Genomic DNA, 42,101 nt, shown 5'->3' on the forward strand with positions numbered 1-42,101 from the left:
GGTTTTTTTCGGACCGTCTTCAGCGAAGAAGGCGAACTATACGCCCCATCATTTTCTATGTCAACTCTTTCTCCGCTTTATTTTTAGTTTTCTCCAAATTTCATTGTTTCTATTTGGTTTTTATTTTGATCTCTTTTGCCATTTATTCATTTGCAATTTCATCCTGACTGTAATTGATGATTTTTTTTATCTGGGTCTGTTCTGCTTGACTTAGGGTAGTCAGTTTTAAGGTTTGAATGGCTAAGGCCTGGTACAGGTTTTGCTCTTGTGTAGTTAAAGAATGCCAATGCTTGGAGATGGTATGCATGTCTCCGCGACTGATCGGCCCGGTCAATGCTTCAGCCGGTGAGAATTGTTGCAATTGGTTGAGGTTTTGCAGCATTAATTGATTAACGAGTCGATCTGCCAGATTGTCGGGAATGGAAATGGATTCCAGCATATTGCGCGCATAGTGGTTTAATGCCACTAAAAAATTAGCACTGGCAGAAAGTGCCGCATGGTAACGTGCTTTTTGCTCGCTGCTGACAATAAAGGTTTCTAATCCTGCGCTTTGAGCCAGTATTTGTAATACAGGTTGTACCGCTTCGGCTGCTTCAATGGCACACAAATGTCCCGGAAGTGTAGATATGGCTGTATCAATATCGGAAAAGGCAAAGACAGGGTGCATAGAACCAGTTAATGCCTTTTTTTTATCGGGCATAAGTACGCTGCTTGCCAATGCTCCACTAAAATGTATAAGTATTGTATCGGGCGTCATCCACTGCATACGACTGACTTTTTCAGCCATGATTGGGAGAATTTGATCACGCAGTCCAAAAACAATTATCTCTGCCGGCGGCATGTCGTTTAGGTCTGAGATTATTTCTATATGGGGTAATAGATGTTGTAATTGTCTACTGGCAGAAATGCTACGATTCCAAACTGATTGGATATGAACTTGGTTACTTCGATGCCACAATACTGCCATTGTCGTCGCAACTTTTCCTACCCCAATGATATTTATACGTAATTTTTTAGGTTTTGAAGCTAATATTTGTTTGGTCTGTACTGTGTTCATCTTTTCCGCTTTAGTCTGAGTATGCAAATTATTGGTTTATTCCTTATATGGTAATTGAAGCCAGATGATCAACACGGTACACTTGGGCTCTTAGGTTTATTTTTTATATTTTTAGTCAAAATTTTTTTAGGCAATTATGCTAATGAAAGCTGCTTTTAATGTTAAATCCGGACGTTTGGATGTTCTGTCGCTACAGCTTCTAACAGATAATTTAACTCTTATTAACAAAGAGTTACAACAAAGAACGGAACGTTTTGGTAATTTGCGTAATATGCCTTTTACACTGGACATGCATCGTTTCAACAATCCGGACATGGTGGATCTAGGCAAGCTGATTGCTCTATTTGCTCGTTATAATCTGCGGATTGTCGCTATTCGTCATGCTGATGAAGCTTGGGCTCATTTGGCCAGTGAATTTGGCATTGGCTTTGGAGTTTTACCCGAAGAACAGGCACATTCCTGGGTGAAAGCAGCAGGAAAAGCGATAACTGAGCAAAATGAAGAGCCTGTTCCTAATCCAGCCAAGCCGCAAGAAGTGAATTCTGTATCGCCTACCCTGATCATTAATCGGACGGTACGAACGGGACAGCAGATCTATGCAGAAAAAGGTGACTTGATTGTTATGGGGCTGGTTAGTGAAGGTGCAGAAATCATTGCTGACGGCAATATCCATGTTTATGGTCCGTTACGTGGTCGGGCACTTGCCGGAGCTGCGGGCAATAAGGAATCGCGTATTTTTGCACAGTCCATGCAAGCTGAGTTGGTTTCGGTTGCTGGGATTTACCGTATTTTTGATCAGCAACTACCTGCACATTTAGATAGCCAGCCTGTTCAAACTTATTTACAGGATGATCGTTTGATATTAAGTGCTATTCATGGGCATTAAATGTGTCGAAATTGGATTAGGGTTTTAGTTAGTAACAAATTTGATTAATTTCACAAAAGGAATTGAATTGTGGCAAAGATTATTGTGGTGACCTCAGGTAAGGGTGGTGTGGGTAAAACCACAACCAGTGCCAGTATTTCAACTGGACTGGCATTGGCAGGTCACAAAACTGCGGTAATTGATTTTGATGTTGGATTACGCAATCTGGATTTGATTATGGGTTGTGAACGTCGGGTGGTATATGACCTGATCAATGTTATTCAGGACGAAGCAACACTTAATCAGGCATTAATTAAAGATAAGCATTGTGACAATCTTTTTGTTTTACCCGCTTCGCAAACACGCGATAAAGATGCCTTGACACGTGAAGGCGTTGAAAAGGTTTTGAATACGCTAGCCAATGAAATGGGTTTTGAGTTTATTGTGTGCGATTCACCAGCTGGTATTGAACAAGGCGCATTGATGGCTTTGTATTATGCCGATGAAGCAATTGTTACCACTAACCCTGAAATTTCTAGTGTACGTGACTCTGATCGAATTTTAGGGATTTTATCCAGTAAGTCACGCCGTGCCGAAACCAACGACACGCCGGTAAAAGAACATTTGCTGATCACTCGCTATTCCGCGGAACGAGTAGAAAAAGGTGAAATGTTGTCCGTTCAAGATATTCAGGATATTTTACGGATTCCTTTAATTGGGGTTATTCCTGAATCGCAAAATGTCCTGCAGGCTTCTAATGCCGGTACGCCAGTAATTTTGCAGGAAAATTCTGTAGCGGCTGAAGCGTATAAAGATGTAGTGGCTCGTCTTTTGGGTGAAGATCGACCTATCCGCTTTGTGGATACGGAGAAAAAAGGCTTTCTCAAACGTTTGTTTGGAGGTTAAGCCATGTCTTTAATGGATTTTCTTTTTGGGAAAAAACAGCAATCGGCTCAGGTAGCGCGTGACCGTTTGCAAATTGTCATTGCTCAGGAACGCGCAACGCAAACGCCAGACTATTTGCCGACCTTGCAAAAAGAATTGTTACAAGTGCTGTCAAAATATGTTCATGTTTCTTTGAAAGATATCCAAATTTCTCAAGAAAAGAAAGATGGGATGGATGTGCTGGCGCTAAACATTACTTTACCAGAATCTGGAATAAAAAAGGTCAGTGAATGACATTGACGGAATTACGTTATATTGTAGCGGTGGCGCAGGAAAAGCATTTCGGGCGCGCCGCTCAACGCTGTTATGTTAGCCAACCAACGTTATCCATAGCGATCCGCAAATTGGAAGAGGAATTAGGTCTAACCTTATTTGATCGCAGTAGTAATGAAATTATTACGACAGAATCGGGGCAACGGATCGTGGATCAGGCTCAACGAGTGTTGGAAGAAGCCGATCGAATTAAGCTAATGGCTAATAAGGAGAAAAATGAATTAGAAGGTATTTTCAAACTGGGACTGATATTTACGATTGCGCCGTATTTATTGCCCAAGCTCATTTTGTCATTACGTCATCAAGCTCCAGGAATGTGCCTGCAACTGGATGAAAATTACACTTCTGTGCTCACGGATTCGTTGAAGCGCGGCGATCTGGATGCAATAGTGGTTGCAGAACCCTATCATGAAGCTGGACTAGAAACGATACCTTTGTATGATGAACCCTTTTTTGTCATTGTGCCTAAAGGACATAAATTTGAACATTATAATGAGGTGACAACGAAGCAATTAAGTGATGAACGAGTTTTGTTACTCACTGAAGGTAATTGCATGCGCGATAATGTATTAGATAGCTGTCAGGATTTGGCTTCTCGACAAAAGATCTTGGGTTTATCAAACACTATTCAAGGTAGTTCAATCACCACAATACGCCATATGGTAGCCAGCGGATTGGGTATTAGTGTAATGCCGGCTACGGCATTAACTGAAAATGATCATTTACTCTTTAGTATTGTTCCATTTGCACAACCCACTCCAACTAGGCGCATCGTTTTGGCATCAAGACGAAATTTTGCCCGTCCTAAAGCTTTGCAGATGATAAAGGATGCTATTTTAGCTTCTCATCTGTCTGGAGTTCGGTTTATAAGCGATAATAATTAGTCATCGTTCAACTACCATGTAGCAGCTGATGTTACCCATGTTCATCCGTGAGAAAAAAGTGTTAAATTAATCAACAGTGAATGCTGATTATTTGGCACTTCTAAATTCCTCATCGAAGAAGCCATGTAATGCATACAGAATGAATAATTAAATGAACTATTTATATCAAATATTGCTGTTTGAGATTGTTAAAAGACTGGCATATTGCCATTTTTTTCAAATTTTGCTTTATCAAAAAAAATAAACTCATCCATATGGTCGTCATTCAATGAAAAATGAGGAAGGATTAGATTTACCTCATTTCCCATTAAGAACAGCTGATTTAGCTAGTGTAAAAGGGACATCTTCTGCAAAAACAATAAATAAGGGTCATTAAAAGTTAAACTATCTTATTCAGTTTATCGTTCAATATAGGACCATAAGCGATACTTTTTTTTCGTAAAATACCACGAATGGATAAATATTTTAGCAATACAATGTCTTGCTAAAATATGAATTTGATGAATACATGTCAATCTCGCCTGGCAAGGTTGCGATAAAACTTTTGAAGATTCGACATATGGCTATCGCCCGATATGATTTGATCTTATTGATAAAATATTAAATTGGCATTTATTTTATGGATGAATGATTTTGCAAAAAAACGCTAGCAAATTATTTTAAAAAATGTGCCCATACAAAAACAATGACACAGATGATACAAGGATTTATGTCAGGCAAAATGGGGATGAAGATTGGAGAAAATTTTTCTCTCTTCTGGCAATAAACATCATAACTAAATCATTTACGCTATATTTTATGAAAGGCTTATATCCAAATAAACGATGTTTGGATTTGTTATGAATATTCTGAGATATTGAGTTTTTAAAACGCTTATTTTATTCAATATTAAATACTCCTACTTCCAGATTTTTTTGTTTTGATGCTGATAGATAGATACTGTTATAAAAATAATGAGTAGCTTGCTACGCTACTGCTTGACGAAGGCCTGTTCTGAAGACAAAACATTGTCTTGTTTTATTATTGGAATAAAAGCTGAGTTATTAGTAACGACTTAACTCTTGTTTTAATACCCGAATGTTTGTGAGACGATCACTAACATTTTGTTGCCATTTCTGGATTTGGACAGCTACTCCACGTTTTTTGGCTAAATCCAATTGTTTTTGCGCTAAGGCTAAGGCACGTTGCTCGCTATTGATATCCCGTTGTACTAATTGCTTTGGCGTCAATTTAGGTGGCACAATGATCTTTGCCGGAATAACGACATTTTTGTTTGGATATTTGCCAAAATTTTTATTAGTTTCTTGTTGCCGCAAATGAACCCCAAGCTTAGGTGTCGGCGGAACTTTCATCAGATCGCCATCTCGACCAAACTCTGCGCTGTACCATAGGCGTTGTAGTTCCTCGAGCCGCGGTATGTTTACCCTATCCAGAGACCTTGCCTTTATATCGCTAGCATCTGTAGGAGGATGTTTGGCCACCTGACAGTTAACATCTAATGGTGAGGTAGTATAGCTAACATGGTTATTTTGCAGTGGGCAGGCATACCAGATGAGTTGTTCTGGCTCGCTGGCACCTTCACTTTTAACTTGTTCTTCTGGTTTTTCCTCTGCCCATGCAAAATTGCTGAGGCCAATAAGCAGCGAAAAAAAAACTATTTTGCAGGTGTCGAACAGTTGTCTTCTCATGATTGTACTAACGTGGGTTATTGTTCCTAGTTTGGAAAAATTTTGATTGTGATGCTAATAATCTAAAACAATTCTGCCTTGCATGAACTCATAATTTGGTTATACCTGTCTGTTAGCTTTGATTTTTTTATTATATTATTCTAATCATTATAATTTCAATAATAACAATTTAGCCCTTGCTATGCATTTATCATGCTGGTCACTATGGTAGAGAATGATAAATTAGGAATGGTTATTTTCTACTATTTTTTAGCCCAAGATCAAATCTTTCAAATTCTTATTTTGAGCAACTACATGATCTTTCAGCTGTGGGATTTATTCAGAATATAAGTTTTGCTGCGCTTAAGGCAAAGATACGTTGGGGGCAATGGATAAAGATAAGACCAACTTTTTATTTTTAAAATGATCCAATCAGTTCTATCTTATCTATCAGTTAAATTTCAAAAACTGTCGTTAAGTTTAAATTTGCTCTACTTTTAGGCGAAACATTATTCTTGTAGAGATTAATTATGCGCCGGATTAATGAAATCAAACTTTTCACTTAGCACTAATTTAAAAAAAACAGTCTGATGCTTGTGATGAGACCAGCTTGCGGATGATCATTTAGGAATGACAAAAGCAGCTAATGATATGATCGTTGACTAATCCCATGGATTGCATGAATGCATAGCAGGTAACCGGACCTACGAAGACAAATCCGCGTTTTTTTAATTCGCGCGATAGGCTTTGGCTAATGACTGTTTGAGCGGGAATACTTTTGAAGCTGGGGTAGTGATTTATAATGGGTTGGTTATCCACAAATGACCAGATAAATTGAGAAAAATTTTCTCCGTTTTCTTCCATTTTCAGGTAAGCACGCGCATTGGTGATGATGGCAGAAAGCTTACCAGGATGGCGTATTAGCCCAGAATTCTGTAATAAGGGCTCGATGGAAGTCATGGCCGCTATTTTTTCAGGATTAAAATGAAAGAAGCAGCGACGATACTCTTCACGTTTTTGCAATATAGTCAGCCACGATAAGCCGGCTTGCTGCCCTTCCAGGCATATCTTTTCAAATAATTTATGCCCGTTTTTCTGAACTTTTCCCCATTCATGGTCATGATAATGCTGTTCAAGCTCGGTATTGCCCACCCAGTCACAACGGTTAATCGTTTTTTGTCTCATGATTTTACCAACCTATTCAGCTAAGAATTAATTCTTTAAGGATATACGGAAAGCATGGCTGCGAAAATGTTTAATGCATCCACGTTTGAAATAAGGTAAATAATCCTAGTAGACAAAAGAGGATACAGGCACCAAGGCGAATGCCTTTGAATGGCAGACGTGCCATCAGCCAGTTACCTAAGAATATTACTGGTACATTGGCGAGCAATAAGCCTACTGTACTACCTAAAACAATGGCAGTTAGATTTTGGTATTGAGCAGCCAATAAGATGGTAGCAATTTGGGTTTTGTCTCCGACTTCTGCCAGAAAAAATAATATTAAGGTGGCCATAAAGGGACCGTAACGCATAAACCGTGTATCCAGACCGTCTTGTTTATCAGGTTTAAGTAACCATAGTCCAACAATGAGGAAACTACAACCCACTATCCAGCCCATCAATTGTGGCGTAAAAAAACGTGCTACTTCGATGCCAAACCAAGCGGAGACGAGATGATTCAATAAAGTAGCACATAACATCCCGCCAATGATGGCATATTTTCTGGCAAAGCGCGTCGCCAGAAACAAGGTAAGTAATTGGGTTTTATCACCGATTTCGGCAAGTGCGATGGGAAGAACGGAAGAGAAAAACGCATTCATAATTATTATGTCATTACCAATGGCGGGTGATAGACGAAGACATGATAAAGCGCCCTCCATAGTAGCTTTAACTTGTCTTAAGTCTCGTTAATCCACCACTTGGTTAGACGTTACGACCATACAGTGAACACTGTAAATATGTTGATCGCAACCATAGATTTTCAGATAAATCTATGTAACTACTCCCTTAATTAAGGCGATAATTATAACTGTTTTTCGGAAATAAAAAAGCGTTTTTTTTGAATATTGGTTATGGTTAGCAATCAATATAAATAAAACAGGCTGCCTGTTAAGACAGCCTGTTTTAGGTTGAAATTATTAATGGTTTAATAGTAGCCTAATACTTTCCACCATACACCACCGATTACAACAAAGATCAGCAGTTCAACTACACTCATGATGAAGCCGGCTTTCCACCATTCACCCAAAGTCACATAACCGGATCCGAAAATTACCGGAGAAGTCCCTGTGGCATAATGGGTTAAAGTCATCATGATGCAAGAAGCAGAAGCCATCAGTAAGGCAAACAGCATTGGAGGAGCACCAAGAGCAAGACCAGCAGCATAGAATGCGGCAAACATGGCAGTAATGTGGGCAGTGGTACTGGCAAACATATAATGAGCATATAAGTAAGCCAACAGTAACAATGAACATGAACCCATCCAACCCATTCCCAGGCTACCGATGCTATTTTCCAATACTCCAGAGAACCAGGTGATCAGTCCAAGCTTGTTGAGGAATGTGGCCATCATAACCAGTGCTGAGAACCAAGTGATGGTGTCCCACGCGCTTTTTTCTTTCAAAATGTCATCCCAAGTCAACACCCCGGATAACAAGAGCAATGTCAGTCCGATAAATGCTGTTGTGGTTGGATCAACAGTTAGTGATGGTCCGAAAATCATGGCTGGGATGCCGGCCCATAATAGCAACAGAACGGCAAAGATCACCAACATGATTTTTTCATGTGCCGTCATTGGTCCTTGCTCTTTCAAGCGTTCTTTTGCAAACGCTACGGCATTCGGAGTTTGTTTGAGTTCTGGTGGATACAGCCAGTAAATGATCAACGGCATAATGGCCATGGATACCAGACCCGGTAATAACATAGCTAACGCCCAAGTGCCCCATGAAATATGGATATTGGAGTTAGTTGCTTTGGCAACCAGATCAACAACCAATGGATTAGGTGCGGTAGCGGTAATGAACATGGCTGAAGAAATTGGATTAGCATGATAGTTAACCAATGCCAGAAATTTCCCCATTTTCTTCTCTGTTCCTTTTTCCGGATCAGAGTCATAACTGGATGCAATGGATTTCATGATCGGGTGAATAATGCCACCGCCACGAGCAGTATTACTCGGTGTAATTGGTGCCAGTATAAGTTCTACCAATGCCAAGCTGTAAGCTACACCAATGGTTCGCTTTCCCCACAGACCAATGAAGATATAGCCCACACGCGCGCCCAGTCCAGTTTTCAGCAGACCGCGTGAAATCATGATGGCTACACCAATCAACCAAATCAGAGGACTGCCAAAACTGCTCAAGGCATCTGCCATGGCTTTACTTGGTTTATCATTGGTTACGCCAGTCAGAGCGACCAGCATAATGGCGATAATGGATAGTGCGCCAATAGGCATTGCTTTACCAATAATTGCGGCGATAACACCGACAAACATAGCTAATAAATGCCAAGCCTGAGGCGTAACACCTTGTGGTACCGGAATAACAAACCAGATGATTAAGCCTAATGCTAGCGCAATGACGGAGGGTATGGGTTTAAACCCGATTTTTTGAGGCATATTATGTACTCCCGAATCATGAAGATTATTGTTAGGACAGCCAGAAAAAATTTAAATTACAAGAAAGGGAATGACTTCACAGACATGACCCGATCTTGCACAAATAAACATCATTCAGCGTTCATAATTATACTATGAATCTCTCTCTTATTTTACTATTATTATCCATAAGAATATTAATATTAATCAATTTAATGAGTTAAATATATTTTTGTCAGTTTAGACAGGAAAAATGGGGCTATAATATAAATTTTGTAAGTTAACGCTTGAAATACTTTTGCCCATACCCATTTAGAAATCATTAGTTACTGTATAGAGGGTAGAGACAGATCGCTCTGTCCGTTTTTAGCCTGAAATATCAAGGTTTAAAGTACAAATTTTATTTAGGAGATTTAAATTATGGCAAAAGTAATCGGTATTGACTTGGGTACCACCAACTCTTGTGTTGCCATTTCTGAAGGCGGTCAGACTAAGGTAATTGAAAACGCAGAAGGTGCACGTACTACTCCTTCTATCGTTGCCTATTTGGATGATAATGAAATTCTGGTGGGTGCACCGGCTAAGCGTCAGGCGGTAACCAATCCTAAGAATACAATTTATGCGGTTAAACGCCTGATCGGTCGTAAGTTTGATGATGCGGAAGTTCAGCGTGATATTGAATCGATGCCTTTTAAAATAGTTAAGGCAAATAATAATGATGCTTGGGTTGAAGCCCACGGCGAAAAACTGTCTCCTCCGCAAGTTTCAGCTGAAGTATTGCGTAAAATGAAAAAAGCAGCTGAAGATTATCTGGGTGAACCAGTTACTGAAGCGGTGATTACCGTTCCGGCTTATTTTAATGATAGTCAGCGTCAGGCAACTAAGGATGCGGGACGTATTGCAGGCCTGGATGTTAAACGTATTATTAATGAACCGACTGCTGCTGCGCTTGCTTTTGGTATGGACAAAGGCGAAAAAGGCGATCGTAAGATTGCAGTTTATGACTTAGGTGGCGGTACTTTCGATATTTCCATTATTGAAATTGCGGAAGTTGATGGTGATAAACAGTTTGAAGTATTGGCTACCAATGGTGATACTTTCTTAGGTGGTGAAGACTTTGACCAACGCCTGATCAATTATATTATTGATGAATTCAAAAAAGATCAGGGTATTGATCTGAAAAATGATGTTATGGCTCTGCAACGCCTGAAAGAAGCGGCAGAAAAAGCCAAAATCGAACTTTCAAGTGGTCAGCAAACAGAAATCAATTTGCCATATATTACTATGGATGCAACTGGTCCTAAACATTTGGCGATGAAAATCACCCGGGCGAAATTTGAAAGCTTGGTAGAAGATTTGATTACACGTTCTATTGAACCATGCCGTACAGCCATTAAAGATGCCGGTCTGAGCGTTAATGATATTAATGATGTGATTTTGGTTGGCGGTCAAAGCCGTATGCCAAAAGTACAGGAAGCAGTTAAGGATTTCTTTGGCAAAGAGCCTCGTCGTGATGTGAATCCAGACGAAGCTGTTGCAGTTGGTGCAGCTATTCAAGGTGCAGTACTGGCGGGTGATCGTAGTGATGTATTGCTGCTGGACGTTACTCCATTGTCACTGGGTATTGAAACCATGGGTGGCGTGATGACTAAACTCATCAATAAAAATACCACTATCCCAACGAAAGCTACTCAAACTTTCTCTACCGCAGAAGACAATCAAAGTGCGGTAACTATTCATGTATTACAAGGTGAACGTGAGCGTGCTTCGGCCAATAAGAGCTTAGGACAGTTTAACTTAGGTGATATTCCACCTGCTCCTCGCGGTGTACCACAGGTTGAAGTCACTTTTGACATCGACGCCAACGGTATTTTACATGTATCAGCTAAAGATAAAGGTACTGGTAAAGAAGCTAACATTACTATTCAGGCTTCTTCTGGTCTGAGTGAGGAAGAAATTGAACGCATGGTTAAGGATGCTGAAGCCAATGCAGCCGAAGACCGTAAGTTGACTGAGCTGGTTGCCAGTCGCAATCAGGCTGAAGCATTGATTCACTCTGTGCGTAAATCTTTAACTGAATACGGCGATAAGCTGGATGCTGCGGAAAAAGATAAAATTGAAACAGCCATCAAAGAAGCTGAAGAAGCCGTTAAAGGAGAAGATAAAGCAGCCATTGACGCTAAAACTGAAGCCTTAGGTTCAGCCAGCCAGAAACTGGGTGAAATGATGTACGCTCAAGCCCAAGCTGAAGGTCAGCAATCTGCTGCAGATCAAGGTGAACAACCTCAGAATAAGGGCAATGACGATGTAGTCGATGCTGAATTCGAAGAAGTTAAGGACAAAAAAGACTAATTTCCCGTCTGTCAGACCATAAACAGCTGTGTCTGACTAAATGAATTTACGTTGATCTTGTTAAATGACTGGTTCCTATTTGAGATAGGAACCAGTTTTATTTTATGCTTTTAAATTTATGCCATATTAATATTATGTTTATGGAGCTGGTATTGCTCTGGCTAATAAAACTCGTTATATTTCCTATATGATTGAATACACTTAAATATTTTATTTCAGATAACCCATAATTTTAAACCGTAATGTGGTTTATTTTAGTTGTTATAGGAGAGATAAATGGATTTCAATATTCTATTAATCTTGCTGGCTTTATGCTGCGCCATATTAACCGGTGGTTTCTGTGGTCGTAGTCAGTGCTGGGGACCTTGGGTAATGTTAATTGGCGTGGTGTGTATTCTCTTTCTAATTATGACCATGATTTATCAATTGTCGCGTATATTATGAATTCAGACTGAAAAGTAGCTATTGCTGCTATTGATAACCATGATTTTGATTAGCCAGGTTTAAAGTTTTTGTATTAGTATAAACCAATGGTCTCTATCATTAGATGTTAATGGTTGAGAAATTTGCATACATAGAATTAAAAAATGGGAAACCAGCATGCGAAATAAACTAGAAAAAATGACCTGTATTGAAGACCTGCGTAAAGTAGCCAAACAAAAATTACCAAAAATGTTTTATGATTATGTGGATACAGGCTCTTGGACTGAATCGACTTACCATGCAAACTGTCAGGATTTTCAACCTATTAAGTTACGGCAGCGGGTTTTAACTGATATGACCGGTCGAACTTTGGAAACAACGATGGTTGGACAGCAGGTAAAGATGCCCGTGGCGCTGGCACCAACCGGTCTGACAGGCATGGTGCATGCTGATGGTGAAATTTTGGCTGCACGGGCAGCGGAACAGTTTGGCGTTCCATATACTTTATCAACGATGTCTATCTGTTCGATTGAAGATATCGCCGCCAATACGAATGCCCCTTTCTGGTTTCAACTGTATGTCATGCGTGATCGTGCTTTCATGCGCGATTTAATACGACGGGCACAGGATGCCAAGTGTTCGGCATTGGTGGTGACTGCAGATTTGCAGGTATTGGGGCAACGCCATAAAGACATCAAAAATGGTCTATCCACTCCACCCAAGCCAACTTTGCGTAACTGGTTGAATTTAGCTACCAAACCTGAATGGTGTTTGGCCATGCTTAATACCCAACGTCGTAGTTTTGGCAATATTGTCGGACATAACCTCGGGGTCGCGGATACAACATCCATTGCATCATGGACAGCAGAACAGTTTGATCCTAAATTGAGCTGGGATGATATTGCCGAAATTAAAAATCTTTGGAACGGAAAGCTGGTTATCAAGGGCATCCTTGATGCGGAAGATGCAGAGATGGCGGTAAAAGCAGGTGCAGATGCAATTGTTGTCTCCAATCATGGGGGGCGCCAGCTCGATGGTGCGCCATCTACGATTCATACCTTACCTCACATACTTTCGGCGGTTGGCAGCCATATAGAAGTGTGGCTGGACAGTGGCATTTATACCGGTCAGGATGTTCTTAAAGCCATTGCTTTAGGCGCCAAAGGCACGATGATTGGCCGTGCATTTTTGTATGGGCTGGGGGCTTTTGGTGAGGAAGGAGTTAAGCGCGCTTTAGAAATTATTTATCAAGAGATGGACATTTCTATGGCGTTTGCGGGTAAAACTGATATTAAAACGGTTAATAAAGATATCCTGATTCCAGGCACTTACCCTGTAGCTAATTAATTAATTGTTGTTGCATCAATGCACTATTTGATCAGATATTTTATAACCATCTGGCTAAGGGGGTACAGTAATGAATAGTCGCAATGGTTAACTTGAATATTCTGATAACAATAGGTGACAAAGCAAGCATAGCCCGCTATGCTTGCTTTTTTGTCGCATTCTGAATGATATGAACATTACTGAGAAAATTGCTTCTGAATTGAACGTCCCTGCCAAAAGTGTGCAATCAGCGATTGATTTATTGGATGATGGCGCTACAGTGCCGTTTATTGCCCGTTATCGCAAAGAAGTTACGGGTGGTTTGGATGATACTCAGTTACGTACATTATTGGAACGCCTGCACTATCTGCGCGAATTACAGGATCGAAAACAGACGGTATTATCTAGCATTGAAGAACAAGGTAAGCTCTCGGAAGAATTAAAACAAGCAATCGACGCGGCAGATAATAAAACGTTGTTGGAAGATCTCTATCTACCCTATAAGCCGAAACGTCGAACTAAAGCACAAATTGCACGTGAAAATGGTTTACTACCCTTGGCAGAGGCTTTGCTGAGTCAACCAGAGCTTAATCCTGAAGTGGTTGCAACAGAATATCTTTCCGATCATGTTAGTGACGCAAAAGCCGCACTGGACGGTGCTCGTGCTATTTTAATGGAAAAATTTGCTGAAGAGGCCGAATTGATGGGAATGCTGCGTGACAAGCTGTGGCGTGAAGGTCAAATTCATGCCACTGTTATAGCGGGACAGGAAGTTGCCGGTGAAAAATTTAAAGATTATTTTGATCATGTAGAATCATTACACTCTATCCCCAGCCATCGGGTACTGGCGATGCTACGTGGACGCAATGAGGGGATTCTAGCGATCAATGTGCAATATCAAGCAGACGAGACACCCATTACCGAACAAAGTGCCTATGAACAATTAATCGCTGCTCAGTTCTCAATTGCTGATCTCGGTCGACCAGCCGATCGATGGTTACGCGATACCGTTCGCCTTAGCTGGCGTGCCAAAATCTTTTTATCACTGGAACTGGAAGCTTTAACCCGCTTAAAGGAAGCAGCTGATCAGGCAGCCATCAGCGTATTTGCCCAAAATCTGAAAGATCTATTGCTGGCTGCTCCAGCTGGACGCCTAACTACATTAGGTCTTGACCCAGGTATCCGCACCGGTGTGAAAGTTGCCGTGGTCGATGACACAGGTAAATTACTGGAAACCACCACCATCTACCCACACCAGCCACGCAATGATTGGCAGGGTTCCCTAGCAGTGCTGGCGCAACTGGTTCTTCGGCATCAGGTGCAATTAATTGCCATTGGAAATGGAACCGCAAGCAGGGAAACGGACAAGCTGGCGGCTGATTTAATCCGGTCGCTTCCTCAACAAGGTCTGCAAAAAATTGTGGTTTCTGAGGCAGGAGCATCCGTGTATTCAGCCTCAGCATTGGCAGCAAAAGAATTTCCTGATCTGGATGTTAGTTTGCGTGGCGCCGTTTCGATTGCCCGCCGATTACAAGATCCATTAGCAGAACTGGTCAAAATTGACCCCAAATCAATTGGCGTTGGTCAATACCAACATGATGTTAATCAAACCCAATTGGCTAAAAGTTTGGATGCAGTGGTAGAAGATTGTGTTAATGCTGTGGGTGTGGATGTAAATACAGCTTCAGCGCCATTATTGGCCCGTATCTCCGGTTTAAATACCACTTTGGCCAACAATATTGTCAGCTATCGCGATAGTCACGGTGCTTTTACTAATCGGCAAACATTGCTTAAGGTTCCTCGACTAGGTGAAAAAACCTTCGAACAGGCAGCAGGATTTTTACGTATTCAAGGTGGAGATGAGCCTTTGGATGCCAGTGCAGTGCATCCAGAAAGCTATCCTGTGGTCAGCCGGATGCTGGCTACTGCTCATTTGCATGCAACCGAATTGATTGGTAACCGTCAAGCTATCAAAGCTTTGAATCCATCTGATTACATTCAAACCAATGTTGGCTTGCCCACTATTCTAGATATATTGGCTGAATTGGAGAAACCCGGACGAGATCCACGCGGTGAATTTCATACCGCCACTTTTGCTGAAGGTGTAGAAGACATTAAAGATTTACAGCCAGGAATGGAATTGGAAGGTGTGGTCAGCAACGTGGCCGCCTTTGGTGCGTTTGTCGACATCGGAGTACATCAGGACGGATTAGTACATGTCTCAGCCATGGCTGACCGTTATGTAAGCGATCCTAGGGAAGTGGTCAAAGCCGGTGATGTGGTCAAAGTCAAAGTAGTTGAGATTGATATTGCGCGGCGTCGCATTGCCTTAACTATGCGCTTACAGGAAGAAACAAAGCCATCTTCAGATCGGCAAAAAGGTAAGGCTCAGCGTAGTAACAAAACACTCCAACCTAATTTAGCCAACAATGCCATGGCTGAAGCCTTTTCCCGTCTTAAAAATCAGTAAATGGTTAATCAATGAGGGCGCAAAGTGCCCTCATTGATCGAGTAAAGGTCGATTTAGTGTTGTTGGCTATGTTCAGCATTGATTGGCGCTTCAATTTCGATATCATGACTTAAATCAAGACGATACAATATTCCATATCCAGCCAAAAAAGACGTCGATTATAGGGCTGATTGCAATGTTCTAATATATCGGTTTTAAATTTCTCGACAAATTTCTCAACATCAATATTTTTCATAGTGCACTCTTCTTCACTAATATGATATGAAAATTTGATTGTTTTATCTTTGCAGGTTTTATCAGTTAAAACCATACCATTTATTTTAAATGGTTAGCGGTGTTGCACCTTTTGGATTTTTCGCTTTACATATTCCACATCACTGTTTTAATCCGTGTCTGACTGAATATTTGTTGGGGTTGTAGATAAAGACGATGCGGGAACTGTCTAGATTGGATTTGCTGATAAAGAATGACATGAAGCTAATAGATTGATACACGATAAAGTAATAAATTTATTCTTTATATTTCTTCTTCAAACAAGTTTTATCTATATTATTAAATTAAGAAATACACCATGACTCGAATTTTCTTTATCGCAGACGTGTATATTGAATTCAAATAATCCGGTATTTAGGGACCAAGTATATTCTTTGATTTTTTTTGAAAACAAAATTGAAGCTGTAATGATAATCAATTTTGTAGAACTTGAAGATAGGATATGATTTGTTTACTTAGAAAACAACACATTTATCTTTGTGTACAGTTGAAATAAAAAAGGGAAGCATCCGCACCCCTTTAGTTTTCGATATGGAATTGATCTTATCGACAATCTTTTGCACTTATCTTTAATTCCACCTTTGATCCATCTTGGAAAAGATAAGTGTACATAATGGCATTACCATCTAATATAAAAGGTTTACTATCTGGCAGATCACATGCCATATATAAAGCGTTTTTTATTTGCTCTGCAGACGAGTTTTTACTGGTGACACGTTTATCAGTAATAGTGTATGTATAATAAATCGTGTTATTTTCAAATTTCAAGTCAGTCAAATCCATACCATACATTTTGATTGGTAAACGTTGTTGCATAATTTGGATGTTTCGCCTTAATTCACTATGCATATCAGTTCCAGACTGAGTATTGGATGATGCTGCATGAGTATTGGATGATGCTGCATGAGTATTGGATGATGCTGCATGAGTATTGGATGACGCTGCAGATGAAGACGAAGCTGGAACCATTTCAGCTGGTATTGCCAAAGCCGTTGACACTTGGGTTTGAGATGCTTCTATTTTAGTGGCATCTGACGCAGAATCTTTTTTAGAGGATTCTGAATTGCAAGCTGTCATGAGCCCCATGCAGAAAAAAATCGCAATTAGTTTTTTCATCTTTATATAATCGTTTATTTAGTTTAAGAAATGTTAGTATATTACAATCGAATTGCGAATGATAAAATTTATTTTTATTCTTAAATAAAAAGTTTCAATTTTATTGTGATTATTTATCGATCCAAGATATAGCTGATTATTAAATTTACTTTAACTTTATTAAGAACGTTGATTAAAAATATAGTGGCTCCTCTGTTACAGTCTGGCGATTATTCTTAATTGATACTGACTAATAGATAACTCTTTAACTTTTCTCAATAATAAATAATTAATTGTATTATTTTCTCAATTAATGCTGCTCGTGGGTCATATCTATACCATTCGTTTTCATCGCCTAACGATATTATATTTATTCAGGATGACGCGTTGTAATTCACCTTCTTAATTACCTTATAGATGAGCATCTCTCGGTAATGTAGATAGAGATGAAAACGAGAGCTATCTCGGTTATTGCTATTGGTAATAGCATAGCAAAGAGCCTTTAGACTAATACAATTTAGCATCATTTATTTATTGTCGCGACTTTTTAGTTAGATTTTATCTGAATAAAATTTTATTCTTGTGTTTTTTTAAAAGCGATAGGGTAGCTGTAATGATAATTATATTATTTGAGAATCTTAACGATAAAATGATACATCATTTAATAATATCATCATGATCAATTCATCTTTTATGCTTGATTAAAAGAATAAGGGGCGCGCATCTGCACCCCCTTTATTTTAGAGCATAAATTTGATCTTATTGACAATCTGTTGCACTTATCCTTAATTCCACCTTTGATCCATCTTGGAAATGATAGGTGTACATAAAGGCATTACCATCTAATATAAAAGCTTTACTATCTGGCCGATCACATAACATCAATAAAGTATTCTTAATTTGCTCTGCAGAAGCGTTTTTACTGGTGATATTTTTATCAGTAAAAGTGTATGTATAATAAATCGTGTTATTTTCAAATTTCAAGTCAGTCAAATCCATACCATACATTTTGATTGGTAAACGTTGTTGCATAATTTGGACTTTTCGCCTTAATTCACTATGCGAATCAGTTCCTGACTGAGTATTGGATGATGCTGCAGATGAAGGCGGAGCTGTAACCATATCGGTTGGTGTTGCTGATTCATTGGTTTGAGAAACTTCAATTTTAGCAGCACCGGATGCAGTATGTTTTTTAGAAGATTCTGAATTGCAAGCAGTCATCATACCCATGCAGAAAAAAATCGCAATCAGTTTTTTCATCTTTGTATAATCGTTTATTTAGTTTAAGTAATGTTAGTATCTTACAATCAAATTGTGAATGATAAAATATATTTTTAATTCTTTAATTAAAGTTTCAACTTTATTCTAATTATTTATCGATCCAAGATATAGCTGATTATTAAATTTACTTTAATTTTATTAACTACGTTGATTAAAAATATAGTGGCTCCTCTGTTGCAGTCTGGCGATTATTCTTAATTGATACTGACTAATAGATAACGCTTTCCCTTTTCTCAATATATATATATTAAATTGACCAATTTTCTCAATTTATGCTCAAGCATGATCATATCCGGCCCTTTTACTTTCATCGGTGTACATGGTTGTACTTTTAGATATGTCGTTCTATTTCACTTTTTCAAATCTGATTCTGGCATAGGCCTAGCCAATATGGCTGATGGAGATGTAATTAAAGCTGTTTTAACTTTAATTTAAATAATGCATAACAAGAACCAAGTAAACCGATGCAAAATAGAAAGTATAATCTGTTCATCATAGTTACATTTAACTAGGTCAAATTAGATCAAGATCGGCTAATAAAGACATAAGGCGAATTTAGATTTTTTCTGCTTCTGTATATCAAATTTTAATTTTCTGATTTTTATCATCGGGTTTATGTATTTGCTTATGAAAGCGATGTTAAAGCTGGAATAATGAATATATTCGATTTAGATATTAGAAATCAGAATCCATTCATTAACAATAATATCAAGATAAACACAATTATCATCTTGTACCAAAAAGAATAAAAAAGGGGCGCATCAGCACCCCTGTAGTTTCAGTATAAAATTTTTATTATTGACAGTCTTTTGCACTCATCCTTATTTCTACTTTTGATTTATCCTGAAAATGATAGGTATATAAAAAATCATATCCCCCGGAAAGAAAACGTTTAATATCTGGCTGATTACAACCCATTAATAATCTTTGCTTTAATTGCTCTAGAGGGACTTTTTTACTGGTGATATTTTTATCAGCAAAGTTGAATGATTGATAAATAGTGTTGTTTTCTAATTTTATTTCAGTTAAATCCACACCATTCATTTTGATGGGTAAATTTTGTTGCATATTTTGGATATCGCGCTCAATTTGACTTCTTATATCAGTGCTTAACTCACTATTTGTCGATGTTACAGCGGGAGGTGATGCAGGGGTTGTCTCAGTTGATGTTGCAGGTACGCTGGTTTGAGATGCTTCTATTTTAGCGGCATCTGAAGCGGAATCTTTTTTAGATGATTCTGAATTACACGCAGTCAAAAGACCCAAGCAGAAAAAAATCGCAATCAATTTTCTCATCTTTGAATACTCGTTTATTTAGTTAAGTAATGTTTATATTTTACAATAAAAATTCAGTTTAATGAACAAATAATTTTATCTTTCTCATTGATTTCACCAGACTTATGGTTATCAGCATTTAATACTCTGCGATGCATTACTTTTCCATTTTTGAATTGAGATTAAGCCTCAAAATCGATGTATATTGCGAACTAATCGCTCCTTAATTTTTGGGAAGTTATATTTAAGCCAGCTAAACTACGCTGTTCATCTTGAGCCGATAATCTAATTAGACCCCTTTTCGAAAAAAAATCTCGCTAGCACCAAGACTCGATAGTATTTTGATCTTAGTACAGTTGCTACTAAAAGAATTTCTACTACAAGTATTGTAAGCTTTCTTTGACTGTGCCACTCTGCGAAAATTTTATTTGCTGTTACAAACTAAGTTCTGTAGATTGGAAATTGAAGTAGCGTGAGCAAGATTAAAATTCTCTTGCATTTGAAAAAAATGGTGCCGAGCATGAATAAAACACTGAGTTATGCATTACGAGCCAGAATTTCGGTATAGTATTTATTCAAAAGGAGAATCGTTGATAACGCACCATCTGAGGATGAAATTCTTTGGGTTGGAGGTTGTTTAGGTTGCTACAATTTGTGTGATTTATTCTATATTAAGTATCCTCGGATGTTATCTTTAATTTATTTTTTTCTGGCGGCATTGGCTGAAATCAGTGGCTGTTTTGCTTTCTGGGCATGGCAGCGTCTGGATAAATCTATTTTTTGGCTACTTCCAGGATCAATATCGTTACTGCTTTTTGCTTGGCTGTTAACGCTGACACCAACCAATATTGCTGGTCGTAGTTATGCGATATATGGAGGAATATATATTTTTGTTCCTTGGGATGGTCGTGGCTGGTTGAAAAGTCGATACCAGACAAATGGGATATCGTTGGTGCAACCCTCTGCCTACTCGGCGCAGCGATTATTTTACTCATGCCTAGAGGATAAGGATTAACTTGCATTTTTTCTTAGAAATCTTAGATTTACGTGCACAGTCAGTGACAAGGCTAATTTCCGAGTCTAAACTACGTATATTCTTGCTTACCATCAAATCCTATTGTTACTTATGATTTTGAAAAGTTTAATTACCTTGTCACTAGGGACATTTGCCTTAGGCATGGCCGAATTCAGTATGATGGGCATTTTGCCAGATGTGGCTAATGCTCTGCATATTTCCATTGCTCAAGCTGGTCATTTTATTGCTGCCTATGCAATTGGGGTGTGCTGTGGTGCCTGGCTGCTGGTACTAAGCTATCAGCTTGCGCCCAAAAACATTTTATTGGCCTTAGCCGCACTTATTGCTGGTGGCAATTTAGTCGCCGCCGTTGCACCTGGGTATACAACCTTATTGATTGGTCGTTTTATTGCTGGATTACCCCATGGGGCTTATTTTGGTATTGGATCCATTGTTGCAACCAAACTTGCCACACCAGGGCGTTCTGCTCAAGCCGTAGCCATGATGATTGCAGGTATGACTGTAGCCAATCTGCTGGGGGTACCTGTTGCCACTTGGCTTAGCCTGCATTTCAGCTGGCGGCTGGTGTTTTTGCTGGTATCGATTGTGGCAATTCTATTGATTTTTGCCTTAAAACGTTTTATTCCAGAAATTGAACGCTTACCGAATACAGGAATTTTGGGTCAGTTTCGATTTTTAAAGTCGGCTGCCCCTTGGCTGATACTGGCGGCAACGGCATTGGGTAACGGGGGAATTTTTTGTTGGTTTAGTTATATTAGACCGTTATTAACGCAAGTTTCAGGCTTCAATAACAATCAGGTTGCTGAGCTAATGATTCTAGCAGGTGCCGGTATGGTATTGGGTAACTGGTGTGGTGGCCGTTTGTCGGATCGTTACACGCCTGGACAAGTTGCTGCGACTTTACAAGGTATTGCGGCAATGGCTTTATTACTTATCTTCTTATTCGCTCACGTTGGTTGGCTCTCGGCTACATTAATGTGCTTGTGTACATTCTGCCTGTTTGCTGTATCTGCACCTCAGCAATTACTGCTTCTGCGCCATTCTCCAGGAGGTGCATTGTTGGGCGCTGCCAGTGTACAAATGGCATTTAATCTGGGTAACGCGCTGGGTTCTTATAATGGTGGACTAGCCATCAGCCATCACTTAAATTACCAATATCCAGCATTAATTGGCGTACCCATGGCATTGTTAGGCTGTGGCTGTTTGCTGTGGTTTCATCGTCGCTATGAACAACCGATCATAACAGGGTAAATATTAGAGTAATCTTTGATGTCTAAACACTTTACCGCGATATCAAACAAACAAGCTCCTCAATGCTTAAAAAAAAGCCATGAAATAGTATTATGATCATTGTGGCACAGGTACCCTTTTCAGCAGAAATGGTTCAATAATTGAGAAGAGTTAGCCAAATTAGGTGAGACTGCATTTACAAACAACTGGCATATATGGTCGCCTGTTTAGATTGGCGCTAGAGGTTTATATACGATTGGATCTTAATGAAAATATTTCAGAACACGTTTTTTGCAAAATATAAAAAAAGCTTTTTGTTCGGTATAGTTATATTAGCCACTATCAGTTATGCAATAGTTCATTTTGGCTATCTTGCAGTAGATCGGTCTAAAATTGGCACTGTTATTGATCAATTTAACGGCGTTAAAGTTTACTATAATGGTTCTGTCGGTAATGTTAGTGGGCGCAATCTGAGCAAAGACGGCTATAACTTGGGGCAAAAATATCAGTGCGTAGAGTTTATCAAGCGATATTATTATGAGCGATTTAATCATAAAATGCCGGATAGTTATGGACATGCCAAAGATTTTTTTGATGCAGCTGTGATGGATGGTCAGATTAACCCGAAACGTAATTTGCTGCAATTTCACAATGGTTCTCCGACTAAACCTGAGGTGGAAGATATCATTGTGCTTGGATGGAGCAAACATGGTCATGTGGCTATTATCAGTCAGGTAAACGATCATGAAATTGAAATTGTGCAGCAAAACCCTGGCCCAAATTCACCCAGTCGGGTAACTTATCCTTTGATCTATCAAAACGGAAAATGGAAAATAGATCATTTCCGTGTTTTAGGCTATTTAAGAAAACCGCATACGCAGCCTCTTTGAGCTTAGAACAGGCAGATCAAATCAAAAGATACTTCTTTGCTTACAGTGTGTAGATTAGTGTTTAATTTGTTGCATGATCTATTTTTATCATTTTGTACAACTATCAATAAATACCCAAGATGAATGATCAAATTGAAACTCATCCATTAAAACCGTTTTTGCCAACTCAGGCAAAATTATTAATGTTGGGCTCTTTTCCACCGCCGCGCGCTCGCTGGAAAATGAATTTTTATTATCCCAATTTACAAAATGATATGTGGCGAATTTTTGGCTTGATCTTTTTTCACAATAAACACTACTTTTTTTCTGACAATCATAAAGCCTTTAATGAAACATTGATTAAAGAGTTTCTGCAACATTATGGCATCGCCATCAGTGATAGCTGTTTGCAAATTCGACGACTACAAAACAATGCAGCAGATAAATTTCTTCAAGTTATCACGCCTGTTAATCTGCAGGCATTATTACAGCAAATACCCTGTTGTCAGCACATTATGACTACTGGTGACAAAGCAACTTCTACTCTGATCCAACTGTTGCCAACAGATACTGTGGTGCCCACAATTGGTCATCCGAGTCACACTCAAGTAGCTGGACGACAGTTAACCCTAAGCCGCCTTCCCTCTTCTTCCCGGGCCTATCCCCTTGCCTTAGAAAAAAAAGCAGAAATATATCAGCACTATTTTCAATCCATCGGTCTTATTTAACCACCTCGGGTAAATATTCCAACATAATTCAATAAATAGCTGTTATTTTGTCCTGAAAAATATTAATGGTTTAAAGCAATACGCCAGACTTTTAAAATTTAAAGTCTGGCTTGAATTGTTTTTGACAGATTGAAGGATTTTATTCTTTGCTATAGAAAGAGGCTTCACCTTCGGGCCGAGTTTTAAACCGTTTATGTAACCAATAATATTGTGCAGGCGTTTCGCAAACTCGAGCCTGAATAAAATCATTCATGCGCTGTGTATCCGCAGTCACATCCTCACTGGGAAAATCCGACCATGCAGGATAAAAACGCAGTGTTACGGTACCATCAGGTTCTCGCGTGGGAATGGCGGGAATAACTTTTGCTTTCGTTAAAGCCGCAATTCTGCTCAATCCGGTGATGGTTGCGGTTGGGATACCGAAAAAATTCACAAAGATTGATTCACGCCGGCCGAAATCCTGATCTGGCAGGTAAAGAAACGGGGCATTACTTGCACGGATTTTTTTTATAATGGCCCGTAGCCCTTCGGTGCGCCCAATCAAAAAGACATTGTTATATCGATGCCGACCTTTGAGAATTTGCTCATCCATCTGTTTATTTTTCTGATGGGAGTAGACGCTGATTAGCGGTACATCCTGATTAAGTGCATACACAGCCGCCTCAAAAGCGGTAAAGTGTGGATACAGCAAAATCACTTTTTCTCCGCTCGCCAAAGCATCATCAAGATAGTGTTTATCCTGATACCGCACCATTTTTTTTAAACGTTGAGCATCACTGTACCAATATACGCCATATTCCAATAACAGCATGGCCATATGATAGAAATGTTCGCGTAAAACTTGGCGACGCTGCCGTTCTGTCCACTGTGGAAAACACCGGCGCAAATTAATTAAACCGATTCGCCTTCTAGGGGCTACAGCATAATAACTGAGCCAGCCCACACTTTTGGCCAATGCGTGGATGGCACATAATGGAAGCATTTGCACAAGGTACAAAAAACCAAATCCTAATTTCATCAACATGAAGCTCAATTTCCAATTTCTTTTGCTTTTTCGGCAACGAATGGTAGTTCGGGTACACAAAAGTGAATTTATTTACATTCAGATCTGTCTATAAAATGGTGCTAATCAGGTTTTTTTAAATATACTGCTTCATAATGAGGCGTAATAAGCCATTTCAGTATCGATACACATGGTTAGATTAATATGCAGTGTTAATCTTTTCAGTCAATCAAATTGGGTGGAAATCGATCAGTTTGGAGTTAAATAAACGGTCTGTATAACAGACCGTTTTGCTTTCCCTTTTAATGAGCTCCACCAGCGCTGCCACTTCCAAACGGTGGTTTTGCAAACCACACCAAAGCGATCAGCACCAGAAAAATCATACCATACAACCAAAATAAATCGTTGGCACCCATAATATGGGATTGTTGACCAATAGTTTGCTCAATAGCCCCCAAGGGCTGCACACCACTCATACCCATATGATTCATGCCCTGTACTGACTGCTGCAGAGTACTGTTATAGGGATGAATATTTTCCACCAAATGGGTATGGTGAAGAGCTTCACGTTTATCCCACAATACGTTTACCATGGAAGTACCGATACCACCGGCCAAAATACGCACAAAATTAGAGATACTGGAAGCACTAGCGATTTGTGAACCAGACATATTTGACAAAGTAATCTGGGTTAAAGGCATGAAGAACATGGCCATACCGATACCCTGTACAAACTGTGGCCAAAACACATCCATAAACCCCATTTGCGCGTTGAAATTGGTACGCCAGAAGAAACAAATCGCGTATACCGTAAAGCTGATGGTAACCAGTACCCGCATATCCAAGCGGTTACCAAATTTACCAATCAATGGGGAAAGCAATACAGGGAAAAAGCCAATAGGAGCAGTAGCTAGCCCCGCCCAAGTGGCGGTGTAACCTAGCTGCATCTGCAACAACATCGGCAGTAAAACTATCGCCCCCATATAAGTCATATATGCCGTACTGAGGGTAACCACACCAACAGTAAAGTTGCGGTCTTTAAATAGCCGTAGATCAACAATCGGAAACTTAGCATACCATTCCCAGATAACAAAGTAAGCCAGACAGACCACTGCAATCACCGCCAGAGTAATTATCTCGTTGGAAGAGAACCAGTCAAGCTCATGACCACGGTCTAGCATCATCTGCAAAGCGCCCACACCAACAACCATCAGTGACAAGCCCATGCGGTCGATTGGTTGAGACACCGTTTCCGTTTCACGATTTTTGAGCATTTGCCATGAAATACCGGCAGCAAGTAAGCCAATCGGAACATTGATAAAGAAAATCCAGCCCCAATGCCAGTTATCACTGATAATGCCACCGAGAATGGGACCGAAAATCGGTGCCACAATAATCACCATCGACCACATAGCCAGTGCCATGGATCGTTTTTCGGGTGGATAAGCAGCCATTAGCAAACTTTGTGACAACGGAATCATCGGTCCGGCTACAGCGCCCTGCACCACTCGGAAAAACACCAATAAAGCCAAACTTGAGGCAATGCCACATAAAAATGAGGCGATTACAAAAGAAACTGTTGCAATTACAAAAACTTTAACTTCACCAAACCGCCGAGCCAGCCACCCCGTCAATGGCACTGAAATAGCATTGGCAACCGCAAAAGCGGTAATTACCCAAGTACCCTGACTGTTGGCAGCACCCAGATTACCAGTAATGGTTGGGAGTGCCACGTTGGCAATAGTTGAATCCAATACTTGCATGAATACAGCCAAAGACAAAGCCACTGTAATCAAAGCCAGAGCTGGACCTTTTAATGGAGGATGCGTCATTCAAACCAGCCTTAGTGCAACAACAAGCGCAGGGTACGTCAAACAACGATAAGCCTTGATTCAACCCAGCACCTTGTCACTGCATCACAATTAAACAAGGCCAAACCATGTGCAGAATTGGTATGCCGGCAAAGAAATACCGGCTTAATTCGTCTGAATCAGGTCTGGCCAGAAGAAATTAAGATGCGTATTGAGCAAAAATCTGCTCAATCATCTCATTGATCGGTGTCCAGTCAACTGGCGTCATTTCATCGGCACTGCCAACATTGCTGACAGCGGTCAAATCCTGACCATTCTGATCGCGGGTATTGACTTCAACATCCATTGAAAGACCAACACGCAGTGGATGCGCCGCCAGCTCTTTAGGATCCAACGTAATACGCACAGGCACACGTTGCACCACTTTAATCCAGTTACCAGTAGCATTCTGAGCAGGCAGTAAAGAAAATGCTGCACCGGTACCGGCTGACAATCCCGCAACTTTGCCATGGTAAGTTACCTTACTACCATAAACATCTGCGGTGATTTTAACTGGCTGACCAATGCGGATTTTCGCCAACTGACTTTCTTTAAAGTTAGCATCAACCCAGACATTACTCAGTGGTACCACAGCCATCAGTGGCGAACCGGTCGCTACTTTTTGTCCGAGTTGAACATTACGTTTTGCAATTTGACCATCTACCGGAGCTTTAATTTTAGTGCGTTGCAAATCCAACCAAGCACTTTTCAGACGACTGATAGCAGTCATGACTGAAGGCTGCTGACGCAACGGTACATTATTACCGATTACCGCCTGAGCAGCAGTCTCCTGACCTTGAATGGCTTTCAACTGAGCCTGAGCTTCAACCACTGCATCGCGCGCATGGTTTAACTCCTCAGCGGAGATCGCATCAGTACCAGCTAAGCTTTCGCGCCGTCTTAAATCCGCTTGTAAACGTTTTAATTGTGCCTGCTGTGCGATAACTTGCGCTCTAGCCTGAGCAGACTGTGCCGTTTGCTGTTTATTTTGGCGAATAGCAGTAATCAAATCATGGTGGGCGCGTTCAAACGCCAGTTGCATATCACTATCATCCAGTGAGACCAAAACCTGACCTGCTTTTACCGTTTGAGTATCATCAACATTGACCGTTTGCACGGTACCGGTAATTTGCGGTGTAATCTGCACCAAATGACCATTCACGTAGGCGTCATCAGTTGATTCTTCATGCTGCCAGACTAAGAAATACATCAGCAAGAATGCCATCGCAATAATCAAAAAAATCAGTGTCAGCCCGATCAACTTCCGTTTACGATTAGCCGGTATACGTTGCTCGGCATGATTGTCCGTTGCCGGAGCTTCTTGTATTGCCTCAACTTTTTGTGTTTGTTCACTCATACTTAAATAGCTCAATTAATTCAATAAAATAAAAATATCAACGAGTTGACTGATCATCTGCACGGTGAAAACCCCCACCGAGAGCAGCATGCAAACTATTCCAACTTTGCTGCTGCCAGGCTGCTGTTTGAATATAATCAGCATAGGCAATTAAAGCAGCATCTTCCTTTTGCAACCGGTTTAGCGCATTGTCCAAACCAGCAGCCTGACGCCTGCTACTCGCCGCCGCGTTTTTCTTGGCAATCTGCCAGGACTCATGTTGTAGAGGCACAGCAGTAACACTTTGTTGATAATCACTCATCGCATCTGCCGCCTGCTGTAATGCGGTCAAAACCGTTTTATCGTATTGGGCAACCTGTTCATTATAGGCAGAACGCTTACCAGACAACGCCGCCTGCAAACTGCCGGAAGTGAAAATAGGCAAATTAATCGCCGGTAAAATACTCACCATTCGCGAAGAAGAATGCAATAAATCAAATGCGTCAACATGTGACAAACCAGCTAGCCCCTTAATCTCAATATTTGGATAAAAAGCCGCTTCTGCCGATTTAATGCCGAAATAATTAGATTGTAGTAACGCACGCTGAGCTGCAATATCTGGACGATTAGAGAGAATATCAGCACGTAATCCCGTCACCGCAATAACAGGAACCCGGCCAAAACTTGGCGAACTGATCCCCGCTAACTGATCTGGAGACCGACCGCTCAGAATAGCCAAACTGTTACGCGTGCGCAGCAATTCTGCTTGAGTCTGACGCAAAGCACTTTGCAAACTTAAAATGGTCTGTGATAGCGCATATTCATCACTGGCCGGTTGCAAACCAGCACGAATCCGCTTCAATACCAACTGTTGTCGTTGCTGATTAACAGCTATTCTCTGCCGCAAAATCTCAGTTTGCTCATGCAACGACTGCCATTGCGTAAATTGCGCAACAATACTTTGGGTTAACAGCAATCTAGCCTGTTGCTGTTGATACATCGCCGCCGTACGCATCCCTAAGGCTGACTTCACCAGATTACTCTGCTTGCCCCAAAAATCAAACGTATAGCCAACTGCCACCGCAGCCATCTCATTGCTGAACACATGATTCGGACTATCACCATCACGATCAGACTTTGGCTTTGGGCTCAGATATGCGCCGACACCATTAGCCTGCAAGCCTACTTGCACACCAGCAGCCCCCTTAGCTCCGCGCCATTGAGCTTCGGCCTCAGCAATGCGTGCAGCTGCTATTTTCAAATCAGGTGAATTAGATAAACCATCATTCACTAATTGATTGAGCAACGGCTGATTCAATTCTTGCCACCAGTTTAGTTTTACCCGCGCGGACTGTCCGTCAGGTAACTGTAAACTTGCAGCATCATTTGGTTTTTCCAGCGCTGGTTGCTGGCCAAAATTGGCACATGCTGATAAAACCAAAAAAGTTAAGGGGCTCAGGATCCAACAAAATGAACGTAATCTTCGCTCAGATACGGTTGTTTTCATGTAACTCTCAATAAAAAACTAAGCAGCGTATAATAATTTAGATAGCAACTGCCGCAGTTGTTCACACTCTTGTTTAGATAAAGCTGACCAGATCCGATGATGCACTTCATTAGTTTCAGGGCTAACCTCCTGAATCAATTGCTCACCTGCATCTGTTAGTTTCAACATAATTTTACGCCGATCAACAGGATGCGTAGTCCGCGTTATCCATTCGTTCTGCACCAATTCATCAGACAGTCGCGTTGCGCTGGTACGGGTTAAATGCAGAATATTACTTAACTCAGACGGTAAAATTTCTTGATTTGGTTGTGCATAAGTTGCCAGCAAGGCATGCCACAAACTTTCGGATAAATTATGTTGGTGCACTCGTGCATTTAATTCACTGTGGATACTGGTATGAACTAAACGAATCAATCGGCTGAGCATGACCAATTCGATATTCAAGCTAGGCATTTTTACGGCCAGCGCTTCTAACATTGCCTCCAATTGTGGAGCAGAAAGAGTTTGGCTCATTATTATAATCCCTCTAAATCTTGATAAATAAACCATTATAATAATTAACAAGCTTATTATCAATGAGGTTTATAATTTGCCTATAAAAATTATACCCTAATAAATCAATTAAAATGATTACTTATCAACCGATAGCATGTATTTGTACACCTTGCTTTTCAGTCAAAACCGACTATCTAATCATCCCGTCTTGCACAGTACCGTTCACTATCTAAATTTCAATTAACCTGTCAAATTAAAATTCACTTAAACTAAAATTTAATCCCATAAAATATGTGCACGCCAACCCACAGGCTGATCAGTTTTCCATATATCCAACACCCATTTCTAACTGAACAAACAAGCCCACGCCAGCAGCTTCGCCTCAACGGTCAAACACACAATCAGATCAAAATTTACAAAGAAATTATATTTAATAACACAGCAAATGATCAGAATATTTCACTTTATTTACCTGATATTAATTATTTAATCGAATCATCAAATCGATCAAAATAACTTTTACATCAAGCTGTCAGATAATTGCATTATAACCCTGTACAAAAACATAAAATTCTTAGCAATTGATGGCATAAAATATCAATGAGTTGGCTGATAAAAATAGAATAATTTTTAGAATTCGTTGCTATACAGCACTGAGCAACTAGGTTGCCTAATCTGCATAAACTCATTTAATTTGTTTATCATATATTCACTAACCAATCAGACAAAAAAAAGTTGTCCGTCTGGACAACTTTTTCAATCTAACTCATTTAGATACCAGCCGCCTGTCGTAACACCTCGGCTTTATCAGTTCTTTCCCAGGTAAATTCTGGTTCTTCACGACCAAAATGTCCATACGCAGCGGTTTTTGCATAAATCGGGCGTTGCAGATCCAGCATTTTAATAATGCCTTTCGGACGTAGATCAAAATGTTCCTGTACAATCTGAATCAGCTTTTCTTCAGTGATTTTACCCGTTCCAAATGTATCGATTGCGATAGAAGTTGGCTGAGCAATACCAATAGCATAAGAAATCTGGATTTGACATTGACTGGCCAGACCTGCAGCGACAATATTCTTAGCGACATATCGACAGGCATAGGCAGCAGAGCGGTCAACCTTAGTTGGATCCTTACCCGAAAAAGCACCGCCTCCGTGCGGAGCAGCCCCACCATATGTGTCAACAATAATCTTACGACCAGTCAAACCACAGTCTCCCTGTGGACCACCAATAACAAAGCGTCCAGTTGGATTAATCAAATATTGGGTTTCTGCGGTCAACATTTCTGCTGGCAATACCGGTTCAATAATAAACTTTTTCACCGCAGCAATTAACTCATCCCGTTCAATGTGCGGTTCATGCTGAGTTGACAACACCACCGTATCAATCCGTTTTACTTTACCGGTTTCACTGTCATAAACACAGGTTAACTGAGCCTTAGCATCAGGTCGCAACCAAGGGAGCTCACCACTTTTACGTACTTCACTTTGTCGCTGCATCAGACGATGAGCATAATAAATTGCAAAGGGCATCATTGTTGGTGTTTCATCACAGGCATATCCAAACATCAGCCCCTGATCACCAGCCCCCATGTCCAAATCCATACCCTCTCCCTCATTCACCCCTTGGGCGATATCTGGAGATTGCTCGTCATAGCATACCATCACTGCACAGCCATTGGCATCAAATCCCAGCTCAGACGAGTTATACCCAATACGCTTAATCGTATCACGCGCAACTTGAATATAATTCACATGAGCCCGAGTGGAAATTTCACCGGCCAAAACACACAGACCAGTATTGACCAGCGTTTCAGCTGCGACTCGTGCACCAGGATCCTGAGTCAGGATGGCGTCTAAAATAGAATCGGAGATCTGGTCAGCAACCTTATCTGGATGACCTTCAGAAACCGATTCAGAAGTAAACAGAAATTCACTCATAATTTGCAGATACTTTCTGATAGAAATACAAAATTCATGCTTAATGCACATTTATCGGGTGCTTTTGTTACAATGTCATCCAAATTTTGATTTGAGATTAAAAACAGATGCAAAAGCTGGTATATATCCTTTTTTCCCTATTGGCATTAATCCCCTTGCCTCTAATGCAAAGCATAGGTTCTTTACTTGGCCGACTTGGCTTTCACATGGCCAGCAACGAACGTAAACGCACAACCGAAAACGTTCATTCTAGCAAACTTACTGCCAACGACCAAGAAACCGAAAAACTGGTCAAAGCGGTTTTTGCTGAAACCATGAAAAGTGGGCTGGAACTGACCATCGCCTGGACGCGTTCCAGCCAGCATATTGTATCATTATTTAAAGAAGTACACGGCTGGGAACATATCGACGCAGCCATTGAACGTCAAGAAGGTTTACTGCTTATCACTCCTCATCTGGGCAATTATGATTTGGCTGGTCGTTATCTGAGTGAAAAATTGCCATTTCCCCTGACTGCGATGTATCGTCCGCCCAAAATTAGCTGGCTTGAGAGCGTGATGAATAATGGTCGAGTGCGGGATAATGGCTATACTGCTCCTGCCAATATGCAAGGAGTAAAACAAGTTGTGCGGGCATTAAAAAACCAAGAAGCCACCATCGTCCTACCGGATCAAGTGCCTGGTGAAGGCGAAGGCGTTTGGGCAACCTTTTTTGATCGTCCAGCCTACACCATGACCCTTGCCTCACGCTTAGCCATCATGCCCAAAGTCACCACCCTATTTTTCTGTGGTGAACGCCTACCCAAAGGTCGCGGCTTTGCCTTACATATCGCGCCAATTGAAGGCACATTGACCGGAAATAGGCAACAGGATGCGCAAGTGATTAACCATAATGTTGAAAAATGGGTAACACGCTTTCCGGCACAATATTTATTTGGTTACAACCGATATAAATCACGTAAAGCTAAAACGAATTCCTGAAAAAGGTCTAAACATACGAATATTTTGGCTAAAATGGACATTATCACTTTAACTTGAGCTATTAAAAATTTTGTCCCTCAAGTCTAATCATTATTGGTAATAAATATTACAGACTCAGGCTGGAAACTCAAAAATTTAAAATAAATAACAGCAAGAAACACCGCGTATTTCATTTCCTATTTCACCTAACAGCAAGAGAATTAGCTTTTCTAATTTTTGAATATAGCGAATTTCTTTAACTAGAAGCATACACGCAAAGCTTAATCTTTTTTTTAGAAAAATTAAACACAACTAAACACGAATCAAGACCCATCATCTGGGTTAGATCTATTTATAAATGATCATTTAAAAAACCAAGATAATTAAAGTTGCAAGGAAAAATGAACTTTATTAACCTTATTGACTATGCTTTGTTCGAAAATAGATTGTCATCTGATTACAAAATAAAATAATACCTATACTAAGTGAACCAGTTATCAATACATAAATGTCATCATTATTGGCAGAATCTTTCCTGATTAGTGGGATTTATTTGCATCAACTGCAAATATAGCCCCTCACCACTTAATCAATAAATCATTAACTTTTCGGGTTATGTTTACAGCATCAGGATATTTTTCTAAACGATACACAATAAATAAAGTTTTATACTTATTGGTCATAATTGAACTTCAGAGCCAAATTTATTTATTCAATAATCTGGTCAGATAATCAACGCACTTACCTATGATTAGCAGCATTAATTGATTGGATACACTTCAAGTGAATAAAGCCACGATAAAACTATTTAAAGCATTTTTAACTTGGTCATTATCATTTTCCCGCAACCATGTAGCATACAAATTCCCGCCAATAAAGTATGATTTTTATTCAACCCCTTTTACTTTATCAATTAGAATAAACTATTTTATATATATATCAAGCCTGACTTATTTTGCATGTCCTCCCCACTTTTGTGGTTCAGACAGATTTGCCCCATACAGGTTACGTCATCAAGAGCAAAAAATGCCAGTATTATAAATTCTGCCATATGTACTAGGCTTAATTCATAAAAGAATTGAATTTTTACTGTTTACTCCGAACATTACCTGTAAAAAAAAGAGCCTTAAAGGCTCTTTTTTTTGAATTCGTAAACTGCTTGAAATATAACAATACAGATTAACGTTTAGAGAACTGTTTAGCACGGCGTGCTTTACGCAGACCAAATTTCTTACGTTCAACTTTACGTGCGTCACGAGTAACCAGACCAGCAGCAGCCAGTGTAGGTTTCAAAGCAGCATCATAATCGATCAATGCGCGAGTAATGCCATGACGGATTGCACCAGACTGTCCGGTTTCGCCACCACCAACAACATTTACTTTAATATCGAAAGCTTCCAGATTTTCAGTCAACACTAATGGTTGACGAACAATCATGCGGCCAGTTTCACGACCAAAAAATTCATCCAGCGGACGACCATTAACAATGATCTGACCGTTACCCTTTTGTAGGAAAACACGAGCCACTGAACTTTTGCGGCGACCCGTGCCGTAGTAATATTTACCGTTCATTGCGTGTCCTTAGATTTCCAAAACTTTAGGTTGTTGAGCAGCATGAGCATGTTCTGCAGTAGCATATACTTTCAGTTTCTTGATCATGGCATAGCCCAACGGGCCTTTAGGTAACATACCTTTAACCGCTTTTTCTAACGCGCGACCAGGGAATTGGTTTTGCATTTCGGCAAAAGTACGCTCATAAATACCACCAGGATAACCTGAATGGCGGTAGTATTTTTTGTCAGTCTGTTTTTGACCAGTTACACGCAATTTGTCAGCATTGATTACGATGATGTAATCACCAGTATCAACATGCGGTGTGTACTCTGGCTTATGTTTGCCACGAAGACGGCGAGCGATTTCTGCAGCCAGACGACCAAGAACTTTGTCTTGTGCATCAACCACATACCAATCACGCTTCACCTCATGCGGCTTAGCTGAAAAGGTTTTCATAGGAGCTAATCCAGATAATTATACGAAAGTTTCTAATATTAAAGATTAATCAATCAATTGTCAATTGCTGTTCTACAAAGATATGACACGTCATATTGCTTTGGCCAGAGAGAGAAAACGTTTTTCTCGCGTCAGCCGATCCTCTTAAATGGTGGCAAACAAGCAAGAAGTTGTTTGCCGTAACGCGCAGTTAAAATCCGGTTATCCAGAATGGTGATACGACCATAATCGCTTTCTGTTCGAATCAGACGACCAACTGCCTGAACCAATTTAATACTAGCTTCAGGCACCGTGATTTCCATAAACGGATTACCTCCACGCGCTTCTATCCACTGGTTACGCGTTTTTTCAATCGGATTATCCGGCATGGCAAAAGGCAATTTGGCAATAATCACCTGCACACACAGCTCACCAGGTAGATCCAGCCCCTCAGCAAAACTATCTAACCCAAAAATGATACTCGGTTTACCGGCATCAATTGCATCGTGATGGCGCTGTAACAGTACCTGTTTCGGTAATTCCCCTTGTACCAATAATAATGGCAAATAGGTATCAGGTAATTTTAAAGCCACTTCCTGCATTTGTTTGCGCGAAGAAAACAACACCAGCGTTCCAATTTCTTCATGTGCATTAATTAATTTGGGTAACCATTGCACAATTTCAGCTGTGTGTGCAGCCGGTTCTCTGGGGCTGGCTGTTAAAGCCGGAATATATAGTTCCCCTTGCTCGGCAAAATGAAACGGGCTGTCCAATGCCAACATAGCAGTATCAGTCATTCCCTTCAGCCCCGTTTGTTGCAATAATAAATCAAAATTGCCCAATGAACGCAAAGTGGCTGAAGTCAAAACCGCACCTGCGGCACGATGCCATAGACCATAAGCCAATTTAGCGGCACTACTAATTGGTGAAGCATGGAAACTATAATCTACTTTGTCACCAATTAGGCGTTTAATCCATTTGGCTAGGGGCGCTTCACCTTCCACGACTTCTGTAGCCAGCAAATCCCATACGCTGACAAGCTGTTCACTTCGGCTCAACAGCAAGCCCAAATCACCGCTGAGTAAATCTAAAAAACTTCCATCCTGATTTTTATCTCGTCGAGCCACCGATAACGCTTCATTTAAACTATTGATATGCTTTAATAACATTCTGGCACATACAGCTGTATTATTGACCAATACGGCTAAGTGGGCAGGTATTTGTCCATTAGCCCAGATCCAACTGCTATCATTCTTGCCTTCCTCAACCCTCAAATCAGGCTCTTCTGCTAGTTGAATCAACCACTCCTGTAAACTTTCCTGCAAACCGGAAGCCGCTTCTGTAGCTGCAACGGCCAGCTCACTTTTATCCAGCACACCAGCGACTTTATCCACCACATTGCCGACACGGTCAAGAAACCACATTGCTTGATTCAGACTGTGCTCTGCAGCGAACTGCTGTAATGCTTTTTGTGGCAAATGATGAGCTTCATCTATACAATAAAAACTATTGATCGGCGCTGGCAGAATCACACCTCCACCCATCCCGATATCGGCCAACAGTAAGTCATGATTAGCCACCACAACATCCACATTTTCTAAAGTATCTCGCGCCAAGAAAAACGGACATTCAGACCGATTTGGGCAGGCTGCCTTAAGGCAACCATGCCGGTCATTGGTCACCTTTTGCCACAGTTGATCATCTATTTGTTCCGGCCAGGTATCACGATCACCGTTAAATTGCCGAGAAGCGAATTGATCAGCCAAATTACGCAGCACAGCTATTTCTTCTTTTTTTGGTTTTCTATCCCATAACAATGAGGGTTGCTCGAATCCTTGCAAACTGTCCTGTGCATTCAGTTGCGTCAACTGATATAGCTTATAAGGACATAAATACCGCCCGCGCCCCTTGGCCAAAGCAAAACTGAGACTCAAACCACTATGTTCAACTACAAATGGGAGATCACGACCAACCAACTGCTCCTGTAATGCGACAGTTGCACTGCTGACAACTAACTTTTTTTGGCGGGTTTGCGCCATGATGCCACCGGCCAGCAGATAAGCGAGACTTTTGCCAACGCCGGTAGGTCCTTCCACCACCAAAATAGACTCCCCATTACGCTTAGGTGCTTCCTCGCCTTCTGCCTGTGGCAAACTACGGGAAAAGGCATTGGCGATGGCCGCAATCATTTCTCGTTGCGCTTTTCGAGGACGGAAATTGGGCAAACTCAGAGCAATATTCTGATAATGGTCGCGAATGGCGTGTTTTTCTAAATCAGTGAGCATATTTATTCTAAAAAGTAAGCAAAATTAAAACTGCTTATACCATTTAGTAGTAAAGTTATTAAAAATCAGTATATTAAATACTGATTCATGATTATATACTGAAATTCCACAGCAAATTTCATCTGGAACATCATGAAAAAAATTATCTATTTTATCCTATCTTGCCTGATCATTAGTGGTTTAATTGCATGTTCAGAACAACCAAAGGAAACAGTGGAATCTACCAAAAAAGAACTGGTATTCGGAGCCTCTGCCATGCCTTATAGCAATATTTTTGAACAAGGCATCAAACCCATTTTGGAAAAAAAAGGCTATCGTATTAAAACCCTGATGTTTTCTACATTAGAAGTGAATAATCAATCTGTCGATAATGGTCAGGTTGACTTCAATCTTGATCAGCACACTGCCTACATCAATGTATTTAATCGTGAAAAAGGCACACACCTTTATCCATTAGTGCACATTCCTACTTTGCCGGCTGCGTATTATTCCGACAAATATACTTCATTTGAACAGTCACCTAATGGTGCAACAGTATTAATTCCTAACGATCCGGCTAATACCTCACGTGCATTGCGTGTCCTAACTGACCACCAACTGATTAAACTTAAAGCCAATACCAATCCAATACTGGCTACCCCTGAAGACATTGCTGTCAATCCTAAACAACTGAAAATCAAAACAGTGGATTCAGTATTGATTCCACGCATACTGTCCGAAGTCGATTATGGTTTTGCCTCCGGTGGTATTGCTTTTCAATCCAAAATGGATCCGAATAAAGCAGTTATACGTGAAAAAGTCATTCCGGAAATGGAAATGGTGGTAGCCATCAACGAAAAAAATCGAGACACCCAATGGGCAAAAGACCTGAAAGCAGCCTATCAGTCACCTGAATTTAAACAATTTATGCAGCATTACCACCAACATCAGATGTGGGTAATGCCACAGGCAGAATAACACCACTAATATTAAATATTCAACACTTTGCCACTAATAGTCTTCAAATATTAGTGGCCAATCATGTTTATCGTTCGCTGCCGACATTAAACAAAGCGCCATCCAACAACATTCAAATAAAACAATTCAGTCACACAAAGTATTTCAACTGTGCAAACTGGTATCATGGTCGCTCATCGCAACCTAATAACACCTCATGATCTCATCAGTTTAGATTATAGAGGAGCAGTATCACATTAGCAGCCAGTACTAAGTAGCACTCATTAAACATGATGGAGAAGACCTAAAAAATAACGTGCCCATCAGGATGATACAAAAACAGCAGTAGTCATATGATCTAAAATGATTTAGTAAAATAGAGACTAAATGCAGTAGGTTATAAAATTCAACTACCCCAAATAGCTAGGTATTCTATCTAATTCATTAATTTTTCGGAGAATAAAAAATAATTTCTGAAATATGGAGTAAGTTATCCGGCATTTATCTTAATTTTTACCACCATCCTATGAGTTGATAGTTGCAATGGTTAACTTGTCAAATTTTGCAATTTTCCTATTTAAACTTGTATTGAATACTTGTAGTCAATATACAATTAATAAACTGCATTAATATTTGGATAGCCAGTCTAAATATTTAGAAAAAAATAACATTGCTGCGATGAATTGAAATAATTGCCTACTGAAATAACCATGTTAACCAGTTTAAATTTAGTGGCAATTAGCCAGCTATTCTTTGATAACTCATTGACTATCTGAACTCATTGCACTCACTAATGACCAATCAAGTGCCTGACTTAATTCAAACACAATACTCATTGCTCAAACACCACTTGATAATTATTACTGACTAAATTATCAAATTTTCCCTTCATTGCGTATAGTAACTGCTTCTTTTTCAAATGGTGAGTCACTCTGGCTTATTTAGATAGATTAAACACCCTAACATTTGTCTAGAGAGATAGCAATAAAATGCCTTTTTCTCGCGCTATAGAATTCCATCCACCCCAAGCAATAAGTATTGCAGCGATCAAGATCATATAAACCTTCATCGCCTGCCATATCTTCATAAAGAACCTTATTCCGGTCTTTACTGCTGGCTCTTTGAGCAAACTTAAGGCGTGAAAACAATCTGAACAGATGTCTTTCAATAAGTTTCTAATATGAACTGGTGTGAATCATTGATGCAGTACCCTAAAATAACGCCAATAGGCTACGGCAACCCAATCTTGCTGATTATTTTATTGTTTTATTGAGACAACAATGATCAACGGTTTATTACTATAAGAAATACCAATTGGCGCGAGCTGATACTGCCTATCTGTAAATCATCTTGTTCTTTTCTCAGTCTCTAAATAGCCTACATTAGCTTGAATCAAAATTTTGTCATAAACGGATTTTTAATCTAGCGCTTGCGCCATAACCATCTAACCTTGCTTTAAGAAAAAGGATTAAATTGATACACATGCAACTTTATCATTTCTTTTTATCTAACTTCATCTTATTTGTTATGTTCAATCACATTTCCTAACCGCAAGTGAAGTCCATACTTATCAAGCAAACCCCGAATGAAATCTTCATTTAATTGCATCTTATTTTTCTGTAAAGATAGATAGGTAGGTATTTGCCAACGTTTTATCAGATGAAATTATTTTTTGTTTTATATAAGAACTTAAATTCATCTGCTCAACATAAACAGATTTAGTCCCGGTTTGAGCAACCAGAGAAATAAGAGATTCTAATTCTAAAGGATTTTGAACAAGATGGGGCAATAGTGGTCCAATGAATGCATAAGTTCTAATATTTTGACTATTTAATTCAGATAATGCATGCAATCTACTGGTTATAGATGGTGCTTTGATCTCCAAAGCTTTACTTATACTATCTTTAGCTGAAGTGATAGTAAAACCTACTTCAACATCTTTTAATTCTTGTAATACATCGATATCTCTGAGTACTAAAGCCGACTTTGTGAGAATGCTGACCAAGCCTAAGTAATGATTATTTTTCAATACTTCAAGCATCTTTCGTGTGAGTTGATACTTTTTTTCAATAGGCAAATATGGATCGGTGACCGAACTAAAAAATATTGTCGATTTCAGCTTTTTATCTAAAAGTTTTTTTAATTGTTTTTCAAATATCTCTACTGAGTTTTTCTTTATATAAACATAATTCCCCCAGTTTTCAATTGACTCGCCGACAAATCTTCCCATAAAACTAGCGTAACAATATAAACAGGAAAAACTGCAACCAACATAAGGATTTACTACATAATCAGTATCTGGTAATTTAGATTTAGTAATAACACTTTTGCAGTCTAATTCATGATATTTCATCGAATTATCCCCCCTTTTAAGTTAAACAAAAGCCGAAAATATCAACGCCCTGGCTGAGAGACCCTATATTTTGATTCCTAGTTATCACGCCGATAAAAGACTACTTTAAGAGATGTTTATCACCATTCTGATCGATAACTGGTTAATCGCATTGACTAATACCGTCTGTATACCATCATTCCTATTGATGCATTCCTATTTTCACCTGCCCGAATGGTAATTCTGCAAATACCCAATTAAGTAGCAAACCGACGATTTACTGTTGGGCGAAACCATACATGCAAAATAGTTTGCAGCTGAAAACACATTTTACTGCACAAAGCATATTTCTATTGGAATACCATTTTTCTTGTTGCCCTATTCTTATTGTTGTCGAACCCCTTCCAAAATACAGCATATTATTCAGCTTATTCTGACATCTCTTACAATCTCGTCACATTTTTTTTATGATCATGGTCTGGCACATTTTCAATTTGCTATGGGTAAAGCAAGAGCAATCGAGCTAAATACCTTAGGGTGATCAATTTCATTTTCCGTTCCAATCACCTAAGCTGCCGCAGTAACCTTCTACAGAGAAGCAATATCAATATTTGGCTGCTATAACTTCATTTTACAGAGCGGATCACCCGTTTGTTCAAAGTACTGTTGCACAAACTTAAGACTTTCGGCATTAAAATTCGCAGACGAGAGATTTACCTCTAATAATGCTATGTTGGACATCATAGACTGATCATGCAGAGCAAACTGCAGAGAAAAGATCGCACCATCACTAACACTAGAATATTAACCGGACTAATAGCCAGAGCCTTAATCCACGCATAAATATCAGCCATCATCACATCGATGTCATAAACAGCATTTTTTTCACTTAAACCATAATAACGACTATCCACTGCATAGCTATATAATTTTGTAGGAATTTCTGTAATAGCGGAGCAAAAATACTGTAATCCTCACCCTTTCCATGCAACAATATCAAAGCATCTCCCTTACCCGATTTTTCAAAATATAGATTGATACCACTTACTTTAATCATTCAATTATATTTCCCCTTTCCCGTTTTATTTCAGATAATAATTTATCTATATTAGAATCAGATAAATAAAATCCACAATTAAGAAATACAAATTGTTTATTATCAATGATTAAATTAGCACTACAACATCTGTTTTATCTGATATAAACTAAATACTTTTTTATTGATTCATTTAAATGAGCCTGCACATCGTTTTATATCAACCTCAAATACCAGCAAATACCGGCAACATCGCCCGTACCTGTGCCGGTACTGGCACTAGCCTGCATTTAATTCATCCTCTTGGCTTTTCTACTGACGACCGTATGCTTAAACGTGCCGGTCTGGATTACTGGCCCCATGTCGACATTCATTATCATGACAGCCTAGATAGGTTCATAGCCATGACCGAAGCACAGGCCAATGCAGAAGTTTATCTAATTGAGACGTATGGCACACGCAATTACACAGAATACGACTATAGCGACAACGAGCAAGATATCTATTTTCTCTTTGGTCGCGAAACCACGGGTCTGCCTAAAGATTTCGCCCAGGCCAGAGCAGACCACTGCCTGCGCATTCCTCAGACCACCCACATCCGCTCGCTGAATCTGTCGAATGCAGCAGCAATAGTATTGTATGAAGCATTGCGACAGCAGGGATTTAGAAGTTTGATCTAAAAGCCGCATTGTAGCAGTAGCCATAACTAAAGCAGCCTTTCGGCTGCTTTAGTGAGGTATAAAGCAAAGAACCCAGTATCATATACTGGGTTCTTCTAAAAGGGTGT

The 42,101-nt window shown here is 39.8% G+C and carries 32 protein-coding genes and 1 pseudogene; 15 read left to right on the forward strand and 18 right to left on the reverse strand.

Translation table 11 applies throughout. From position 1 onward, the window contains the following. Positions 1–142: 142 nt before the first annotated feature. Positions 143–1,057 (reverse strand): Rossmann-like and DUF2520 domain-containing protein, encoded by a 915-nt coding sequence (locus tag J3U68_RS10190; protein ID WP_267376673.1) that lies wholly within the window; start codon positions 1,055–1,057, stop codon positions 143–145. A gap of 142 nt (positions 1,058–1,199) precedes the next feature. Between J3U68_RS10190 and minC the strand changes: the two genes are divergently transcribed. The 4 genes from minC to J3U68_RS10210 all read left to right on the forward strand — a co-directional run bounded on the left by minC (position 1,200) and on the right by J3U68_RS10210 (position 4,024). Further along, positions 1,200–1,943, forward strand: coding sequence for a septum site-determining protein MinC (gene minC, locus J3U68_RS10195; RefSeq protein WP_267376675.1), 744 nt, complete (start codon positions 1,200–1,202; stop codon positions 1,941–1,943). Positions 1,944–2,012: 69 nt separating this feature from the next. Beyond that, positions 2,013–2,828: a septum site-determining protein MinD gene (gene minD / locus J3U68_RS10200; protein ID WP_267376678.1), complete on the forward strand. Its 816-nt coding sequence runs from the start codon at positions 2,013–2,015 to the stop codon at positions 2,826–2,828. A gap of 3 nt (positions 2,829–2,831) precedes the next feature. After that, on the forward strand, positions 2,832–3,101 hold the full coding sequence (gene minE / locus J3U68_RS10205) for a cell division topological specificity factor MinE (protein WP_267376680.1): 270 nt from the start codon (positions 2,832–2,834) through the stop codon (positions 3,099–3,101). Next, positions 3,098–4,024 (forward strand): hydrogen peroxide-inducible genes activator, encoded by a 927-nt coding sequence (locus J3U68_RS10210; protein ID WP_267376682.1) that lies wholly within the window; start codon positions 3,098–3,100, stop codon positions 4,022–4,024. The genes minE and J3U68_RS10210 overlap by 4 nt, the downstream gene beginning before the upstream one ends. A 1,043-nt stretch (positions 4,025–5,067) precedes the next feature. Here the strand turns inward: J3U68_RS10210 and J3U68_RS10215 are convergent. From J3U68_RS10215 to J3U68_RS10230, 4 genes are all read right to left on the reverse strand, one after another. Then, positions 5,068–5,712 carry a hypothetical protein gene (locus tag J3U68_RS10215; RefSeq protein ID WP_267376683.1) on the reverse strand — a complete coding sequence of 215 codons (645 nt, stop codon included), beginning with the start codon at positions 5,710–5,712 and terminating at the stop codon, positions 5,068–5,070. Between the two features lie 603 nt (positions 5,713–6,315). Then, entirely contained in the window at positions 6,316–6,876 is a 561-nt protein-coding gene (locus tag J3U68_RS10220) for a DNA-3-methyladenine glycosylase I (RefSeq protein ID WP_267376685.1), read from the reverse strand. 70 nt (positions 6,877–6,946) lie between these two features. Next, positions 6,947–7,513 (reverse strand): TMEM165/GDT1 family protein, encoded by a 567-nt coding sequence (locus J3U68_RS10225; protein ID WP_267376688.1) that lies wholly within the window; start codon positions 7,511–7,513, stop codon positions 6,947–6,949. Between the two features lie 326 nt (positions 7,514–7,839). Then, positions 7,840–9,297, reverse strand: coding sequence for a DASS family sodium-coupled anion symporter (locus J3U68_RS10230; protein ID WP_267376732.1), 1,458 nt, complete (start codon positions 9,295–9,297; stop codon positions 7,840–7,842). A gap of 411 nt (positions 9,298–9,708) precedes the next feature. Between J3U68_RS10230 and dnaK the strand changes: the two genes are divergently transcribed. The 4 genes from dnaK (at position 9,709) to J3U68_RS10250 (ending at position 15,859) form a co-directional block, all read left to right on the forward strand. Then, on the forward strand, positions 9,709–11,640 hold the full coding sequence (gene dnaK, locus J3U68_RS10235) for a molecular chaperone DnaK (protein ID WP_267376690.1): 1,932 nt from the start codon (positions 9,709–9,711) through the stop codon (positions 11,638–11,640). Between the two features lie 276 nt (positions 11,641–11,916). Next, positions 11,917–12,084 (forward strand): hypothetical protein, encoded by a 168-nt coding sequence (locus tag J3U68_RS10240; protein WP_267376692.1) that lies wholly within the window; start codon positions 11,917–11,919, stop codon positions 12,082–12,084. A gap of 156 nt (positions 12,085–12,240) precedes the next feature. Next, positions 12,241–13,410: an alpha-hydroxy acid oxidase gene (locus J3U68_RS10245; RefSeq protein WP_267376694.1), complete on the forward strand. Its 1,170-nt coding sequence runs from the start codon at positions 12,241–12,243 to the stop codon at positions 13,408–13,410. A gap of 169 nt (positions 13,411–13,579) precedes the next feature. Continuing rightward, a complete protein-coding gene (locus J3U68_RS10250) occupies positions 13,580–15,859 on the forward strand; it encodes a Tex family protein (protein ID WP_267376696.1) in 2,280 nt (759 codons plus the stop codon). 816 nt (positions 15,860–16,675) lie between these two features. On the opposite strand, the gene J3U68_RS10255 is transcribed toward J3U68_RS10250, so the two are convergent. From J3U68_RS10255 to J3U68_RS10265, 3 genes are all read right to left on the reverse strand, one after another. Beyond that, complete coding sequence (locus J3U68_RS10255) at positions 16,676–17,248, reverse strand: hypothetical protein (RefSeq protein WP_267376698.1); 573 nt, start codon at positions 17,246–17,248, stop codon at positions 16,676–16,678. A 738-nt stretch (positions 17,249–17,986) separates the two neighbouring features. Then, the gene (locus J3U68_RS10260; RefSeq protein WP_267376700.1) at positions 17,987–18,487 is read right to left on the reverse strand and encodes a hypothetical protein; all 501 of its coding nucleotides are present in this window, start codon (positions 18,485–18,487) and stop codon (positions 17,987–17,989) included. Positions 18,488–19,303: 816 nt separating this feature from the next. After that, complete coding sequence (locus tag J3U68_RS10265; RefSeq protein ID WP_267376702.1) at positions 19,304–19,804, reverse strand: hypothetical protein; 501 nt, start codon at positions 19,802–19,804, stop codon at positions 19,304–19,306. A 664-nt stretch (positions 19,805–20,468) separates the two neighbouring features. Here J3U68_RS10265 and J3U68_RS10270 point away from each other — a divergent pair. The 4 genes and pseudogenes from J3U68_RS10270 to J3U68_RS10285 all read left to right on the forward strand — a co-directional run bounded on the left by J3U68_RS10270 (position 20,469) and on the right by J3U68_RS10285 (position 23,646). Then, a pseudogene (locus J3U68_RS10270) lies at positions 20,469–20,791 on the forward strand (YnfA family protein). Between the two features lie 118 nt (positions 20,792–20,909). After that, positions 20,910–22,070, forward strand: coding sequence for an MFS transporter (locus J3U68_RS10275; protein ID WP_267376705.1), 1,161 nt, complete (start codon positions 20,910–20,912; stop codon positions 22,068–22,070). A gap of 245 nt (positions 22,071–22,315) precedes the next feature. Further along, complete coding sequence (locus J3U68_RS10280) at positions 22,316–22,939, forward strand: CHAP domain-containing protein (RefSeq protein ID WP_267376708.1); 624 nt, start codon at positions 22,316–22,318, stop codon at positions 22,937–22,939. A gap of 119 nt (positions 22,940–23,058) precedes the next feature. Then, entirely contained in the window at positions 23,059–23,646 is a 588-nt protein-coding gene (locus J3U68_RS10285; protein WP_267376711.1) for a uracil-DNA glycosylase family protein, read from the forward strand. Positions 23,647–23,785: 139 nt separating this feature from the next. Here J3U68_RS10285 and J3U68_RS10290 read toward each other — a convergent pair whose 3' ends face one another. The 6 genes from J3U68_RS10290 to metK all read right to left on the reverse strand — a co-directional run bounded on the left by J3U68_RS10290 (position 23,786) and on the right by metK (position 31,777). Beyond that, complete coding sequence (locus J3U68_RS10290) at positions 23,786–24,712, reverse strand: lipid A biosynthesis lauroyl acyltransferase (RefSeq protein ID WP_267376734.1); 927 nt, start codon at positions 24,710–24,712, stop codon at positions 23,786–23,788. A gap of 239 nt (positions 24,713–24,951) precedes the next feature. Further along, the gene (locus J3U68_RS10295) at positions 24,952–26,481 is read right to left on the reverse strand and encodes a DHA2 family efflux MFS transporter permease subunit (protein ID WP_267376712.1); all 1,530 of its coding nucleotides are present in this window, start codon (positions 26,479–26,481) and stop codon (positions 24,952–24,954) included. Positions 26,482–26,659: 178 nt separating this feature from the next. After that, complete coding sequence (locus J3U68_RS10300) at positions 26,660–27,856, reverse strand: efflux RND transporter periplasmic adaptor subunit (protein ID WP_267376713.1); 1,197 nt, start codon at positions 27,854–27,856, stop codon at positions 26,660–26,662. A 37-nt stretch (positions 27,857–27,893) separates the two neighbouring features. Further along, entirely contained in the window at positions 27,894–29,342 is a 1,449-nt protein-coding gene (locus tag J3U68_RS10305; RefSeq protein WP_267376714.1) for an efflux transporter outer membrane subunit, read from the reverse strand. 18 nt (positions 29,343–29,360) lie between these two features. Continuing rightward, on the reverse strand, positions 29,361–29,855 hold the full coding sequence (locus J3U68_RS10310; protein WP_267376716.1) for a MarR family transcriptional regulator: 495 nt from the start codon (positions 29,853–29,855) through the stop codon (positions 29,361–29,363). A 752-nt stretch (positions 29,856–30,607) separates the two neighbouring features. After that, positions 30,608–31,777, reverse strand: a complete 1,170-nt coding sequence (gene metK, locus J3U68_RS10315; protein ID WP_267376718.1) for a methionine adenosyltransferase — start codon at positions 31,775–31,777, stop codon at positions 30,608–30,610. Between the two features lie 107 nt (positions 31,778–31,884). Here metK and J3U68_RS10320 point away from each other — a divergent pair, with 107 nt between their 5' ends. Next, positions 31,885–32,757 carry a lysophospholipid acyltransferase family protein gene (locus J3U68_RS10320; RefSeq protein WP_267376719.1) on the forward strand — a complete coding sequence of 291 codons (873 nt, stop codon included), beginning with the start codon at positions 31,885–31,887 and terminating at the stop codon, positions 32,755–32,757. Between the two features lie 1,158 nt (positions 32,758–33,915). Here J3U68_RS10320 and rpsI read toward each other — a convergent pair. The 3 genes from rpsI to dinG form a co-directional block, all read right to left on the reverse strand. Next, positions 33,916–34,308, reverse strand: coding sequence for a 30S ribosomal protein S9 (rpsI, locus tag J3U68_RS10325; RefSeq protein ID WP_267376720.1), 393 nt, complete (start codon positions 34,306–34,308; stop codon positions 33,916–33,918). 9 nt (positions 34,309–34,317) lie between these two features. Further along, on the reverse strand, positions 34,318–34,746 hold the full coding sequence (gene rplM / locus J3U68_RS10330) for a 50S ribosomal protein L13 (protein ID WP_267376721.1): 429 nt from the start codon (positions 34,744–34,746) through the stop codon (positions 34,318–34,320). A 131-nt stretch (positions 34,747–34,877) separates the two neighbouring features. Beyond that, on the reverse strand, positions 34,878–37,010 hold the full coding sequence (dinG, locus tag J3U68_RS10335; protein ID WP_267376723.1) for an ATP-dependent DNA helicase DinG: 2,133 nt from the start codon (positions 37,008–37,010) through the stop codon (positions 34,878–34,880). 132 nt (positions 37,011–37,142) lie between these two features. Between dinG and J3U68_RS10340 the strand changes: the two genes are divergently transcribed. Next, on the forward strand, positions 37,143–37,967 hold the full coding sequence (locus J3U68_RS10340; protein WP_267376725.1) for a MetQ/NlpA family ABC transporter substrate-binding protein: 825 nt from the start codon (positions 37,143–37,145) through the stop codon (positions 37,965–37,967). Between the two features lie 1,588 nt (positions 37,968–39,555). Here J3U68_RS10340 and J3U68_RS10345 read toward each other — a convergent pair. After that, positions 39,556–40,299 carry an SPL family radical SAM protein gene (locus J3U68_RS10345; protein ID WP_267376727.1) on the reverse strand — a complete coding sequence of 248 codons (744 nt, stop codon included), beginning with the start codon at positions 40,297–40,299 and terminating at the stop codon, positions 39,556–39,558. Positions 40,300–41,511: 1,212 nt separating this feature from the next. Between J3U68_RS10345 and trmL the strand changes: the two genes are divergently transcribed. Next, positions 41,512–41,994 carry a tRNA (uridine(34)/cytosine(34)/5-carboxymethylaminomethyluridine(34)-2'-O)-methyltransferase TrmL gene (trmL, locus tag J3U68_RS10350; RefSeq protein ID WP_267376729.1) on the forward strand — a complete coding sequence of 161 codons (483 nt, stop codon included), beginning with the start codon at positions 41,512–41,514 and terminating at the stop codon, positions 41,992–41,994. Positions 41,995–42,101: the final 107 nt, after the last annotated feature.

It is taken from the genome of Snodgrassella sp. B3882 (genome assembly GCF_026535915.1).
Lineage (GTDB): Bacteria > Pseudomonadota > Gammaproteobacteria > Burkholderiales > Neisseriaceae > Snodgrassella.

Excerpts from the sequence above, each read along its gene's own strand:
- J3U68_RS10255 (WP_267376698.1), bottom strand. The coding sequence starts at position 17,248 with ATGAAAAAACTAATTGCGATTTTTTTCTGCATGGGGCTCATGACAGCT.
- J3U68_RS10210 (WP_267376682.1), top strand. The coding sequence starts at position 3,098 with ATGACATTGACGGAATTACGTTATATTGTAGCGGTGGCGCAGGAAAAG.
- J3U68_RS10250 (WP_267376696.1), top strand. The coding sequence starts at position 13,580 with ATGAACATTACTGAGAAAATTGCTTCTGAATTGAACGTCCCTGCCAAA.
- minC (WP_267376675.1), top strand. The coding sequence starts at position 1,200 with ATGAAAGCTGCTTTTAATGTTAAATCCGGACGTTTGGATGTTCTGTCG.
- metK (WP_267376718.1), bottom strand. The coding sequence starts at position 31,777 with ATGAGTGAATTTCTGTTTACTTCTGAATCGGTTTCTGAAGGTCATCCA.
- J3U68_RS10340 (WP_267376725.1), top strand. The coding sequence starts at position 37,143 with ATGAAAAAAATTATCTATTTTATCCTATCTTGCCTGATCATTAGTGGT.
- rpsI (WP_267376720.1), bottom strand. The coding sequence starts at position 34,308 with ATGAACGGTAAATATTACTACGGCACGGGTCGCCGCAAAAGTTCAGTG.
- J3U68_RS10280 (WP_267376708.1), top strand. The coding sequence starts at position 22,316 with ATGAAAATATTTCAGAACACGTTTTTTGCAAAATATAAAAAAAGCTTT.
- J3U68_RS10240 (WP_267376692.1), top strand. The coding sequence starts at position 11,917 with ATGGATTTCAATATTCTATTAATCTTGCTGGCTTTATGCTGCGCCATA.
- J3U68_RS10285 (WP_267376711.1), top strand. The coding sequence starts at position 23,059 with ATGAATGATCAAATTGAAACTCATCCATTAAAACCGTTTTTGCCAACT.
- J3U68_RS10300 (WP_267376713.1), bottom strand. The coding sequence starts at position 27,856 with ATGAGTGAACAAACACAAAAAGTTGAGGCAATACAAGAAGCTCCGGCA.
- J3U68_RS10320 (WP_267376719.1), top strand. The coding sequence starts at position 31,885 with ATGCAAAAGCTGGTATATATCCTTTTTTCCCTATTGGCATTAATCCCC.
- J3U68_RS10245 (WP_267376694.1), top strand. The coding sequence starts at position 12,241 with ATGCGAAATAAACTAGAAAAAATGACCTGTATTGAAGACCTGCGTAAA.
- dinG (WP_267376723.1), bottom strand. The coding sequence starts at position 37,010 with ATGCTCACTGATTTAGAAAAACACGCCATTCGCGACCATTATCAGAAT.
- J3U68_RS10260 (WP_267376700.1), bottom strand. The coding sequence starts at position 18,487 with ATGAAAAAACTGATTGCGATTTTTTTCTGCATGGGTATGATGACTGCT.
- J3U68_RS10220 (WP_267376685.1), bottom strand. The coding sequence starts at position 6,876 with ATGAGACAAAAAACGATTAACCGTTGTGACTGGGTGGGCAATACCGAG.
- trmL (WP_267376729.1), top strand. The coding sequence starts at position 41,512 with ATGAGCCTGCACATCGTTTTATATCAACCTCAAATACCAGCAAATACC.
- J3U68_RS10310 (WP_267376716.1), bottom strand. The coding sequence starts at position 29,855 with ATGAGCCAAACTCTTTCTGCTCCACAATTGGAGGCAATGTTAGAAGCG.
- minE (WP_267376680.1), top strand. The coding sequence starts at position 2,832 with ATGTCTTTAATGGATTTTCTTTTTGGGAAAAAACAGCAATCGGCTCAG.
- J3U68_RS10305 (WP_267376714.1), bottom strand. The coding sequence starts at position 29,342 with ATGAAAACAACCGTATCTGAGCGAAGATTACGTTCATTTTGTTGGATC.
- J3U68_RS10295 (WP_267376712.1), bottom strand. The coding sequence starts at position 26,481 with ATGACGCATCCTCCATTAAAAGGTCCAGCTCTGGCTTTGATTACAGTG.
- J3U68_RS10190 (WP_267376673.1), bottom strand. The coding sequence starts at position 1,057 with ATGAACACAGTACAGACCAAACAAATATTAGCTTCAAAACCTAAAAAA.
- J3U68_RS10265 (WP_267376702.1), bottom strand. The coding sequence starts at position 19,804 with ATGAGAAAATTGATTGCGATTTTTTTCTGCTTGGGTCTTTTGACTGCG.
- J3U68_RS10225 (WP_267376688.1), bottom strand. The coding sequence starts at position 7,513 with ATGAATGCGTTTTTCTCTTCCGTTCTTCCCATCGCACTTGCCGAAATC.
- rplM (WP_267376721.1), bottom strand. The coding sequence starts at position 34,746 with ATGAAAACCTTTTCAGCTAAGCCGCATGAGGTGAAGCGTGATTGGTAT.
- dnaK (WP_267376690.1), top strand. The coding sequence starts at position 9,709 with ATGGCAAAAGTAATCGGTATTGACTTGGGTACCACCAACTCTTGTGTT.
- J3U68_RS10345 (WP_267376727.1), bottom strand. The coding sequence starts at position 40,299 with ATGAAATATCATGAATTAGACTGCAAAAGTGTTATTACTAAATCTAAA.
- J3U68_RS10275 (WP_267376705.1), top strand. The coding sequence starts at position 20,910 with ATGATTTTGAAAAGTTTAATTACCTTGTCACTAGGGACATTTGCCTTA.
- J3U68_RS10215 (WP_267376683.1), bottom strand. The coding sequence starts at position 5,712 with ATGAGAAGACAACTGTTCGACACCTGCAAAATAGTTTTTTTTTCGCTG.